The organism is Arthrobacter sp. NPDC089319 (genome assembly GCF_040684925.1).
GTDB lineage: Bacteria > Actinomycetota > Actinomycetes > Actinomycetales > Micrococcaceae > Crystallibacter.
This window is the reverse complement of sequence record NZ_JBFBGZ010000003.1, coordinates 107331-161393: the sequence shown is the minus strand read 5'-3', so window position 1 is coordinate 161393 and position 54063 is coordinate 107331. Positions and strand designations below refer to the sequence as shown.

At 67.0% G+C, this 54063-nt stretch carries 58 protein-coding genes and 1 pseudogene (2 of these 59 running past the window's edge); 25 read left to right on the top strand and 34 right to left on the bottom strand.

Annotated elements, in window-relative coordinates:
• A protein-coding gene (locus AB0N75_RS05885; protein WP_364646499.1) for an EAL domain-containing protein crosses the window boundary here: on the top strand, positions 1-1387 show its 3' portion. The gene continues 932 nt to the left of window position 1, outside the view; only the last 1387 of its 2319 coding nucleotides appear in the window; its start codon lies off the left edge, out of view; it ends in the stop codon at positions 1385-1387.
• Between the two features lie 121 nt (positions 1388-1508).
• On the opposite strand, the gene AB0N75_RS05880 is transcribed toward AB0N75_RS05885, so the two are convergent.
• From AB0N75_RS05880 to AB0N75_RS05870, 3 genes are all read right to left on the bottom strand, one after another.
• Positions 1509-1889, bottom strand: coding sequence for a DUF1801 domain-containing protein (locus AB0N75_RS05880; protein WP_364646496.1), 381 nt, complete (start codon positions 1887-1889; stop codon positions 1509-1511).
• A 43-nt stretch (positions 1890-1932) separates the two neighbouring features.
• The gene (gene idi / locus AB0N75_RS05875; RefSeq protein ID WP_364646493.1) at positions 1933-2463 is read right to left on the bottom strand and encodes an isopentenyl-diphosphate Delta-isomerase; all 531 of its coding nucleotides are present in this window, start codon (positions 2461-2463) and stop codon (positions 1933-1935) included.
• 184 nt (positions 2464-2647) lie between these two features.
• Positions 2648-3142 (bottom strand): helix-turn-helix domain-containing protein, encoded by a 495-nt coding sequence (locus AB0N75_RS05870; RefSeq protein ID WP_364646490.1) that lies wholly within the window; start codon positions 3140-3142, stop codon positions 2648-2650.
• Positions 3143-3214: 72 nt separating this feature from the next.
• Here AB0N75_RS05870 and AB0N75_RS05865 point away from each other — a divergent pair, with 72 nt between their 5' ends.
• The 3 genes from AB0N75_RS05865 to AB0N75_RS05855 are packed head-to-tail and all read left to right on the top strand — an operon-like array spanning position 3215 to position 5864.
• On the top strand, positions 3215-4552 hold the full coding sequence (locus AB0N75_RS05865) for an MFS transporter (RefSeq protein WP_364646488.1): 1338 nt from the start codon (positions 3215-3217) through the stop codon (positions 4550-4552).
• Positions 4553-4578: 26 nt separating this feature from the next.
• On the top strand, positions 4579-4956 hold the full coding sequence (locus tag AB0N75_RS05860; RefSeq protein ID WP_364646485.1) for a metalloregulator ArsR/SmtB family transcription factor: 378 nt from the start codon (positions 4579-4581) through the stop codon (positions 4954-4956).
• Positions 4953-5864, top strand: coding sequence for a cation diffusion facilitator family transporter (locus AB0N75_RS05855; protein WP_364646482.1), 912 nt, complete (start codon positions 4953-4955; stop codon positions 5862-5864). The genes AB0N75_RS05860 and AB0N75_RS05855 overlap by 4 nt, the downstream gene beginning before the upstream one ends.
• 26 nt (positions 5865-5890) lie before the next feature.
• Here the strand turns inward: AB0N75_RS05855 and AB0N75_RS05850 are convergent, their stop codons facing one another.
• A complete protein-coding gene (locus tag AB0N75_RS05850; protein WP_364646479.1) occupies positions 5891-6346 on the bottom strand; it encodes an Lrp/AsnC family transcriptional regulator in 456 nt (151 codons plus the stop codon).
• A gap of 116 nt (positions 6347-6462) precedes the next feature.
• On the opposite strand from AB0N75_RS05850, the gene AB0N75_RS05845 reads away from it, so the two are divergent.
• From AB0N75_RS05845 to AB0N75_RS05835, 3 genes are all read left to right on the top strand, one after another.
• Entirely contained in the window at positions 6463-7086 is a 624-nt protein-coding gene (locus AB0N75_RS05845; protein WP_364646477.1) for a LysE family translocator, read from the top strand.
• A gap of 256 nt (positions 7087-7342) precedes the next feature.
• Positions 7343-8104: an FCD domain-containing protein gene (locus tag AB0N75_RS05840; protein ID WP_364646474.1), complete on the top strand. Its 762-nt coding sequence runs from the start codon at positions 7343-7345 to the stop codon at positions 8102-8104.
• Positions 8101-8817, top strand: coding sequence for a cache domain-containing protein (locus AB0N75_RS05835; RefSeq protein WP_364646471.1), 717 nt, complete (start codon positions 8101-8103; stop codon positions 8815-8817). Before AB0N75_RS05840 ends, AB0N75_RS05835 begins: the two co-directional genes overlap by 4 nt.
• Before the next feature lie 13 nt (positions 8818-8830).
• On the opposite strand, the gene AB0N75_RS05830 is transcribed toward AB0N75_RS05835, so the two are convergent.
• From AB0N75_RS05830 to AB0N75_RS05795, 8 genes are all read right to left on the bottom strand, one after another.
• Positions 8831-9673: a gamma-glutamyl-gamma-aminobutyrate hydrolase family protein gene (locus AB0N75_RS05830; RefSeq protein WP_364646468.1), complete on the bottom strand. Its 843-nt coding sequence runs from the start codon at positions 9671-9673 to the stop codon at positions 8831-8833.
• Complete coding sequence (locus AB0N75_RS05825; RefSeq protein WP_364646465.1) at positions 9670-10410, bottom strand: gamma-glutamyl-gamma-aminobutyrate hydrolase family protein; 741 nt, start codon at positions 10408-10410, stop codon at positions 9670-9672. The genes AB0N75_RS05830 and AB0N75_RS05825 overlap by 4 nt, the downstream gene beginning before the upstream one ends.
• A complete protein-coding gene (locus AB0N75_RS05820) occupies positions 10407-11138 on the bottom strand; it encodes an ABC transporter substrate-binding protein (RefSeq protein WP_364646462.1) in 732 nt (243 codons plus the stop codon). Before AB0N75_RS05820 ends, AB0N75_RS05825 begins: the two co-directional genes overlap by 4 nt.
• Positions 11135-12562: a glutamine synthetase family protein gene (locus AB0N75_RS05815; protein WP_364646459.1), complete on the bottom strand. Its 1428-nt coding sequence runs from the start codon at positions 12560-12562 to the stop codon at positions 11135-11137. Before AB0N75_RS05815 ends, AB0N75_RS05820 begins: the two co-directional genes overlap by 4 nt.
• Before the next feature lie 36 nt (positions 12563-12598).
• Positions 12599-13849, bottom strand: a complete 1251-nt coding sequence (locus tag AB0N75_RS05810; protein WP_364646456.1) for an FAD-dependent oxidoreductase — start codon at positions 13847-13849, stop codon at positions 12599-12601.
• A 2-nt stretch (positions 13850-13851) separates the two neighbouring features.
• Positions 13852-14043, bottom strand: a complete 192-nt coding sequence (locus AB0N75_RS05805) for a ferredoxin (RefSeq protein ID WP_364646453.1) — start codon at positions 14041-14043, stop codon at positions 13852-13854.
• Between the two features lie 52 nt (positions 14044-14095).
• Entirely contained in the window at positions 14096-15295 is a 1200-nt protein-coding gene (locus AB0N75_RS05800) for a cytochrome P450 (RefSeq protein ID WP_364646450.1), read from the bottom strand.
• A gap of 65 nt (positions 15296-15360) precedes the next feature.
• Positions 15361-16866, bottom strand: coding sequence for an amino acid permease (locus tag AB0N75_RS05795; protein ID WP_364646447.1), 1506 nt, complete (start codon positions 16864-16866; stop codon positions 15361-15363).
• 451 nt (positions 16867-17317) lie between these two features.
• Here AB0N75_RS05795 and AB0N75_RS05790 point away from each other — a divergent pair, with 451 nt between their 5' ends.
• A complete protein-coding gene (locus AB0N75_RS05790; protein WP_364646445.1) occupies positions 17318-18505 on the top strand; it encodes a CoA transferase in 1188 nt (395 codons plus the stop codon).
• Here the strand turns inward: AB0N75_RS05790 and AB0N75_RS05785 are convergent.
• The gene (locus AB0N75_RS05785) at positions 18502-20088 is read right to left on the bottom strand and encodes a PucR family transcriptional regulator (RefSeq protein WP_364646442.1); all 1587 of its coding nucleotides are present in this window, start codon (positions 20086-20088) and stop codon (positions 18502-18504) included. The two genes, AB0N75_RS05790 and AB0N75_RS05785, sit on opposite strands and share 4 nt — an antisense overlap.
• An 81-nt stretch (positions 20089-20169) precedes the next feature.
• Between AB0N75_RS05785 and AB0N75_RS05780 the strand changes: the two genes are divergently transcribed.
• From AB0N75_RS05780 to AB0N75_RS05765, 4 genes are all read left to right on the top strand, one after another.
• A complete protein-coding gene (locus AB0N75_RS05780) occupies positions 20170-21597 on the top strand; it encodes an aminotransferase class III-fold pyridoxal phosphate-dependent enzyme (RefSeq protein WP_364646439.1) in 1428 nt (475 codons plus the stop codon).
• A gap of 93 nt (positions 21598-21690) precedes the next feature.
• Positions 21691-22863 (top strand): acyl-CoA dehydrogenase family protein, encoded by a 1173-nt coding sequence (locus AB0N75_RS05775; protein ID WP_364646436.1) that lies wholly within the window; start codon positions 21691-21693, stop codon positions 22861-22863.
• Between the two features lie 27 nt (positions 22864-22890).
• Complete coding sequence (locus AB0N75_RS05770; protein ID WP_364646433.1) at positions 22891-24360, top strand: aldehyde dehydrogenase family protein; 1470 nt, start codon at positions 22891-22893, stop codon at positions 24358-24360.
• Between the two features lie 137 nt (positions 24361-24497).
• A complete protein-coding gene (locus tag AB0N75_RS05765; protein WP_364646431.1) occupies positions 24498-25493 on the top strand; it encodes a hypothetical protein in 996 nt (331 codons plus the stop codon).
• A gap of 46 nt (positions 25494-25539) precedes the next feature.
• Here AB0N75_RS05765 and AB0N75_RS05760 read toward each other — a convergent pair whose 3' ends face one another.
• Positions 25540-26289 carry an FCD domain-containing protein gene (locus AB0N75_RS05760; RefSeq protein ID WP_364646428.1) on the bottom strand — a complete coding sequence of 250 codons (750 nt, stop codon included), beginning with the start codon at positions 26287-26289 and terminating at the stop codon, positions 25540-25542.
• Positions 26290-26325: 36 nt separating this feature from the next.
• On the opposite strand from AB0N75_RS05760, the gene AB0N75_RS05755 reads away from it, so the two are divergent.
• Complete coding sequence (locus AB0N75_RS05755; protein ID WP_364646425.1) at positions 26326-27138, top strand: gamma-glutamyl-gamma-aminobutyrate hydrolase family protein; 813 nt, start codon at positions 26326-26328, stop codon at positions 27136-27138.
• On the opposite strand, the gene AB0N75_RS05750 is transcribed toward AB0N75_RS05755, so the two are convergent.
• Genes AB0N75_RS05750 through AB0N75_RS05735 form a run of 4 tightly spaced genes read right to left on the bottom strand, consistent with a single transcriptional unit; the run spans position 27135 to position 33315 of the window.
• Positions 27135-28466, bottom strand: a complete 1332-nt coding sequence (locus AB0N75_RS05750) for a M20 family metallo-hydrolase (RefSeq protein ID WP_364646422.1) — start codon at positions 28464-28466, stop codon at positions 27135-27137. The two genes, AB0N75_RS05755 and AB0N75_RS05750, sit on opposite strands and share 4 nt — an antisense overlap.
• Positions 28463-30244, bottom strand: coding sequence for an amidohydrolase (locus AB0N75_RS05745; protein WP_364646419.1), 1782 nt, complete (start codon positions 30242-30244; stop codon positions 28463-28465). The genes AB0N75_RS05750 and AB0N75_RS05745 overlap by 4 nt, the downstream gene beginning before the upstream one ends.
• Positions 30241-31947: a thiamine pyrophosphate-dependent enzyme gene (locus tag AB0N75_RS05740; protein ID WP_364646416.1), complete on the bottom strand. Its 1707-nt coding sequence runs from the start codon at positions 31945-31947 to the stop codon at positions 30241-30243. The genes AB0N75_RS05745 and AB0N75_RS05740 overlap by 4 nt, the downstream gene beginning before the upstream one ends.
• 45 nt (positions 31948-31992) lie before the next feature.
• Positions 31993-33315, bottom strand: coding sequence for an MFS transporter (locus AB0N75_RS05735; protein ID WP_364646413.1), 1323 nt, complete (start codon positions 33313-33315; stop codon positions 31993-31995).
• Positions 33316-33480: 165 nt separating this feature from the next.
• Between AB0N75_RS05735 and AB0N75_RS05730 the strand changes: the two genes are divergently transcribed.
• Positions 33481-34659: a helix-turn-helix domain-containing protein gene (locus AB0N75_RS05730; protein ID WP_364646410.1), complete on the top strand. Its 1179-nt coding sequence runs from the start codon at positions 33481-33483 to the stop codon at positions 34657-34659.
• A gap of 423 nt (positions 34660-35082) precedes the next feature.
• Positions 35083-36489, top strand: coding sequence for an NAD(P)/FAD-dependent oxidoreductase (locus AB0N75_RS05725; RefSeq protein WP_364646408.1), 1407 nt, complete (start codon positions 35083-35085; stop codon positions 36487-36489).
• Positions 36490-36576: 87 nt separating this feature from the next.
• Here the strand turns inward: AB0N75_RS05725 and AB0N75_RS05720 are convergent, their stop codons facing one another.
• Positions 36577-37827, bottom strand: coding sequence for a plasmid pRiA4b ORF-3 family protein (locus AB0N75_RS05720; RefSeq protein ID WP_364646405.1), 1251 nt, complete (start codon positions 37825-37827; stop codon positions 36577-36579).
• Positions 37828-37866: 39 nt separating this feature from the next.
• Between AB0N75_RS05720 and AB0N75_RS05715 the strand changes: the two genes are divergently transcribed.
• The 4 genes and pseudogenes from AB0N75_RS05715 (at position 37867) to AB0N75_RS05700 (ending at position 40305) form a co-directional block, all read left to right on the top strand.
• Positions 37867-38385, top strand: coding sequence for a UPF0158 family protein (locus tag AB0N75_RS05715; protein WP_364646403.1), 519 nt, complete (start codon positions 37867-37869; stop codon positions 38383-38385).
• A 78-nt stretch (positions 38386-38463) separates the two neighbouring features.
• A pseudogene (locus AB0N75_RS05710) lies at positions 38464-38982 on the top strand (CapA family protein); the annotation flags it as partial.
• 71 nt (positions 38983-39053) lie between these two features.
• A complete protein-coding gene (locus AB0N75_RS05705; RefSeq protein WP_364646400.1) occupies positions 39054-39572 on the top strand; it encodes a CapA family protein in 519 nt (172 codons plus the stop codon).
• 115 nt (positions 39573-39687) lie between these two features.
• The gene (locus AB0N75_RS05700) at positions 39688-40305 is read left to right on the top strand and encodes a class I SAM-dependent methyltransferase (protein WP_364646397.1); all 618 of its coding nucleotides are present in this window, start codon (positions 39688-39690) and stop codon (positions 40303-40305) included.
• 37 nt (positions 40306-40342) lie between these two features.
• Here the strand turns inward: AB0N75_RS05700 and AB0N75_RS05695 are convergent, their stop codons facing one another.
• Complete coding sequence (locus tag AB0N75_RS05695; protein WP_364646394.1) at positions 40343-40504, bottom strand: hypothetical protein; 162 nt, start codon at positions 40502-40504, stop codon at positions 40343-40345.
• Positions 40505-40506: 2 nt separating this feature from the next.
• A complete protein-coding gene (locus tag AB0N75_RS05690; protein ID WP_364646392.1) occupies positions 40507-40731 on the bottom strand; it encodes a hypothetical protein in 225 nt (74 codons plus the stop codon).
• Positions 40732-40888: 157 nt separating this feature from the next.
• On the opposite strand from AB0N75_RS05690, the gene AB0N75_RS05685 reads away from it, so the two are divergent.
• The gene (locus AB0N75_RS05685; protein ID WP_364646389.1) at positions 40889-41092 is read left to right on the top strand and encodes a DUF1508 domain-containing protein; all 204 of its coding nucleotides are present in this window, start codon (positions 40889-40891) and stop codon (positions 41090-41092) included.
• Positions 41093-41147: 55 nt separating this feature from the next.
• On the opposite strand, the gene AB0N75_RS05680 is transcribed toward AB0N75_RS05685, so the two are convergent.
• From AB0N75_RS05680 to AB0N75_RS05665, 4 genes are all read right to left on the bottom strand, one after another.
• Positions 41148-41696, bottom strand: a complete 549-nt coding sequence (locus AB0N75_RS05680; RefSeq protein ID WP_364646386.1) for a dihydrofolate reductase family protein — start codon at positions 41694-41696, stop codon at positions 41148-41150.
• Positions 41697-41762: 66 nt separating this feature from the next.
• A complete protein-coding gene (locus tag AB0N75_RS05675) occupies positions 41763-42152 on the bottom strand; it encodes a hypothetical protein (RefSeq protein WP_364646383.1) in 390 nt (129 codons plus the stop codon).
• 10 nt (positions 42153-42162) lie between these two features.
• On the bottom strand, positions 42163-42690 hold the full coding sequence (locus tag AB0N75_RS05670; RefSeq protein WP_364646380.1) for a DnaJ domain-containing protein: 528 nt from the start codon (positions 42688-42690) through the stop codon (positions 42163-42165).
• A 166-nt stretch (positions 42691-42856) separates the two neighbouring features.
• On the bottom strand, positions 42857-43279 hold the full coding sequence (locus tag AB0N75_RS05665; RefSeq protein ID WP_364646377.1) for an Hsp20/alpha crystallin family protein: 423 nt from the start codon (positions 43277-43279) through the stop codon (positions 42857-42859).
• A gap of 117 nt (positions 43280-43396) precedes the next feature.
• Between AB0N75_RS05665 and AB0N75_RS05660 the strand changes: the two genes are divergently transcribed.
• Positions 43397-43732: a MerR family transcriptional regulator gene (locus AB0N75_RS05660; protein WP_364646374.1), complete on the top strand. Its 336-nt coding sequence runs from the start codon at positions 43397-43399 to the stop codon at positions 43730-43732.
• 77 nt (positions 43733-43809) lie between these two features.
• Positions 43810-44004: an ATP-dependent helicase C-terminal domain-containing protein gene (locus tag AB0N75_RS05655; protein WP_364646371.1), complete on the top strand. Its 195-nt coding sequence runs from the start codon at positions 43810-43812 to the stop codon at positions 44002-44004.
• Positions 44005-44013: 9 nt separating this feature from the next.
• On the opposite strand, the gene AB0N75_RS05650 is transcribed toward AB0N75_RS05655, so the two are convergent.
• The gene (locus AB0N75_RS05650; RefSeq protein WP_364646368.1) at positions 44014-44640 is read right to left on the bottom strand and encodes a hypothetical protein; all 627 of its coding nucleotides are present in this window, start codon (positions 44638-44640) and stop codon (positions 44014-44016) included.
• A 172-nt stretch (positions 44641-44812) separates the two neighbouring features.
• Between AB0N75_RS05650 and AB0N75_RS05645 the strand changes: the two genes are divergently transcribed.
• The 3 genes from AB0N75_RS05645 (at position 44813) to AB0N75_RS05635 (ending at position 47216) form a co-directional block, all read left to right on the top strand.
• A complete protein-coding gene (locus AB0N75_RS05645) occupies positions 44813-45976 on the top strand; it encodes a sensor histidine kinase (RefSeq protein WP_364646366.1) in 1164 nt (387 codons plus the stop codon).
• Positions 45969-46658 (top strand): response regulator transcription factor, encoded by a 690-nt coding sequence (locus AB0N75_RS05640; RefSeq protein WP_364646363.1) that lies wholly within the window; start codon positions 45969-45971, stop codon positions 46656-46658. The genes AB0N75_RS05645 and AB0N75_RS05640 overlap by 8 nt, the downstream gene beginning before the upstream one ends.
• A 234-nt stretch (positions 46659-46892) precedes the next feature.
• Positions 46893-47216 (top strand): GYD domain-containing protein, encoded by a 324-nt coding sequence (locus AB0N75_RS05635; RefSeq protein WP_364646360.1) that lies wholly within the window; start codon positions 46893-46895, stop codon positions 47214-47216.
• 12 nt (positions 47217-47228) lie between these two features.
• On the opposite strand, the gene AB0N75_RS05630 is transcribed toward AB0N75_RS05635, so the two are convergent.
• The 8 genes in view from AB0N75_RS05630 to AB0N75_RS05595 are tightly spaced (at most 53 nt apart) and all read right to left on the bottom strand, a layout consistent with a single transcriptional unit that may run on beyond the window.
• The gene (locus AB0N75_RS05630; protein WP_364646357.1) at positions 47229-47960 is read right to left on the bottom strand and encodes a glycosyltransferase family 2 protein; all 732 of its coding nucleotides are present in this window, start codon (positions 47958-47960) and stop codon (positions 47229-47231) included.
• 53 nt (positions 47961-48013) lie between these two features.
• On the bottom strand, positions 48014-48754 hold the full coding sequence (locus tag AB0N75_RS05625) for a hypothetical protein (protein ID WP_364646354.1): 741 nt from the start codon (positions 48752-48754) through the stop codon (positions 48014-48016).
• The gene (locus tag AB0N75_RS05620) at positions 48751-49608 is read right to left on the bottom strand and encodes a prenyltransferase (protein ID WP_364646351.1); all 858 of its coding nucleotides are present in this window, start codon (positions 49606-49608) and stop codon (positions 48751-48753) included. Before AB0N75_RS05620 ends, AB0N75_RS05625 begins: the two co-directional genes overlap by 4 nt.
• Positions 49605-49952: a lycopene cyclase domain-containing protein gene (locus tag AB0N75_RS05615; RefSeq protein WP_364646348.1), complete on the bottom strand. Its 348-nt coding sequence runs from the start codon at positions 49950-49952 to the stop codon at positions 49605-49607. The genes AB0N75_RS05620 and AB0N75_RS05615 overlap by 4 nt, the downstream gene beginning before the upstream one ends.
• Complete coding sequence (locus tag AB0N75_RS05610; protein ID WP_364646345.1) at positions 49949-50326, bottom strand: lycopene cyclase domain-containing protein; 378 nt, start codon at positions 50324-50326, stop codon at positions 49949-49951. The genes AB0N75_RS05615 and AB0N75_RS05610 overlap by 4 nt, the downstream gene beginning before the upstream one ends.
• A complete protein-coding gene (crtI, locus tag AB0N75_RS05605; protein ID WP_364647024.1) occupies positions 50323-52044 on the bottom strand; it encodes a phytoene desaturase family protein in 1722 nt (573 codons plus the stop codon). The genes AB0N75_RS05610 and crtI overlap by 4 nt, the downstream gene beginning before the upstream one ends.
• 47 nt (positions 52045-52091) lie before the next feature.
• Complete coding sequence (locus AB0N75_RS05600; RefSeq protein ID WP_364646342.1) at positions 52092-52976, bottom strand: squalene/phytoene synthase family protein; 885 nt, start codon at positions 52974-52976, stop codon at positions 52092-52094.
• 4 nt (positions 52977-52980) lie between these two features.
• Positions 52981-54063, bottom strand: partial view of a polyprenyl synthetase family protein gene (locus AB0N75_RS05595; protein ID WP_364646339.1) — the 3' portion only. 9 nt of this gene lie beyond the right edge of the window; the window shows 1083 of its 1092 coding nt (coding positions 10-1092); its start codon lies off the right edge, out of view — the gene reads right to left on this strand; it ends in the stop codon at positions 52981-52983.

Sequence of the window (54063 nt, the reverse complement as noted above, 5' to 3'; positions counted from 1 at the left end):
GGTGCTCGACGCGCTGGCGCACGTGGGCAGCATTATGGTCCGCCACGACGAACTGGTGCACGAACTGCGGCTGCAGGCGGACACGGATGCCTTGACCGGCCTAGGCAACCGGCGCACGCTCTGGCACCGGTTGGCCGAGATCAACACCGGCAGGGAACTCGGCGAGGCCATCGCCGTCGTCTATCTTGATCTGGACGAGTTCAAGTCCGTCAACGACCAGCACGGCCACGACGTGGGTGACCTGCTGCTGACCGCCACCGCGCAGCGCATCCGGTCGGAGATCCGTCAGGAAGACGTCGCTGCGCGCATCGGCGGCGACGAATTCGTCGTCGTGCTCCGCGACGTTGGCACCGAGGCGGACGCCCGCGTGGCGGCCGAGCGCATTGCTGCCACGATCTCCCGGCCGCTCACCGCCCACGGCAGTACGGTGCAGGTCAAAGCAAGCATCGGCGTGGCCTACTCCGGCCGCCCGGCAAAGGACATCGAGGAGCTGCTAAGGAACGCCGACGCCTGCATGTACGGGGCCAAGCGCCTGCAGCAGCGACTGCGTGAGGGCGGGCGCACCGGTTCCGGTTCCGAAACCAGCCTGACCGTGGCCGTGGAACGCGGCATCCGGCGGCACCGGCTGCGGGTGGCGCTGCAGCCCATCATCGCGCTGGACCTGGACGCGATTGTGGGCTTCGAGACGCTGGCCCGCTACGAAGACGAGGAACTGGGCAACATTCCGCCGGACCAATTGGTGGAGGAAGCAAACCGGTTGGGCCTGCTCAACGAGCTGACCATTCAGATCATCGACGGTGCGGCCGCCGCGATGGAGCGGGTGTGCGAGATCAGCGACCTGCGCTCGATCTCCGTCAACGTGGAGCTGGGCCAGCTCACCCCGGGCTCCACCGTGGTGGATCGGCTGCGCCGGATGCGCGCCGAGGCGCCGGAATTGAACGTCATTATTGAGTTGACCGAGAACTCGCTGGACACCATGACCGAGGAGTGCCGGATCATGCTGGCCCAGCTGCGCAGCGAGGGCTTCAAGATCGCCGTGGACGACTTCGGCTCCGGCTATTCGTCCATGAACTCGCTGACCGAGTTCGCCTTCGACATCGTCAAGGTGGACCGCGCGCTGGTCAGCGGGCACGACGGGAGCGCCCGGAACATCGTGGTCAGCCACCTGATCGCCATGTTCACCGCGCTGAAGGCGGATGTGGTGATCGAGGGCATCGAGACTGAAGAGGCCGTGGAATGGCTGGCCGGCTGCCCGAACCTGAACGTGCAGGGCTTCTACTTCGGCCGGCCCATGTGGCCGGATGAGCTCATCGCCCGGCTGGAAACTTCCGGCAAGGCTGCGCGGCCGGCATCGGCGAGGCTTGCACACCCCGCCATGGTTGACTAGCGACGGCGGAGCCCGGCTCAGCTCGCCGTCCCACCCGGCCGTCGTTGACTAGCGACGGCGGAGCCCGGCTCAGCTCGCCGTCCCACCCGGCCGTCGTTGACTAGCGACGGCGGAGCCCGGCTCAGCTCGCGGCTTGCCTGACTAGCTCGGCGATCTTGGCTTCCCCGGCTTCGCTCAGCTTCGACAGCGCGTACGACGTGGGCCACATGCCGTCATTCTCATCGAGGTTCGCGTCCTCGTTGAATCCGAACGTGGAGTACCGCACTTTGTCCCCCTGTCCGCTGCGGAAGAAACATACAACCTTCCCGGCTTTGGCGTAGGCGGGCTGGCCGTACCACAGCTTGGGCAGCAGCTCCGGCGCTGCCGTAGTCACGATGTTGTGCAGGCGCTCCGCCATGTCGCGGTCCGGCATCGGCATCTCCGCGATCTTTGACAGCACTGCTGCCTCATCGGCTGCTGCCTTTTTCTTCTGCTTCTCGCTGGCTTTGGATTCAGCTGCCATCACACGGCTCCTCTAGTGGCTGGTGGTTTCTCCTACGACGAAGCTACTGCAATTGCTCCAAGGCCTTCAGTTGCAGCACGATCCATGGGCTGAACGCCCAGGGCGCAGCAGTTGCGGCTGTCTGCAAATCCGACGGGAGCACCCAGCGGTACTCTGCCACTTCGTCATCCCTCGGATCGGGTTCACCCACTGCCAGCGCGGTGTAGACCGGGCAGAACTCGTTCTCCACCACTCCGGAGGCGTCCACCGCCCGGTAGCGGAAGTCCGGCAGCACCAGCTTTAGGTCTTCGAGTTCCAGCCCCAGCTCGTAGCGCACGCGGCGCCGCACGGCGTCGGCCATCTGCTCCCCCGGCGCAGGGTGTCCGCAGGCGGAGTTGGTCCATACGCCCGGCCAGGTCAACTTGTTCAACGCGCGCCGGGTGACCAGCACCCGTCCTTCGGCATCGGAAATGTGGCAGGAGAACGCTAAGTGCAGTGGCGTCTCCCCTGTGTGGATTGCGGCCTTGTCAGCCACGCCGGACGGCTTCAGATTCTCGTCCAGCAGTACTACCTGCTCAGCGCCGTTGACCGTCATGTTCGCCTGCCAACTGCAGGCCGCTGCCTGCGAAAGAACCCCGCACAGCGGTCAATCGTCGTCATGTCCGCCATCTTACGGGCGCAGCGGACGGACCCGAATTCGAGTTGTGCCGCCTCCACCCGTTCCAAGAGCCCTCCCGTCGGGAAACCTGACGTCACCTACGTAGGTCCATCCCGCTGATTCACACGAGCACGCCGGCCGGTTGCAGTTTGTCCCGGGCGTTCTTCCAGGGTTTCACCCAAGCCATCTCCTCCGGGACCAAGACTTCCCCGCACACACTGCAGCTCTCCGCGTGCGTGGTTTCGTTGCCGCAGGCCTCGTGGATCATGGTCATGTGCGCTCCGCCGGCGGGCATGCCGGTATGCCGTTCACCCCAGAGGGCGAGTTGCTGCAGCACCGGCAGTAGTTCTGCCGCGGCCTCGGTGGCGGCGTACCCCTGGCGGGTACGGCCCCCGTCGCGGTAGTCGACGCGGACCAGCAGGCCGGCATCCACCATGGAGTGGAGCCGACGGCTGAGCACGGCTTCAGAGATGCGCAGGTTTTCTCGTAGCCAGTCGAACCGTCCGCGCCCATGAAGGACGTCGCGAACGATCAGCAGGATCCACGGATCACCCAGGAGGTCGAGCGAGCGCCGGATCGGACACAGTTCAGCTGACCAGTCGGATCGAAGCGGCATGTCGTTCCCTTCCCATCGATTCGTCGATTACACTGCTGCTGACAGTATAGCTTCCTTCAAGAAAGTCAGCCCATGGCGCGCCCCTTGTCCGGCCCACTCCACCCGCCCAAGCGCTTCCGCATCCACCCGGCATGGTGGGTCGCCGCGGTGGCGTTCCTCGCCCTGCTCAGTGCTGCCGGCTTCCGGGCAGCGCCGGGTGCACTGATGATGCCGCTGCACCACGAGTTCGGCTGGTCAACGAGTGCCATGTCGCTGGCGGTGAGCGTCAACCTGTTGCTCTACGGGTTGACCGCTCCATTCGCCGCCGCACTGATGGACCGGTTCGGCATCCGGCGCGTGGTCGCAACGGCGCTGGCAATGGTGGCAGTGGGCGCTGGTGGCAGTGTGTTCATGACCGCCTCATGGCAGCTGTTGGTCTTCTGGGGATTGCTGATCGGCCTGGGCACCGGTTCGATGGCGTTGGTGTTCGCCGCGACCATTGCCAACAGATGGTTCGTCCGGCGCCGCGGACTGGTCATGGGCATTCTCACCGCGGGCTCCGCGACCGGCCAGCTCGTCTTCCTTCCGCCCGTTGCCGCTCTGGCCGAAGGAGTGGGGTGGCGCGCCGCGTCCCTTCTGGTTGCGGCAGCGGCGCTCATAGCCGTCCCTGCCGTCTGCCTGGTGATGCGCGATTACCCCGAAGACCGCGGCGCCCTTCCCTACGGCGCCGACGCAGCGTCATACGTCCGCCCGGCACGTGCCGTCGGCGGCGCATCCCGGCGGGCGTTCGAGGGCCTAGCCTCCGCGGCCCGGCAGCGCTCGTTCTGGGCTCTGGCGATTGCGTTCGCAATCTGCGGCGCAACGACGAACGGACTCATCGGCATCCACTTCATCCCCTCCGCGCACGACCACGGCATGCCCACCACCACGGCCGCCGGCCTGCTGGCCGTCGTCGGCATCTTCGACATAGCCGGCACCATCGCCTCCGGTTGGCTCACGGACAAGTTCGACCCTCGCAAACTCCTTGTCGCCTACTACGTGTTCCGCGGAGCCGGCCTGCTGATGCTCCCCTGGCTCTTGGCGGAATCCGTGCACCCCAGCATGATTCTGTTCATCGTGGTCTACGGTCTCGACTGGGTCGCGACGGTCCCGCCCACCGCCGCGCTGTGCCGCGAGATCTTCGGCGACCGCGGCACCATCGTCTTCGGCTGGGTGTTCGCCGCGCACCAGATCGGCGCTGCGGCCGCCGCGCTGGGGGCAGGCGTAATCCGCGACGTCTTCGGCACCTACACCTACGCGTGGTGGGGTGGCGCCGCCATGTGCGTGCTTGCCGCCATCCTCTCCATCGTCGTCAAGCGCACCCGCGCCAACACACAACTCACAGCGCTAGCCGCTGACGAGAAGGAAACAACCCCAGAGGTTCGACGGTAGACCCAAATGACCGATATCATCGCCATATGACGATGCAACGGGAACGCGCTGCCGACCGAACCGGAGACTTGGCGCCTGCGGCTGCGTTGTTCCACAGCCTCTCGGACCCCACCAGGCTGACCATCCTGCAGCACTTGACCACCGGCGAGCACAGGGTCCGCGACCTGACCGAGCATCTGGGGCTGGCCCAGTCCACGGTCAGCGCACACCTTGCGTGCCTGAACGACTGCGGCCTGGTCACCTCGCGCCCGGTGGGACGGGCTTCGCTGTACTCGCTCACCACCGAGCCCGAACTGCTGGCAGCACTATCCGCCGCGGAGCGCCTGCTTGAAGCGACGGGCTACGCCGTCGAACTGTGCCCCACTGTCACCGGGAGCCGGGCGGCCACGGAGGCGTCTGCATGAGCGGCCACCACCATCATGCCGGGCCGACCCACCGCGGCCGGCTGGCCATAGCCTTCGCCATCACGGCAACCATCCTGATTGCCGAAGTGGTCGGCGCCTTCATCACCGGCAGCCTTGCGCTGCTGGTGGACGCCGGGCACATGCTGACCGACGCCGGCGGCCTCCTGATCGCCCTGATGGCCGCATCGCTCATGGTCCGTCCGCACACGCCGCGCCGGACCTGGGGCTACCTCCGGATGGAAGTGCTTGCGGCGGGTGCGCAGGCCGCGATCCTGCTGGCGGTGGGAATCTACGCGCTGGTCGAAGGTGTCCAGCGGCTGTTCGCCCCGCCGGAAGTCAACGCGGACGGCCTGCTGGTTTTCGGCATCATCGGCCTGCTGGGAAACATTGCGTCCATGCTGGTGCTCAGCGCCGGCCGCAATGCCAACCTCAACCTGCGGGCGGCGTTCCTCGAGGTGGTCAACGATGCCCTCGGCTCGGTGGCCGTTATTATCAGCGCCGTCGTCATCGCCACCACCGGGTGGACCCAGGCAGATGCCCTGGCCGCCATGCTGATTGCGCTGCTGATTGTGCCGCGGACCATCAAGATCCTGCGGGAAGCCGGCAGCATCCTGCTGGAAACCGTGCCGAAGGGCCTCGACCTAGAGGACGTCCGCCAGCACATCCTGGAAGTGCCGCACGTGCTGGCCGTGCACGATCTGCACGCGTCGCGGATCTCCTCTAACATCCCGGTGCTCAGCGCCCATGTAGTGATTGAGGATTCCTGCTTCGTGGACGGCCATGCCCCGCAGGTGCTGGACCAACTGCAGCAGTGCGTGGCCGAACACTTCGTGGTCAGCGTGGAACACTCCACCTTCCAGCTGGAACCTGCCGGGCATCTGGAGCACGAGCACCCGGCGCACGACTAATCGGAACGGCCGGCACCGGCTGCCCGCTACGGGATCGGCACGGTGCCGATCGGGCCGAAGCGCTTCATCACCATGGTCGACGTAAGCCGCTGGACGCCAGGCAGGCCGCCGAGCGCGGTGTCATAGAGCACTTGATAGGCGGCCAGATCGCGGGTCAGGACCCTCAGCATGTAGTCGATCTCTCCGAACAGCCGCTGGGCATCGACGATGTTCGGCACGGCGGTGACGGCCGCCTCGAAGGCGGCGATGGTCTCCAGATCGGTGCGTCCCAAAGTCACGAAGAGAATCGCCTCAAAGTGGAGCCCAACGGCCTCCGGAGACACGACGGCGCGGTAGCGTTCGATCGCTCCCGACTGTTCGAGATCTTTCAGCCTTCGATGGCACGAGGAGAGGCTCAGCCCCACCCGACTGGCAAGGTCGGTGGCACTCATCCGCCCGTCGTCTTGGAGCAGTGAAAGAATCTCCCGACTTAATGCATCCACGCCGGTAATTGTTTCACAACAACCGGCAATCAGGCAGGAGAAGCGCAGAACATTTCACCGATTTCGGCGTAGCATTTACGGCTGTTGGGAAAGGTCACAGGGAAAGAAGAAGCTCCATGGATATGTCGCTGGTCCTCCAGTTTTGGGTGGTGGCGCTGCTGCTAGCGCTCACGCCGGGGGCGGACTGGGCATATGCCATCGGCGCTGGCCTGCGGGCGCCCTCGGTGGCCCCGTCGGTGCTGGGAATGGCGTTCGGCTATGCGGTGGTGGTCTGCATCATCGCCGTTGGAGCGGGCGCCTTGGTCACGCAGTACCCGATGTCGCTCACCGTGCTGACCATCGCCGGCTCGGCGTATTTGATCTACTTGGGCGTGAACACTCTGGTCAGCAAGGCTGGTCAGGTGACCGCCAGCGACGCTCCCCTCGGGCATGCCCCAGCCGCCCAGTTTTTCCGCGGCGCCGGCGTCAGCGGGATCAACCCCAAGGGACTGCTCCTGCTGCTGGCGCTGCTGCCGCAGTTCACCTCGCCCGCCGGTTGGCCGTCGGCAGCGCAGATGCTGTTCCTCGGCGGACTGCACGTGGTCAACTGCCTCTACATCTACTTCGCCGTCGCACTGCTAGCCCGGCGCATCCTTCGCTCGAAGCCCCGCGCCAGCGCCATCCTTGCCAAGGCTTCCGGCCTGATTATGGTGCTGATCGGGTTGGGCATATTGGTGGAAAAGGGCGCCGAACTGCTCTAGGAGCACGCTCGCATCCCCATTTCCAGCTGGGAACTTCACCGGGAATTGACTGCCCGGCCTTTCCCTTTCGGCCTGATTATCCGTGCGAGCCGAGAAATGGCCAACAATCAGTTCGGTTTTCAGCACCTGCAGCCGAAGCCCCATTAAAAGCTGCGCTCGAATTGATGGTGTTCTTCGGTCGTGCGGGTAGAATATGCGTGGTCGAGAATGGGACCGAAGTCCCCGGCATTTGAGCGGATCCTTAGGAGAGCAACTCGTGGCTTCACCGCTGGCGCTGCAGTCCCAGATCTATCGGTCGCTGCCTGAGATGGAACGCTCTGAAGCCATCGTCCGCCGGATCTCTACAGCAATCTCCTTAGGCATGCTCCGGGTTGGAGAGCGACTCCCTGTTGAGGCGGAACTGTCGGAGATGTTTGGGGTTGCCGGCGCGACCCTTCGGGATGCTCTGGCCGTCCTGCGCAAGCAAGGCGTCGTCGAGACCCGGCGGGGGCGAAACGGCGGGACTTTCGTGATCAAGTCCCCCGCCACCCCGGAAGAGAACTTGCGCCAGTACCTGCGCGAAACCTCCATCGCCGACCTTCGCGATCTGGGCGACGAACAGACGGCGGTGGGCGCGGCCGCCGCACGTCTGGCCTGCGACCGGGCTGACCCCAAGGACTTGGACCGCTTGGAACGGTTGGCCCACGGGCTTGAGCAAGCGACCACGCCGGAAACCCAGGCGCGGGCCGATAGCCGCTTCCATATAGAACTGGCCGTGGTAGCCCAATCCCCCCGGCTGACCAGTCAGGAAATCAAGCTGCAAGCCGAAGTCGGACAACTCCTGTGGACTCCCTTGGCAGGCGTATTCGACGAGCAGCTCGCTGCCCGCGAACACGCGGGAATCGTTACCGCTGTGCGGGAAGACGACCCCGACCGGGCACAGCGCCTGGTCTTGGAACACATCCGTCGCAACACGTATCACTTGATCGATACCAAGCTGACCCTCACGCATGCCGGCGAAGAACAGGAGAATTCATGACCGCGCCAGCAACTTCACAGGCTGCCGACAGCGCAGCCGCCATCGAGGCATGGCTCAACGGGCTGTATCAGGACCTGCACGCGTCGTCGAAGGACGTGGCAAACCAGCTAGAGGAAAGAATTTCCTCAGGCAGCAACATATCACCCGCCGACATTGTGGGTATTGCCGAAATGGCCGCATCATTTTTGGATTCACACGACATAGCCGTTGGCGCCGGCGAAATATTTTCCCTTTCGGCTATCAAGGATGCCGAAGGCGTGCTGGAATGGTGGATCCGGAACGATTCAGGCGGTATTGAAAAGTTCGGCTTTGATTTAGCCCCTGAGGGTGATCGGTTCTACGATTACGAGAAGCTGCCTTGGTTCTCGATTGCAGCGAAAACAGGACGCCAATCGATCTCCGGCCCGTACGTGGACTACTTGGGCTTCGACGAATACATCGTCACCTGCGCTGTTCCGACTTATGTTCATGGCCGGTTCATCGGCGTCACGGGCTGCGACATCCGAATCCGGGACCTGGAGAACAAGTTGATTCCGATCGTCCGTCGGATCCCGGGCGATGCCGCCCTCCTGAACGACCAGAACCGCGTCATCCTGGGCAATTCGGGCCGCTTTATCGTGGGTGAACGGATCAAGTCCGAGCCCGACGGTTTCGCTTTCCTGCCGCTGGACGTGCCCAACCTGAACCTGCGGCTGATCTGCCCAACCAACTAGGCAGACCAGCCCTTCAGGCGTCGACCCGGTCTGCCAGCCGTAAGGCGTTATCTCCCCTCCGGTCTTGCTCTAGTCGGCTGAAGCGGACGAACTCGGCAAACAACGCTGTCCGGTCAACCGCGTTCCCGTCCGAATCCTCCGGGTGCCACTGCACGCCGACCACCCAGGTCTTGCCCGGATGCTCGGTCCCTTCGACAACGCCGTCATCAGCAACCGCTATGGCCGTCAGTTCGGTGGCCACCGTCCCCACCGCCTGGTGGTGACCCGAGCGCACGGTGATCCGTTCGCTGCCCATGATCGCGGCCAGCTTGGAGCCGGGCAGCAGCCGGATGGACTCGTCCAGAAACATCGGGCTTCCCGGGCCTCCGCGATGCAGCTGCCACGGGTCCAAGTCCGGAATCAGGGTGCCGCCGCAGGCCACGTTCAGTAACTGCGAACCCCGGCAGATGGCCAGCATCGGCTGGTCCCGCGTGAGAACACCCCGAATCAGCTCCAGGCAGTACTCGTCCGCGCGGCGGTCCACGCCGTAAGTATTCGGCACCGGATCGTGGTGACCGTACAGCGCGCCGTCCACGTCGCCGCCGCCCAGGAAGAGCACGCCGTCGTAGGCGGTCAGCTCCGCGGCCGGCAGCAGGTCCGTAGCCGCACTGTCCACCAGTTCGGCGCGGGCACCCGCAGCCACAAGGGTCTCCAAGGCTGTCCGAGTGAACCGCTCCATGAGTTCCAGCGTTTGGTCCGTCATGCCGGGAAAAGTCAGGGAGACCACGACGGCGATCCGCGGCGCGTCTGCGGCCAGGTCCGCAAGCCCGGACGGCAGCACACGTGCGGGCTGCACCCGTAGCTGCCGGGCGCTCACCGCGAACCTGCCCCGGCCAGTCCGCCCTCCGTGACGGCGACACGACGCCGTGCCGCCGCCTGCACCACCCACTGGAACAGCGCGTGGTCGCTGGCATTGGTCTCCGCGGTATCCTCCGGGTGCCACTGGACCGCCAGCATCGGGGCTCCCGGCACTTCCACCGCTTCCACCACGCCGTCGCTGGCGCTAGCGGCAACCGTCAGGCCTTCACCTAATTTGCCGATCGCCTGGTGATGATAGGAGGAGACGTCCGCCGCACCGCCGCCGATGACCTCAGCCAGCAAGGAGCCCGCGGCGACCTGCACCGGATGGACTGTGCCCTTGTGCTGCACCTCCCCGGGGCCCAGATGCTGGATCAAAGTTCCGCCGCGACCAACGTTCAGAAGCTGCAGTCCGCGGCAGATCGCCAGCAGCGGAACGTCCGCGGCAAGACAGCCCTCGATGATCCCGGTCTCGTAGGCGTCCTGGCCGTCATAGTCGGTGGGCCAGTAGTGCTCGTCGGGCTCGGCTCCGTAGAGCGACGGCGCCACGTCGGCTCCACCCGGCAGCACGACGCCGTCCAGCCGGGCAAGCTGCTCCGCCGGAGAATCACCGGTTCCCGGAAACATGATCACCGGCTCACCCCCGGCCCGGACGATGCAGCGGAGCACCGCGGCGGCAACGGCGACGCCGTCGTAGCGCAGGCCGTGGACCGAGCTTGACCACATGCCCGGCACCCCGATCAGCGGACGAGTCATGCCCGGACCTCGGTGGCCAAGGGGAACGGCAGGTGCGGCATCCACTCGGCCCAGGCCGCCCCCAGCCGGCCGTCCGAGATCACGGTGACCAGCGCAGCGTTGAGTCCGGCCAGCAGCTGCTGGTTATCCTTCGCCACGCCGATGCCCCAGTGGTTGCCGGTCCGGGCCGTGAAGGCCACATCGTAGGCAGGATCCTCCCCCAGCGGGACGGTCACGACGTCGTCGTCAATCATCGCGTCCACGTCACCGTTGCGCAGCGCCGCGAGCATGTCGGCGAAAACGTCGTCGCTGGCACCGAAGGCCACCGGAATGATCCCCGGGAAGGTGGAGGCCAGGCGCATATTGGCGCTGCCTTCGATGGCGCCGACGCGGTAACCGGACAGGTCCTCCGGGGCACGTGCCGGATCGCCCTTCCGCACCAGGACGGTCTCGTCGAATACCGCGTACGGCTTGGTGAAGTCCACCAGCGCCTGGCGCTCGGGGATGATGCCTTGGCCGCACCAGACCGCGTCGACTTTGTGGTCTTGCACGGACGGGAGCATGTCGTCCCACGGCATGCACGCCCACTCGACGTGCAGGCCCATCACCGAAGCGACCAGTTCGGCAGCCGCGGGTTCATACCCGCGCCGCTGGCCGCTGGTGTCGGCGCGGCTGAACAGTGGCGGAGCCTCTGAGTCGATGCAGGCCAGCCGCAGGATCCCCGGGGTCAAGGTCTGAACGCCGCTCACGGGATGGTCTCCCAGTACATCTCGCGGTCCCATTCGGTGATGGCGCCGCAATAGCGGGCCCATTCCTCCTGCTTGAGCTGGGTGTAGATCGCCACCAGGTCCTCCGGCAGCGCAGCGGTGAGGTAGGTGTCCGAGACGAACGCGTCGATGGCGTCGCCCAGGGTGAGCGGCAGTTGGCCGCCGCCGGGGCCGTCGGCTCCACTGTCGGGTAGGCCCGGATCCAGTTGACGGTTCAGACCGTCCTGCATCGCGGCGATCAGCAGCGTGTGGGACAGATAGGGGTTCACCGCGGCGTCCGGGACGCGGTACTCCATCCGGCCGTTCGAGGAGATGCGGATCAGGCAGCCGCGGCTGTCCAGCCCCCAGTTGGCCAGGCTTGGCGCGAATTGGCCGGCGTCCCAGAACCGTTTGTAGGAGTTTACGGTGGAAGCCATCACCGCCATTGAGCCCGGCGCGTGGGCGAGCAAGCCGCCGATGGCGTGCTTCGCCGTCTCCGAGACGTGAAGCTCTACCCGCCCGGCGTCCTCGATGACGTTGGTGTCGCCGTCCCACAGGCTCAGGTTGTGGTGGCAGCCGTTGCCCATCTGTCCGTTGTAGGGCTTCGGCATAAAGCTGGCGGTGACGCCGAATTCGCGGGCCACCTGCTTGCAGATCTGCCGGTAGGTCACCAGCCGGTCGGCAGTGTTTTCCACCCGGTCATACATCCAGTTCAGTTCGAGCTGGCCGTCGTCCTCATAGTCGCCCTCGATCATGTCCAGGCCCATGGCCTTGGCATAGGTGATCAGCTGCTTGTAGATGGGACGCATCCTCTCCAGGTTCTCCACCTGATAGGCGGGGCTGGTGCCTGGCTTCTTGACCACCTCCAGTCCGGGTCCCTCCCATGTCATTTCCGGTTCGGTTCCGGAGCGGACCTCGAACCCGGTCCGGGCGGTGAATGCCTCGTGTGATCGGATCAGCAGGGACCGGGTGTCGACCGGCATCAGGCGGCCCCCGACCTCCGGCAGGTGCGGGGGCTCGTAGGCGGTGCAGAAGATGCGTGCCACCGAGGTGTCCCACGGCAGCACCACGAAGGTGTCCGGCTCCGGCAGCGCCCAGAACTCGCGGGCCTCGATGCCGCCGCCGATCAGGTTGCCGTAGCGGTCGTTCTGCAGATCGGACAGCGCGGTGCGGTGAAAGCAGATGCCCTTTTCCAAGTTGCGGCGGAAGTGGTTGGCGGGAACCATCTTCGCCACCATCCGCGAGCCGATCGTCGGCAGCGCGTAGTAGACGTATTCCACGCCTGCTTCTTCGATCTTGCGGCCGAGTTCGCGCACCGTTTCGGGGCGCAGGTTGCGCTCTTGATGGCGCATGAAGGCATCGCGGTCGGCCAGTACCGCTTGCATCTCGACGGCGGCCGTGTCCGGCCGTACGGGTGTCAGTGTCATCTCAGTCTTCTTTCGGGTCGGTAACCAGGCTGCCGTCTAGACGGCGGCCAACTGGGAGCCGGCGGGCAGGCCGGCGTCGGTCACGAGCTTGCGGTAATGCAACTGGCGGTCGGCGGGCAGTGCAGAGGTGACGGCGGCGATGAGGCGGTCGCCGCGGTAATAGGCCAGGGCGGCGCCGTCGGCGGGCCGCAATGGGTCCCCTTCCAGGACCTCTATCCGGTCGGCAACCGCCGGGCTGCCAACGCCTTGGACGCGGATGCCGAAGATGTCCGTCCAGAACGAGGGCAGCGGCGCCGCGGGTTCCGGTGTTGGGCTGCAGTTCAGTCCCGCGACCAGGGCGGGAGCAGCGATCTTGGCGGTATCGGTCGGGTTGGCCCAGTGCTCCACCCGGCGTGGCCCGGTGCCGGCGCGTCGGTCCGGGTAGCGCGCCACGTCACCGACGGCAACCACGTGTTCCGTCCCGAGCACCCGCAGATGCCCGTCGCAGAGCACGCCGTCGGTCAGGTCCAGACCGTTGCCGGCCAGCCACTCGACGTTAGGCTGCGAACCGACAGCCTCCATCACGGCATCGGCAGGTACTTCGCTACCACCGGTCAGGCGGACACCGGTGCAGCGCTGCGGTCCGTCGGTCCCGTCATCCTGCCAGGTGAACGCGGCGACGCGTTCACCCGAGAGGCACTCGACCCCGCGTTCGGCCAGAAAGTTTCGCATGCCGGCGCTGAGTTCACGGCCGAGCGTGCGCTGCATCGGCCCGCTGCTGCCTTCGATCAAGGTCACCCGACAACCCAGCAGCGTCGCGGTGGCAGCTATCTCGCAGCCGATGAACCCTGCACCGATCACAACGATCCGGGCATCCGGCCGCAGATCCCGGTGCAGTCCCAGCGCGTCCTCCAGGGTGCGGATGACGTGTCTGCCATGCAGCGGACCCGGCACCCGGACCCGCGCCGGCCGCAGCCCGGTGGCCACTACCAATCCGTCGTAGCCCAACTCCTCGCCGGTCGCCAAAGTCAGCCTCCGGCCGGTGAGGTCCGCCCCGATCACCGGCGCACCGAGCTTCCAGTCGATGTCGGTGGCGGTGCGGCGCTGCCGCAGCGTCACCGTCGCCAGGGCTTCCTGGATCGAGCCCGGCGACTTCAGCAACTCCTTTGATAGCGGCGGCCTGTTGTACGGAGGGTGGATTTCCCCGCCGATGACGAGGATTTCTTCCTCCCAGCCCGCGGAACGTAGCTGTTCGGCGGCGCGCAAACCTCCCATCGAGGCTCCGGCGATGGCGATTCTGCGGGCCATGATCAGTCCTTGAGGAAAATCGCTTGGACAGGGCAGACGTCGATGGCTTCTTCGACAACGTCCAGGAGCGAGTCTTCGAGCGTCGGCTCGTATTCGAGGACGCCGTCCGGATTCATCCGGAAGACTTCCGGGGCTGCGATAGCGCACTGGCCATGGTTGTCGCACAAGCTGCGGTCGACATCAACGGTCTTCATGGGGATCCTGCTTTCTGTTGGTGCTGGGGTGCTGTCTAGTGCTGCCTGCCGGCTAGCCGCGCTTTGTGAAGCCGATCGGCAGGCGGGTGGGACCCGTGTTGCCGGAATCCGGAAGCCACTCGTCTCCGCCAATCAGATGGGGGTCGGCAATCCGGCTGGCCAGCAGCGGCAGGGCCTCGCTCATGTCCGCCCGCGCAACGAAGTGGCCCAGGCAGTGGTGCACGCCGCCGCCGAAGCCGTAATGCGGCGCGTGTTCGCCCAGCAGGTCCATTTCGGGGTTGGGGAACGCCATCGGGTCGGTGCCCGAGGACTGGGTGAAGAGGTGGACGGTGGTTCCCTTTTCGATGAACAGGTCCTGGTAGGTGAAATCCTCCACTGCTTCCCGGGTGACCCAGGTGACCGTCGGATTGGTCCGCATGACCTCGTCGACAGCCTTGGCACCCAGCTCCGGCCGCTCAGCCAGCAGCTCCCACTGCTCCGGGTTGCGGATGAAGGACTGCATCGCCAGGCCCAACTGGTTGCGGGTAGTGTCCATGCCACCGAAGATCAGCAGCACCAGTGCGTTGCGCAGTTCCTCGTCGCTGAGCCGGTCACCGTCCCGACTGGCGAGCACCAGACGGCTGACGAAGTCCTCCCCCGGGTTGGTCTGGCGGTCCCTGATCAGCTCGTCGGCGTATTCATACAGCTCGGCCACAGCCGCCTCGACCTTGTCCAGGTCCCGCTTGAAGGTCACGCCGAGTGCCAGTCCCACGGTGGAGGCCAACCTGGCGATCTTTGGCCATTCGCTCTCCGGAATACCCAACAGGATGGTGAGCACCCGGGTGGCGTAAGGCTCAGCGAAGTCGCGGATGAACTCGCACTCGCCCTGGTCGATGAACGCGTCTACCAACTCGTTTGCCAGGGCCTGGAAGCGCGGAACCAGGTCCTTGATCAGCCGCGGCGAGAACGCCGGGTTGAGCAGCCGGCGGATGCGGTGGTGGTCCTCGCCTTCCAGCACCAGCAGATTCTTGGTCCACCAGTCGTAGAACAAGCCGCCGTGAACCCCGTTGTGGGCGGGCCACTGGGCACTGCCCTGCTTGAGCTTGGGGCTCTTGAGCAGCTTGCTCACCTCGTCGTACCGCAGCACGGCGATGCCAAAATTGGTCCTCGCGTACCAGCTGGCCGCGCGTGCGTTGCGCAGTTCTTCGGACTGCATGGCGAACGACGGATCCGAAATGTTCAGGTACGGAATGTCAACAGTGGGCGTACTCATGGTTGGAACCTTTTCCTCATCTTGCTTTAGGTGAATTGCTGGGCTGGAAGGCCCGGACTGTGGCGCTAGGCGGAAAGCGATCCGGCAGGAACCGCGTCTCCTGCAGGTGCGTCGCCCTTGAGGTAGGGCTTCTTCCAGACCATGTAGATCAGGCCAACAACCACCACGCCGACGGCGGAGATCAGCACCAGGTAGTTGACGAACCAGCCTGCCTCGGGCGTCCGCGGCCACGCCATGTTGATCATGCCGATCACGCCCCAGGTCAGTGCCGCAATGTTGACCGGGATCCCCCAGGCGCCGAGTCGGAAAGCGCCCCTGGCCTTCCAGCCCTTGAGCTTGGCCCGGAGCGAGGCCAGGACAACCATCTGGAAGCCCATGTACATGCCCATTGCCGCGAACGAAATGATGGTGACCAGGGCGTCTTCGGAAACCTTGGAGCCAATGACGATGATGGCCGGGACCAGGCCGGCCAGCAGCAGGGCGTACGGCGGAACGTGGCGGGTTTCGCTGAACTTGCTCAGCAACTTGCTGCCCGGCAGGATCCCGTCACGGGCCATCGAGTAAGCCAGCCGCGAGGACGCCGCCTGAAGGCTCAAGGCGCAAGACACGAAGGAGATCAGCACGATCCCGAGGACCACCTTGAAGCCCACCGGTCCGAAGGCCGAGAGCAGCACGTTGCCAATCGGGTCGGTGTCCTCGCCGGAGATCACGGCGCCAAAGTCCGGCACGGCCAGAATGAGGGAGAGGCAGACGAACATCGCGGCGAAGCCACCGATGTAGATGGTCATCCGCATGGCCTTGGGGATCCGCACTCCGGGATTCGGCACCTCTTCGGCTACGTCGCCGCAGGCTTCGAACCCGTAATACTGGTAGATGCCGATCAGGCCGGCAGCGGCAAAGGCGATGAAGTAGTTGCTTCCTTCGCCTGCTCCAAAGCTCTGGAACAGGACGCTCAGATCGTGCTCGCGTGCGGTGGTCAGCAGCCACACGCCGACGGCGATGGCGCCACCCAGTTCCGCCAGCAGGCCGAGCATGGCGACCTTGCTCAGCACCTTGGTGCCGCCGAGGTTCAAGATGGTGGCCAACGCGATGACCACGAGGGCGGAAATGATCACCGTGTCGACTGTGCTTTCAAAGCCGAACAGCAGGCTGAGGAACGGACCGGCACCGTAGGAAACGCTCGCGATGGTAGCCAGCAGGGCGCAGAGGTAGATCCACCCGTTCATCCAGCCCCACTTCCGGCCCCAGAGGCGGCGTGACCATGGGTAGACACCCCCAGCCACCGGGTAATTGGAAACGATTTCGCCGAACACGGTGGCGACCAGCAGTTGGCCCAGCCCGACGATAACCAGGGACCAGAACATGGGCGGCCCCGCGATGCCCAGCGAGGCAGCGAAGAGCGAGTAGATCCCCACGACCGGGGACAAGTAAGTGAAGCCCAGGGAGACGTTCCCCCAGAAGGTCATTTCGCGCTTGAATTGCTTCTCGTACGAGTAGCCAAGGCTGGCAAGGTGCTCGGCGTCTTCGTCGACGCCTGGACCTTCAGCGGGTCTCGTCATTTCGGCTGACATTGCGCTCCTTCAAAACGAATAGTCAGTGCGGTGGACGGTGCACAGGAGTCTGCTGCCCCCGCATGTGATTGAGATCACAATAATGTCGATCACGAAAAACCCTACAAATGAATGTTTTGTTTGGCAAGGGTTTCTTTTCCCGGCCAAACCTCCTCCCAACCAGGGCTCCGGATGCGGTGAAACTATTGACAAGCCTTGCGAGGCCTTGGTGTCGGCCTCCCGCCTTCCAGGGCGAAACCAGACACGGTTCCGAAAAAGCTTCAGCTACGCAGGTTTTAGACACACCGGAGAGGAAGCTGCGCCCGTCAACCGCGCCGGGAGGCCCGTGGCCGGACGGTTCCCGGGGAAGCTCTTGGATGAAACGACCAGACATTGGGCCACCCGTCCACGCTCTTCCCGAGCTCCCTCCCGTAAACTCGGCGGCACATCATGCTTGCAGGAAGGATCGATCGTGCCCGACCCACTCAGCGCCTCGGCACCGGTTCCAGCGGAAAGGCCGCTGGCGGGGCTGCTGGTCGCGGACTTCTCACGCGTGCTGGCCGGCCCGCTGGCGACCATGACCCTTGCCGATCTCGGCGCGCGGGTCATCAAAGTGGAGCGCCCGGGCAAGGGCGACGACACCCGAAGTTGGGGGCCGCCCTACTCCCCCACCGGTGCCACGTACTTCGAAAGCGTGAACCGCAATAAGGAATCCGTCTGTCTGGATCTGTCCCAGCCCGGAGACCGGCAGCTGGCCCGAAAACTGGCGGTGGCCGCCGACGTTGTCGTCGAAAATTTCATGCCCGGCGGGATGGACAAGCTCGGGCTGGGCTATGAGCAGCTCTCCGCCGAGAACCCCAAGCTGGTTTACGCCTCGATCTCCGGCTTTGGTTCGGCCGAGGGAGCATCGCTGCCCGGTTATGACTTCATTGTCCAGGCAGTCGGCGGCTTGATGAGCATCACCGGGGACGCGGAAGGCTCACCCTACAAGGCCGGGGTGGCACTGGTGGATGTGCTCACCGCCAAGGATGCCAGTATCGGCATCCTCGCGGCACTCCAGGCCCGCTCCGCCACCGGACTCGGCCGGCGGCTGGAGGTCAACCTGCTCTCCAGCCTGCAAGGCGCCCTGGCCAACCAGGCGCAGGCCTGGTTGGGCGCCGGGACCATTCCGCAACGGATGGGCAACGCGCACCCGTCCATCGTTCCCTATCAACTGCTCGAATGCGCCGACGGCCCGCTGGCGGTCGCCTGCGGCAACGACGGGCAGTTCCGGCGCTTGGCCGAGGCGCTCGGACAGCCGCATCTGGCCGAGGACAAGCGCTTCGACACCAACACCGCCCGGGTGCAGCACCGCGCCGAACTGATCCCGCTGCTGGAACAGGCACTGTCGTCCACGTCCGCCGGGGTGTGGCAGGACAAGCTGACCGCCGTTGGTGTTCCGGCCGGCCCGGTCGCCACTATCGACGAGGGCATCAGCTACGCGGAATCGCTGGGACTGAAACCGACCATCGAGGTGCGTGACGCCTCCGGCCAGCCGGCCGGCCGCCAAGTCCGGCACCCCATCTCCTGGACGCCGGCATTTGAACCGCGTGCTTCGGCCCCGCCTGCCCTTGGCGAGCACACCGAGTCCGTGGTGGAGTGGCTGCGGTCCTTGGACTAGTGGCCGTGCCGGCGCAGCGCCAGCCAGAGGCGCGCCGCCACATCCGGGTCGTCGACGCTGACGCCGAGCACCCGCTCGGCAACAGCCATCCGGTGGCGCAGCGAGTTCCGATGCACGCCCAACTGCCGGGCCGTCTCCTCCCAGTGCCCGCGGTTGCGCAGATACGCCGCAACCGTCGCCACGAGGTCGGCGCGGCGGTAGCCGGCGAGCGAATCGAACCAGCCATCGGCACGGCTTTCGTCGTCGGCCGCCAGATCCAGCAGGCGGCCGGCAGGGGCTAGTTCGGCAGACCGCTGCAAAGCCGACACTGCCCGGGCAATCTCAGGCAGGCTGAGTGCTTCGGTCCAGGCCGCCCCGGTCTCCGGCGCGGCCTGCCCGCCCGGTTGCGGCGCCGCGGCCGGCGGCGCGGCCGGCGGCGCGGCACCGCCACTGCTGCTCTCTGCCGCCAACCCCACGAGCCCGACGTCGGTGGCCCCGCCGGCTGGGGCCTGTTCGGCCGCCGCTTCCGTTGCGCCCGGATCCAGCAGGAAGTAGCCCAGCCGCCCCTCGCGGTAGCTCAGCGTACACGCGGCCAGCGCCGCCAACGGTACGCCGCCGCCGTCGCCAAGCCGCAGTCTGGCCACGGCACCGGCCAGACTGCGGAGGGAGTGGTAGGTTTCCATCCGCGCGGCCAGCACGCGCACGCGCCGGGGCAGCGGATCCAGCCCGGCATCCGCGGCCACCATCCGTGCGGCCTCCAGTTCCCCGCGGACCAGCAGCTTGGCAACCGCAGAGCCAAGCACGGCCGAGGTGCCCGAAAGCTCTTCCTGCTGCTGGGCTTTCATCGCCAGCAGCACGCAGACCGTCATGATGATCTGCCGGTCGGCCTTGGTCAGGGTCCGGCCCGGCCCGATGGCCAGGAAGCCTTCGATCCGGCGCCCCACCAGGATTGGATACTCCACCACCGGGCTCCCATGCAGCCAAAAGGTGGCCGCGGAATGAGTCCCCGCGACGTTGAGCCGGGTGGTTTCCAGCCTCAAGTGGGGCAGCAGGCTCTCCGCGCTGGACGGACACACGGTGGCCTCGGCACCGTCCGCCGGCAAGTAGGCCGCCCAGCCGCCCAGCGCCTGGGCCAGTCCCTCCACCACGGCCTGCACCGCGTCGGGGCGCGTCGCTGCCCGCGCCAGGGCCGTCTGGGTTCCGAGGCTGGCGATCAGGTCCGCTTGGGAACCGCGCGAAGTGAGGTCCCAGAAGGCACGGGATACGTCCAGGAACGGCACACCGTCGGGAACTACCAGCAGCTCCACGCCCTCCGCGGCGCAGGCCAGGACCAGATCGGCCGGCACGCTCTCCAGGCCTTCGCCCAGCCCCAGCCCCAAGGCAGCCACGCCCTTGGCCGCCAGCCGCCGTACATACGCACCGGCGGCGGTACCCTCGAGCGGAATCCCGGTGGTCAGCAGCAGCTCGCCGCCCTCCAAATATGGTGTGGGGTCCGCCAACTCGGAGACGTGGACGCCGGAAAGCTGAATGCCTGGAACGGGACCAGGAACGGCCCGGCGGAGCGAACTGTCGAGCACCTGGCTGAGCTGGGCGAGGGAAATCATGGTCTGATTATCCAAGGTCGCGGACCAAATTGGGCTAACCGTCCAATGACCCGTGCCATCGCCGTGTCTAACGTTGCCCTTATGACCGATGCATACTCCACAGCCGGCGCCCCGCCAGCTGCCCTCCCGCAGACCCGCCACCTCGCCACCGCCATCCCCGGCCCTCGATCCCGGGCGCTGCATCAGGAACGCCAGGCCAACGTCAGCGACGGCTTCGGCATCGTCCTGCCGGTCTTCATCGAGCGGGCCGACGGCGGCATCCTGCAGGATGTGGACGGCAACAGGCTGATCGACTTCGCCTCCGGGATTGCGGTGACCAGCATTGGAGCCAGCCACCCCCGCGTGCGCGAGCGGGTGTCCGCCCAACTGGAGCGCTTCACGCACACCTGCTTCATGGTCACCGAGTACCAGTCCTTCACCGAAGTGGCGAAGTGGCTCAACCAGCACACGCCCGGTGACTTTGAAAAGCGCACCGCGCTCTTCTCCACCGGGGCCGAGGCCGTGGAGAACGCCGTCAAGATCGCACGCTCGGCCACCGGCCGCAGCAGGGTGCTGGTCTTCGACGAGGCCTATCACGGCCGCTCGCTGCTGACCATGGCCATGACGGCCAAGGAGAACCCGTACCGGCTGAACTTCGGCCCCTTTCCCGCGGAGATCGTGCGCGCCGCATCGGCCAATCCGCTGCGACCGGCGGCACAGCACGACGGCGGCGTTCCCGCCTCCGCGGCGGAAGTTACGGCGGCGGCCCTCGCATCGGTGGAAGCCACCCTTGCCGAGCATGGCCCGGAGAACTTTGCCGCCATGGTCATCGAACCCATTCAGGGCGAAGGCGGCTTCGTGGTGCCGGCACCGGGGTTCCTTACCGGATTGCGTGCCATCGCGGACCGGCACGGCATTGTCCTGGTGATCGACGAGATCCAGGCTGGCATGGGCCGCACCGGAACGCTCTTCGCCAGCGACCATGAAGGAGTAGCCGGCGACATCACCCTGAGCGCCAAGGCACTGGCCGGCGGCCTGCCGTTGAGCGCCGTGACCGGCCGCGCGGAACTGATGAACGCGGTCCACGCCGGCGGGCTCGGCGGCACTTACGCCGGCAACCCGCTGGCCTGCGAGGCCGCATTGGCCGTCTTCAAAGCGTTCGAGGACGGCAGCCTGCTGGCCAACGCCCGGGCCATTGAGGCAGCGGCGCGGGAAGTGCTGGCGCCGCTGGTCGCCGAGACCCACGCCGTGGCCGATTTCCGCGGGCGCGGCGCCATGCTTGCGCTGGAGTTTGCCGACCGGGAGACCCTGGCCCCGCGCGCCGATTTGGCCAAGGAAGTAGCCGCCCGGTGCCACGCACAGGGAGTGCTGACCCTGACCTGCGGCACGTACGGCAACGTCATCCGGTTATTGCCGCCGCTGGTCATCGGCCAGGACCTGCTCGCCGACGGCCTCCAGGTGCTGCGGCAAGCCGTCGTCGGCGTCACGGCCGAGGACAGCAACCTGGCCGCTGCCCCCGCCCATGCCTGAGCGCCCGGACGCCGTACGGGGCACCCCCTCACCCCTACCGCAGCACGGCACCTCGCATCAACCGCATCCCCGGCTCCACAGAAGGAAAGCACCATGTCCCTAGACCATGACCTCATTTCCCTCGACTCGCTCCTGACCGAGGAGGAGCGGCTGTTGCAGAAGCGCGTGCGTTCCTTTGTGGACAGCGCGATCAGGCCGAACATCGCCGGCTGGTACGAGAACGCCGTGTTCCCGCTGGAGATCGTGCCCGAGATGGCCAAACTCGGCCTGCTCGGCATGCACCTGGACGGCTACGGCTGCGCCGGCCGCTCCGCCGTCGACTACGGCCTGGCCGCCGCCGAACTCGAAGCCGGCGACTCCGGCCTGCGCACCTTCGTCTCCGTCCAAGGCTCGCTGGCCATGAGCGCCATCCACAAACACGGCTCCGAAACACAAAAACAACAATGGCTGCCGCAGATGGCCGCCGGCGAAGCTATCGGCTGCTTCGGCCTCACCGAGCCCACCGCCGGCTCCGACCCCGCCACCATGAAGACCTTCGCCCGCCGCGACGGCTCCGGCCCCGACGCCGACTGGATCCTCAACGGCTCCAAACGCTGGATCGGCCTGGCCTCTGTGGCCAAGGTCGCGATCATCTGGGCCCAAACCGACGACGGCGTGCGCGGCTTCATCGTCCCCACCAACACCGCCGGCTTCACCGCCACCCCGATCGAACCCAAGCTCTCCATGCGCGCCTCCATCCAGTGCGACATCGAACTCACCGACGTCCGGCTGCCCGCCGACGCGCTGCTGCCCCACGCCAAAGGCCTGCGCGGGCCGTTCGAGTGCCTGAACGAGGCCCGCTACGGCATCATCTGGGGCGCGATGGGCGCCGCCCGCGACGCCTGGCAAACCGCCCTGGACTACTCGAAGGAACGCCTGCAGTTCGACAAACCGCTGGCCGGCTATCAGCTCACCCAGGAAAAGCTGGTCAACATGGCGCTGGAAATCAACAAGGGCTTCCTGCTCGCCCTGCACCTGGGCCGGCTCAAAGACGCCGGCCAGCTCCAGCCGCACCAGATCTCGGTGGGCAAACTCAACAACTGCCGCGAAGCCATCGAAATCGCCCGCGAAGCCCGCACCATCCTCGGCGGCAACGGCATCACCCTGGACTACTCACCGCTGCGCCACGCCAACAACCTCGAATCAGTCCGCACCTACGAAGGCACCGACGAGGTCCACACCCTGATTCTCGGCCAGAAAATCACCGGCCTCCCCGCCTTCCGCTGAGGAGACGGCGCCATCCGAGAGGAAACCATGAGCACTGTTGTCCAACTGCAGCACTATGTTGATGGCGCCTGGGTGCCGGGATCCGGCTCCCCCGTCATCAGCTACAACCCGGCGCGTCCAGACGAAATCGTCGCCCAGGGTCTGCAAGCCGGGCAGACCGAGGTGGAGCAGGCATTTACTGCCGCCGTCGCCGCCAAGAGCGAATGGGCGCGGACGCCGGCACACGAGCGCGGCGCCGTGCTGCTGCGCGCCGCCGTCGTGATTGAACAGAACGCCGAAGCGTGGGGGCTGGAGCTGGCCCGGGAAGAAGGCAAAACGCGGGCGGAGGGCCACGGCGAGGTCCTGCGGGCGGCGCAGATTTTTCGTTACTACGGGAACGACGGCGACCGCGCGGCCGGGGAGATCTTCTCTTCGCCGCGGCGGGGCGAGAAGATCCTGGTGACCCGCAAACCGCTGGGCGTGGTGGGTGTGGTCACGCCGTTCAACTTCCCCATCGCCATCCCCGCGTGGAAAATCGCTCCGGCGCTGGCGTATGGCAACACGGTGGTCTGGAAACCCGCCAGCACGGTGCCGCTTCTGGCGCTGCGGCTGGCGCAGGCACTGGAGGCCGCGGGCCTGCCGCCCGGCGTGCTGAACCTGCTGATCGGCCCCGGCTCCATGGGCAACGCCATCGTGGAGCATGCGGCGCTGGACGGCCTGACCTTCACCGGCTCCACGTCGGTGGGCCGCCGGCTGGCAGCAGCCGCGGCGGGCAGAGGGGTTCCGGTGCAGGCGGAGATGGGCGGCAAGAACCCGGCCATCGTCCTTGCGGATGCGGACCTAAACCTGGCTGCCGAGCAGGTGATGCTGGGCGCGTTCCGCTCCGCCGGACAGAAGTGCACCGCCACCTCCCGGCTGATCGTTGCCGAACCGATCGCCGACGATTTTCTGGCCATGCTCAAGCAGCGAACCGAGGCGATGGTGGTCGGGGACCCCACGAACCCGGCAGTTCAGCTCGGGCCGGTCGTCAATGACAGCGCCCGGAAGTCCATTCTTGACGGCGTTGCTGCTGCCCGGGCACAGGGCGCCTCGGTGGTGGCCGGCGAGGATCCATACGACGACGGCGACCTCGCCACCGGGTACTTTGTGCCGCCCACCATTCTGGAGCTGCCCGCCGGACGCGAGCTGGACATCTGGCGCGAGGAGCTCTTCGGACCGGTGTTGTCCGTGCGGCGCGCGGCCACCGTCGAGCAGGCGTTCGAGCTCGCCAATGACGGCGAGTACGGGCTCTCCGCCGCGCTGTTCACCCGGGACCTCACCCACGCGCTCGAAGGCATGGAGGACCTGGATGTGGGGATCCTGCACGTGAACTCCGAAACCGCGGGAGCGGACCCGCACGTGCCCTTTGGCGGAGCCAAGAAATCGGGCTACGGACCGAAGGAGCAAGGAGCCGCGGCGAAGGACTTCTTCACGCACACCACCACCGTGTACCTACGCGGCGGAGCGCCGACCCCGTAAGCCTGCCATCGCCGTCGTCATCCCTTGAATCCATGAATGGACCCGGCAAGGAGGCTAAGTCCCCCACTGAGTACGTTGTTCGACAGGCAGCAAGTTTCCGGCTTGAAACTCCCACGACTTAGGAGAATGACCTTCCCATGCGCGTCTTAATGTACGGAATCGGCTCTGTAGGCTCAACGATCACGCGAATGCTCGTCGAACGAGGAGCCTCCATCGTGGGCGCCGTCGCCCAAACCGAAGCCAAGAACGGTAAGGATGTTGGCGAACTGATCGGCATTGGCCGCCTGGGGTCGCGCGTCTACACCGATCCGGACGAGGCCTTGGCGCTGAAGCCAGACGTCGTCGTGATGAGCATCGCCAGCTACATGGAGGACATGCTCGAGCCGATACGGCGTTGCGTCACCGCCGGCTGCAACGTGATCTCGCTGTCCGAGGAATTGCTGTACAGCTGGAACACCTCGCCCGGAGAGACGGCCCAGATCGATGCCCTCGCGAAGGAGCACGGCGTCCGGGTCCTCTGTACGGGCCATCAGGACGGCTACTGGGTTTCCCTGGTGTCAGTGCTGATGGGAACCTGTTTCTCCATCGAGGAAGTTCTCGGCAAGTGCAGCTGGAACGTCGACGACTTCGGGGCGGAACTGGCACACGATCAGCGGGTCGGCAGCACGGCTGAGGACTTTGCCGCGTGGAACGCCACCGCGGAGCGGCCGCCCACCTTCGGCCGGACATCGTTGCACGCCCTTGCCGCGATGACCGGCCTCGACGTCGTCGAATCAACCACCTCTACCAGACCGGAGATCGCACAAGCGCCCATCTACTGCAAAGCACTTGACGAAAAGATCCCGGCGGGGAAAGTCATTGGCTTTACCGACATCGACGAAGTGACAACACGGCAGGGAATCATGCTTCGGCTGGAGATGACAGGCAAGGTGTACGGGGATAGCGAAAGTGACAGCAACACCTGGGAGGTCCGGGGCGAGCCCACAGTGCGTATCCATAGCGCCGCCCTCGCCACTCATTTCACGACGTGCGGCACGCTGGTCAACCGGATCCCCCAACTGCTCGACGCCGAGCCGGGTTATCTCTCCATCGACCGACTCCCCGCCCTGCGCTTCCAGGCAGCGGCAGGTTAGGCCCAGCGCGGCGCGATTTCCGTCGCAGCTGGAGCCTCGGCCCGACCTACTCCTTGGGGAAAAGGTTCAGGCTGAGGAGCCAGTTGAAGGTGGACTCGGCATGATCCCGCATGGCGCTGCGGGCGGATTCCGGCGTCCCATTGATGATTGCGTCGACGAGTTCGCCATGGGTGTGGCGCACGATTCTCCGGAGTTTTGGAGTATCCGTGGTGTTGAGTACGAGGTCGGTGATCTCTTGCTGCAGGGCCATTTCCGCTGCCACCATCCGCGGTGAGCCTGACAGCTCAGCAATCAAGATGTGGAGCTCCGCGTCCGCGCGGCGGTAGCGCTCGGGATTGTCGAGGAGCGTTTCACATGTCCGTGCCGCCTCGGTCAGCCTCGCCGCGGCATCTTCTCCGCCACGCGCCGCAGCCAGCGCGGCGGCGTCACCGGAGACAGCCTTGCGCCAGTCGGTGAGATCCCGCAGAGCGGCCGCGGTCAGCGGGCTCACCCGTTGGCGGCGGCCCTGTTGCTCGGCCCGGGGATGGATGAAAGTCCCCCCGTTCCGTCCGCGGCGGGACTCGACCAGTTCGAGTTCCTTGAGCACCGCCAACGCGTGGCGCAAGGTCATGGTGGCGACCCCGAGCATCCGGGCCAGCTGGGCCTCCGGTGGCAGCTTCTGGCCGGGCCGAAGCTCACCGGCGGCGATCGCGTCTTTGACGCGGCGCACAATCGCTTCTGGAGCGCGTGTCGCCGCTACGGGCGTGAGGATTGCGGAGATGTCCGTGTCCGACGTACTGTCTGAAACATCTAACATCTAGATTTTAATTCCTTCGGAGTCGATGAGGTCATGGTGCCTGAACCTGTTGCCGATGTCCAGATAACCCAGACATCCGCCCGTCCCCGCATTCTGGTCAGCTGTTCCCTCAGCGGACCGGAAAGCGACGCGTGGTTGATCGAAGACTTGAACAACTACGCCGACAATGTCGGGAATGAGCTACTGGCTCAGGAGGCGGACTTCGAGCTCCTGGACGTGGGCGCTGCTGCTTCCTGGGAGCTGGAAGCAGCCACCAGCCTCAGCGGGTTCGACGGCCTGCTGGTTCTGGGCGGAGGAGATATCCACCCGTCCCTCTACGGACAGCGCCCAATAGTGGCTCCCGGTTACGGAGTGGATGCGCGCGTCGATCGGGCGGAGATTGCGCTGGTGAGAAGCGCCGCCGGTTCGGGGCTGCCGGTGATGGGAATCTGCCGCGGCCTGCAGGTCATCAACGTCGCGTTCGGCGGGACCCTGATTCAGGATCTTGGCCCGGAATCCATCCATCAGGTGCACGCGGATGAGCCCGGCATGAGCGACCACGATGTGGAGATCAAGCCGGGCACCCTGGTTGCCGCAGCCTTGGGCGCGGGCGGTGTGACAGTCAGGTCCGGGCACCATCAGGCTGTCCAGGATCTCGGCGTCGGGATGCTGGCCACCGCGGAGGCTCCGGACGGCGTTATCGAAGCCATCGAACACCAGGATCAGTGGGTCCTTGGCGTGCAGTGGCACCCCGAAGACCCGGACACGGTCCCCGGACAACTCGCCGCGCTGCTAGGTATGTTCACGGACCAGTGCCGGAAGGGTGAGCCGCCGGCCCCGCACTCGGGCGGGCGGACGATCGCCGCCTAAGACGCCTCGCTCGACCGGTCCGCGGGAACAAACTCTCCTGCCACCACGCGGCCCAGCAGTTCCGTGAGCAGATCCACGCCGGCGAGCATATCGTCGTCGTTGGTGAGCTCCTTCTCATTGTGCGAGATGCCGTCCACGCTGGGCACAAACAGCATGATGGTGGGGACGATGTCCTTCATGTTGGTCGAATCGTGCCCGGCGAGCGTGCGGACCGTTCCGTACGTCAGGTCCAGTGCCTCCGCGCTCTTGGCGGCCAGACGCAGGCCGGCTTCGTCATAGGCCTTGGCGGCCCAGACATGTTCGGCACCGCGCTCGATCCGCACGCTGGCGCGCGCTTCGATCTGGGCGACGCGTCGGTGCAATTCGGCGTCGGCTGCACCGAGGACCTCCGGGTCGGTGCTGCGAATGTCCACCAGCAGCTCCACCCGGTTGGCCACCACCACCGGCGAGTTCGGGTGAACCGTGAACTCACCGCAGGATGTGATCACTGCGTGTTCGTCCGTGCTGAATTCGTCGGCGATCTCCCGCGCCGCGACCACCAGCGACGAGGCCCCGAGCAACGCGTCGTGTCGGTCTGCAATGACTGTGGCGCCGGTGTGCGCCTGCTCGCCGTGCACAATGAATTCGTATTTGTTGGCGCCCCAGGTGGATTCGACCAGACCAATGGTCAGCCCGTTGTCCTCGAGCGACCGGCCCTGCTCAATATGGATCTCCACGTACGCTGCGACATCGAGGGAAAAGTCGCCGACGGTACCGATCGCTTCCAGTGCCTCGCGCACTGTGGTGCCGGACGGATCTGTGGTGGCCAGGACCTTTTCGGCCGGCAGCTTGCCGGTGAACACCGAGCTGCCCATCATGGACGGCTTAAAGCGGCAGCCTTCCTCGTTGAACCAGTTGATCACCGCTATGTTGAACAACGGCCCGGCATCCGCGGCCCCAGAGCTCTCGGCGACTGTGTCTGGCCCCGCCGCTATCCGCTCCTTCAGCCGGATCGCCGCATGGGCTCCGGCCAGCACGCCGTAGGCACCGTCGAAGCGGCCGCCCAGCGGCTGCGAATCCAAATGCGAGCCGACGGCGATATATGGTGCGCCGGGCACCAGCTCAAGCAGGGCGAATTGGTTGCCCACCGCGTCGTAGCGGACCTCGAAACCGTGCCCCTCGACCAACCCGCGGAACCAGTTCCGCGTCTGCCCGTCCGCCAGCGTCCCTGCCTGGCGGTCCACTCCCCCGCCCGCCGTGGCACCGTACGTGCTCATCGAGCGGAAGTCGTGCAGGAAGGTGCGGGCGTCGCTGGAAATTCCGGCTTGCTGCGCGGCCGTGATGGTCATGATTGCACTCCTAAAGGTTCTGGTTTCTGCGAAAGCACTCCGCTGCCGGCCCCGTCGTCTGGCTGGAGCGCGGACAGCTCCTCCGTGTGGGGGCCGGAAGCGGAGCCGGCTGCCGGGCTGAGGGCCGGGCCCGCGCTCATATTGTCGAACGTGAACTCGCCGCCAACGATCGTGGCAAGGACCTTGAGCGCGGAGATGTCGGCAGCATCCAGCGGTGAGCCGGACAGCACTGCGAAGTCCGCGAACTTGCCCCTGCCTAACGTGCCCTTCTCGCTGGACGCGCCCGTGGCCTGGGCGGCCCAGTCGGTGTAAGTCCGCAGCGCTTCTTCTGCCGTCAGGCCCTCGGCTGTCCCGCCGAGTATCAGTCCTTGTTCGGTGCGCCGGTCCACCCAGGACTGCATGGCGCGCAGCACGTTGTTATCGGCCACAGGCAGGTCGGAGCTGCCGGCCACCAGGATGCCGGCGTCCACCAGCGAGCGTCCCCGGTACAGCCAGCCTTCGCGCCCGGCGCCCACCAGGGCAGCAAACTGATCGCCCAGCGGGCCAATGAACGCGGCCTGCGGGGTGACCGCGATCCCGGCCGCGGCGACCGGCGCCAGCTGGTCCGGCCGCGAAATGCCGAAGTGCTCAATCCGGTTGGGCAGGTGGTTCCGACCGTAGCGCTCCTGGCAGCCGGTAATAATCTCGGTGGCCAGGTCAATGGCCGCGTCGCCGATGGCATGAAGCGCGATCGGCCAGCCGGCCCGGTAGGCCGCGTCCACGCGTTCGCGGTAGGCCTCGGGTGAATCCAGCAGGTAGCCGGTGTTGTGCTGGTGGCCGCAGTAGTCCTCGGTCACGGCCGCCGTGGCGCCCAGCAACGAGCCGTCCATAAAGACCTTCACCGGTCCCAAGGACACCCACTCGTCGCCGAAGCCCGCGACCGCACCGAGGTCCAGACCGCGTCCGGTGCCGGTGCCGTGCATGTCGGCGGCGTTGGCCTCAATCGGCCGCAGCGAGTCCAGCGCGGGCATCAGCTGGGCGCGGGCGTGGAGCTTGCCGGCCTGCTTGGCTTTCACATAAGCCTGGACTTCCACCGGGCTGTGCCCGATCCAGCCGCCCCCGATGCCTGCCTCGGTGAAACTGGTGATTCCCACGGCCGCGTAACGCGTGGTCGCCGCGTCCAGTGCCTCGACAATCCGCTCCACCGGATAAGGCAGCAGCAGGTTCTGAATCAGCTGCTGCGCGGATTCCTCGACCACGCCGGTCGGGTAGCCGTCCGGGCCGCGCAGCACGGCGCCGCCGGTTGGCTGGGTGAAACCGGGTTCAAAGACGCCGGCCAGCCGCAAGGTGGCGGAGTTTGTGATGGACAGATGCCCGGAGACGTGCCGCAGGTACAGCGGCCGGTCGCCGGTGATCTCATCCAGCCGGCGGATGTCCGGGAAGGCCCCGTCATGATGCTTGTGGTTGAATCCGGTGCCATTGACCCAAGCATCGGGTTGGTCCTCGAGCCGTCGGACCTCGGCTTCGAGCAGTGTGTACAGTTCTTCGAGTCCGCGGGCGTGTTCCAATTCGACGACGCCCAAGCCCAGCCCCCACCAAGCGGTGTGGCAATGCGCATCAATGAAGCCGGGCACCACCACGGCACCGCCCAGCAGAATCTCACGTTCCGCGGTGCAGCCGTCCAGTTCGTCGTCGAAACCGACAATACGTCCATTGAGCACGCCGACGGCGTGGGCGTGGGGACGCTCTGCCTCGAGGGTGAGGATCTCGGCGTCGCGCAGGATCAGGTCCAGTTTCATCGTGTCCCCTCCCCCGCGCTGGCCAGGGAACTGCCGGAATCATCCGCAGCCAACCGGGCGTAAGCCAGGCCCGCGAGCTCCTCCGGTGCATTCGCGGTGCCCGGCGGCATGGTCTCCGGATCCGTCACCAGATGCAGCAGCGCCAGCCGCCCGCTGGACAGCGCGCGCTCCAGCGCGGGAGCGAATTCCGCGGCCGTTTCGACCCGTTCGCCGTGCCCGCCGAAGCTGCGGATCCAGTCAGTGAAGTCGGGATTGACCATCGAGGTCCCGGACGGCCGCGCCGGGTAGTGCTTGCGCTGATGCTGCACGATCGTGCCGTAAATGCCGTTGTCCACCACGATCACCAGCGGGGCGGCACCGTGCGCCGCTGCCACGGCCAGTTCCTGCGCGTTCATCAGGAAGTCGCCGTCGCCGCAGACCGCCACCACCTGCCGGCCCGGTTCGATCAGCGCGGCCGCGACGGCGGCGGGAACAGCCAGCCCCATGGCTCCGTTGCGCGGCCCAATCAGCGAGCCGGCACCATGGTGGGTCAGGTAGCGGTGGCCCCAGATCGTCGCGTTGCCCGCGCCGTACGTGACCACCTTGTCCGCGGGCAGCCGGTCTTCCAGCACGCCGAAGGCTACGCCCAGGTCAACGCCGGGGCTGTTGTCCGGACGGGGTGTGGCGTACCGGCGCTGGTCTTCGGCGAGCGCGTCCATCCAGCCGCTGCCGCGGGAACCTCTCACATCGGCGGCATCAGGAAGTGCGTCAACGAACGACGACGGCGGGACCGCCAGTTGCTGGTCGATCCGGCCGGAGTGGGTGGCGGCATCCGGATCCGGCAGCACCAGCACGGTCGGTGCGTTGAACCCCTTGGTGTAGCCGTCGCTGAGCACGTCGCTTCGGCCGCAGCCGATGAACACTAGCAGGTCGGCTTCGTCCAACCTTGCGGCGAGGGTGTCTGCCCGCCCGTAGCCCAGCCAGCCGGCCCACGCCGAAGAAGAATGCGGAACCACGTCATAGGCGCGCCAATCGGCGGCCACCGGGATCTGCGCCTCGGCCGCCCATTGAGCGAGCCTCGCACCGTCGTCGCCCCAGCCGTCGCCGCCGGCAATGATCAGCGGACGGGCAGCCGCGGCCAGCCGGCCCGCCAGTTCCTCCGTCGCAGCAGGCGGCGGTACCGCAGTTGCGGGCGCGCGCGGCGAGACTGCACCGGCAGAGGTCGGCCGCACCAGGACATCCTCCGGCAGACCGATCACCACCGGGCCGGGCCGGCCGGAGACGGCCAAGTGCATCGCTTCGGCCACGGTCTCTGCGGCGCGGTGTTCGTCGTCGAGCACCACCACGCGTTTGGCCGTCGTCGAAAACCACCCTTCCAGGCTGAATTCCTGGAACGAGTCCCGTCCCCGGTCGGCCACCGGGATCAGGCCCACGAAGAGCACCATCGGCGTCGCGTCCTGCCACGCGGTATGCACGGCAATCATCGCGTTCGCCGCACCCGGCCCGCGGGTGACCATCGCGATGCCCGGGGTTCCGGTCTTGCGCCCCTCGGCCAGCGCCATGAAGCCTGCACCGCCTTCCTGGCGGCAGACCACCGTTGACACGGGCGAGTCGTGCAGCCCGTCCAGGACGTCAAGGAAGCTCTCACCCGGAACCGAATACACGCGGCGGACGCCGTGCGCCTCAAGCTGGCGGACAATCAGGTGGCCTGCGGACTGGGTCATGGTGCGGTGCTCTTTCGTCAGGAAGTTCGTCGTCGGAAGGTGGAATCAGTGCTTGAAGCCGGGCAGGTTCACACTCATGCGCGGGGCCACGATGCCGGCGACGGCAGTGAACAGGCTCAGGAACACCAGCATCACGGCGGCCGGCCACCAGTGGTTTCCGGCGGACGCCACCAAGCCGGTGGCCAGCAGCGGAACGAATCCGGAGAGCATGCCGGCAGTGTTCTGCGCGAAACCCACGCCGGTGTAGCGGGTGCGGGCCGGGAACAGACCGGTCAGCACGGTCCCGGAAGCCGCGTACGGGAAGGAGAGCGTTGCCACCGCGAGGACCATACCCATAACCACCAACACAGGGTTGCCGCTGTCCACCAGCAGGAAGGCCGGGACCGCGGCCACGGCTGAAGCGATGCCGCCCCACAAGATGACGCGGCTGGCGCCGAACCGCTCGCCCAGGCGTCCGCCCAGGATAAGGACGGGAATTTCGACGATGGCCGCGATCATGCCGCCCAGCAGCATCAGCTGGGCGGAGTAGCCCAGGATATTCACGCCGTAGTAGACCACAAACGCGGTGACCAGGTAGAAGCCGCCGACGCCGAGCAGGGCCGCGGCCATGCCGATGATGATGTGCTTCCAGGACTCCCGGAGCGTGGTGCGGATCGGGGCCTTCTCCACCTGGCCGTGCTCCATCAGCTCCGCGAAGACCGGGGATTCGTCCAGTCGGCTCCGAATGTAGAGCGCGATCAGGAGCATCGGGATGGCGGCCAGGAACGGGATGCGCCAGCCGAAAGAGTTGAAGGTGTCCTGCGAGAAGAACAGCGTCATCAAGAAGAAGCCACCGGAGGAGAGGATGGTGCCGATCGGTGAACCGATCTGCGGCAGCGCGGCGTAGCGGGCGCGGCGCTCCAGCGGGGCGTTCTCCACCACAATCGTCATCGCGCCGGACCACTCGCCGCCCACAAACAGGCCCTGGGCCACGCGAAGCAGCACCAGCAGCACCGGAGCGGCAATGCCGATGGCGGCGTACGTAGGCAGCAGCCCGATCAGGCCGGTCACCGCACCGATGCCCACGATGGTGACCATCAGGGTCTTACGGCGGCCGATCTTGTCGCCCATGGCACCGAAGAACATGCCGCCCAGCGGACGCGCCACCAGACCGACACCAAACGTCGCGAAGGACGCCAGCGCCGCTGCCGTGGCGTTCTCATTGGCGAAGTACTGGACGTTGAACACCAGCGCCGCCGCCGCGCTGAACAGGAAGAAGTCGTACCACTCCATCGCAGTGCCAATGAGGGCACCGATGGAAACCTTCATCGCCTCCTTGTCAGTGATCCGCCGGGTAGCCCCGGCCTCGAGGTTCAAGGTGTCTGACATGGTTCCTCCATGTTTGGTGTTCGGGTGTCCGGCCGTACTGAACGGCCGCAACGAACGAATAATGCACACCAGCATTCCAGAGTGAACCGCGTCACACCCGCACGAATCGTCGCGGCTTTTCGAGGCTAGAATGTGCAAAAGCACACGATCGGGGCGGAGAACACCATGGAAACTTCGCAGATTCATGAGAACGACGACGCTGCCTCCGCCGCCCGCTGGAACGGCCTGCTGGACCAGCTATCCGTGGACAAGCTGACCGACCTCTTCATCGACCGCGTCCTGCAACTCGACGATTACCGGGATGGTGTCCTGCCGGCCAGCGAGATCCGCCGGACAGGAGCCGCCTCGTTCGAGGCGCTGATCGAAAGCTTGCGCCCGGGCGCAGACAGCAAACGCCTCATCGCCGAGCGGCAAGGCATCTCGCTGGACGTTGGTGTCTCCCGCGCCAGAACAGGCATCCCCGTGGAGTCGCTGATGACCGCCATCCGGATCGACTTCACCGTGATTTGGAGCGAACTCATGGCGCTGGCGGGGCCGGGCGATGCAGAGCTGCTGGTGCGGCGGGCGGAAACAGTGTGGCAGGTGGTGGACTCCTACGCAGCACAAACCCAGGCCATCTACATCGCCGAGCGCCAGCGCATGGCCCAGGAAGAATCTTCGGTGCGGCAAGGCCATGTGGCCGCCATGTTCGGGCAGGTCAGCCCGGCATCGGAAATGCTCACCCGCATCGCCGACGAGCTCGGCATCGACCAGCTTGCTCCCCTCGTTGTCGCGGCAGCAACAACGGACGACGCCGCCGCCCTCCGTGTGGAGGTTGCCTCGGCTTCGCGCCGTGGCACGGAAGTCTTCACCCACCCACTGCCCGACGGACTGGTCGCCTTCTGGGCAGCCGACGACCGCCCGGGCAGCGCCGCCCACGAAGCCACCGAGCAGATCAAGAACATCCGTTGCGGCCTAGTTGAACAGGTCCGCGGCCTCGCGGACCTGCGCGTCGCCGCCCAGGCCGCCCGCGCTTTGGCATCCTTGGCCGAAGACAACGACCAGCAGGCCCTCACCATGCAAAACGCCTGGGCACGGCTGGCCCGGCACCGCCTTTCGGAAACCGGGGTTCCCATTGTGCCCGACGTCGACGCCGCGCTGGCCCGATGCGGAACAACCGAACGAGCCAGGCTGGAAGAATCGGTACGGTCCTACCTTTCCACCGGCAGCATCGCCCAGTCCGCAGACCAGCTCTTCTGCCACCGAAACACCCTCATGAACCGACTGCGCCGCTTCACGGATCTGGTCGGCATCGACGTGACCATCCCCCAACAAGCCGCCCGGCTCGTCGTCGCCTGGTCCTGACCGAGCGTCGCGCGGCGCCTGCCAACCCCCGTTGGTAGCCGAATCCGCGGGCGCATCGTGGCTTCGACGGAGAGCCTGATGCGATCCCCGCCCAGCATTGTTGAGAAGCGCTACATCCCGACCCCGTTTTGACTTAATCTCGCTTAGCTGTTGACATGGGATGCAGGTCAACCGGTGTTATTGGATCTTCGGTTGGCCGCTCCGAATCGCTCGCGCAGGCCCCCTCGCCTGCCCGCGGACACGGTGCCCGTCTCCCCCTCGGGATTGATTGTTCAGGGCCCGGCGCGCTCTCGCGCCGCCAGTGTTAGACCGCTGCGCACCATGCGCCTTTTCCACCGCCACCGGTGCGCCAATACGGCCGTTCTGTGGATTCGGAGCGTCGAACCTGACGGACAGATCCAATGGATGAGGAGATGCATTTAGATGCGAGTCGGAATCATTGGTGCAGGACCCAGCGGCATGGCACAGCTGCGAGCGTTCGAATCGGCCAGGAAACTGGGAGCCGAAATCCCGGACATTGTGTGCTTTGAGAAGCAGTCCGACTGGGGCGGACAGTGGAACAGCAGCTGGCGCACCGGCCTGGACGCCGCCGGCGAGCCCGTACACAGCAGCATGTACCGGCACCTGTGGTCCAATGGGCCCAAGGAAGTTCTCGAGTTCTCCGACTACACCTTCGACGAGCACTTCGGCCGTCCCATTTCCTCCTTCCCGCCGCGCGAAGTCCTGTTCGACTACATTGCCGGTCGCGTCCAAAAGTCCGACGTCCGCAAGTACGTCCGGTTCAACACCGTGGCGCGCTGGGTCGACTACGACGAAGCCAGCCAGGAATTCACGGTCACGGTCGAGGACCTCGCGGCGCATCGGACCGAAACCCACGTCTTCGACAAGCTCGTGGTCTCCACCGGCCACTTCTCCTACCCGAACGTGCCGGCGTTCGACGGCATCAACAGCTTCCCCGGCGAGGTGCTCCACGCCCACGACTTCCGCGGCGCCGAGCGGTTCGCCGGCAAGAACCTGCTGCTGATCGGCAGCAGCTACTCCGCCGAGGACATCGGCATGCAGGCGCACAAGATGGGCGCCAAGTCCGTCACCTTTAGCTACCGCAGTTCGCCGATGGGCTTCGACTGGCCCGAAACTGCCACCGAGCGCCCGCTGGTGACCCACTTCGAGGGCAGGACCGCGCACTTCAGCGACGGCACCACCGGCGAGTTCGACGCCGTGCTGCTCTGCACCGGCTACCTGCACAAGTACCCGTTCCTGCCCACCGAGCTGTCGCTGCAGTCGCCGAACCTGCTCTACCCGGGCAACCTCTACAAGGGCGTGGTCTGGCAGCAGAACACCAACCTGTTCTACCTTGGCGCGCAGGACCAGTACTACACGTTCAACATGTTCGACGCGCAGGCATGGTTCGCCCGCGACGTGATGCTGGGCCGGATCGACCTGCCTTCGCTGGCGGAACGCGACGCGGACATCCAGTCCTGGCTGGACCGCCAGGCCACGCTCGCCGACCACGACGCCGAGGCGGATTTCCAGACCGACTACCTGCGCGAACTGATCGCGTTGACGGACTACCCGGAGTTTGACCTGGACACCGTCTGCGCCCTGCTCAAGCAGTGGATGAAGGACAAGGAAGAGAACATCCTCGGCTACCGGGACAGCATCCACCGTTCCGCCGTGACCGGCACCATGGCCACCCGGCACCACACTCGCTGGATCAACGCCATGGATGACAGCCTGCATCGCTACCTCAACGGCCCGTCCGAGGACATGGACACCGGAGCCTTGGCTGCTTTGACCGGAGACGCCGAGCAGGCCACCTCCCGGCGGTAGAGCCAACCTCGCACCGCGTACGACGGCGGGTGGCAGGGAGCGCTTCTTCCCCGCCGCCCGCCGTCGTCGCCACCGGCGCTCGGCAGATTAGCCCCTGGCGGCCTCGAAGCGGCGGCGGAGGGTTAGCAGGAACTTCAGTCCGGCCGGGGTAAGCTTCCGTCCGCCCAGGAGAAGTTCGCCCTCGAACAGGCCCAGAGAGTTCAGCTGGCGCCGCAGCTCGTGGTAGATCTCCTCGCCGTCCTGCTCCGTGAGCTCGCCGCCCCCGGCCGGGCGCAGTCCGGCATGGAAGAGCTCGGACGCCATGGCGTATCCGCGCTGGCTGCGCGGTATGTGCTGGTCCCCCAGCAGCCAACGCACCAGGGCTTCCAGACCCACGCGCAAAGCGAGGTTTTCTTGGTCCGCCATGCGGTCGGCGAGGCAGTCCCAGAGGGCGGCATCGTCGTCGTACGTTCTCCGCGCAGCGGGACTGGGCTGCAGGCGGCCCTTGTATTTGCGCAGCAGCTTCCAATACTGAATGTGCTCGCGCAGCAGCGCGATCGGGGGCACATTGACTTCACGCGGCGATGCGTAAGTGTCCCAGGGGTAGCCCAGCTCCAGGGCCAGCACCGCCTCGCGCACCACGGCCGGTTTCAGATAACCGTCCTTGGTGAGCTCCAGGCCGTCCTCGCGGGCGCGCTCCAGCAGCCAGCGGACCGGGCGGAGAACCGCGGCGCGCTCCTCCGGCGTCGGCGGCTCGTCCGCCAGCACAATGCGCATCCGGTCCAGGCTCTTGTTCACCGCGTCCAGATCGAACTCGGTGGGGTCGAACGTGGTGGGATCAAACGCACCGGTCACGTACCGCACCCAGTCGGCGATTTCCGCGTGCTCGGGATCCGACGGATCGGCCAGGATGCGCAGCTTCTCGTGGTAGCCCCATAGGCCGCCGGCGTCCTCCAGCGGCGCGCGGTTGGCACCGCCCAGGCAGCTGATCTGACCGGCCGGAACAATCGCGGGCCCGGTCACGGTCACCGTGTGCAGCCAGCTGTCGCCCAGGTCGTATTCGTAAACCAGGGTGCTGCCCTCGCCGGACAGCAACTGCCCTACGGTCATCCCCTCGGCGCTGTCCATGTCCATTTCGTCCGCGGAGTCATCGCTGCCGGCGATCGGCCGGGCCTCGCCGAAGACGCCCTGCGGATGGAACAGATGTAGATGCCGGTTCTCCCAGCCGAATGCGCGCTGGATTGCCTCATGCAGCGTGTTGAGCGGCGCATCCAGCGGAAGCCGCAGCGCCCGCCAAATCTCCGGCTCCGAACCCTCGATGGCAACGCGGATATCCAGGGCTTTCTCCGATGTGGGCATGCCGCCATTCTTGCAGACTGGTTCCGGCGCGGAAGGAAGATGTCATTCGGCGTGCTCAAGCTCTGGCGGCAGGCCCGCGGGGTCCGGTACTCTGCGGCCATGCTCAGCTTGAAGGACATTGACCTGGACATGCTGACCTCCGCGATGGAAAGTGCTGATTCCTGGGATCTCCAGTGGTGGCTGGATCCTGCCACCGGCCAGATCGAGCTGCGCGGTGCAGCAGTCGACGGCGGCCTATCCCCCGAGGAGCTCGAGGAACGCGGTGCGGTGCAGGTTGCGGCTGCGGATTCGCACCGCGGTTACCGGGACATGGAGGATTTCATCGCCACACTGGAGGACGAACACGCCCGTGCCACGCTGCTCCGCGTCATCGAGCGGGACCGCCCCTTCCGCCGCTTCAAAGACGCCGTGCGCGGCGACGCTGAGATTGGGCGAGCCTGGTCCGATTTCCACGACCAGCGGATGCGCCACCATGCCATCACCTGGCTGCTGGCCGAAGGCCTGATCGACGAGCAGGAGGCCAGGGGCGCACTGCCTCAGGACCAGCGGATCAGGTGAACAGCAGTTGGCTCGCTACCTCGGATTCGTGCGTCAGGGGGCTACAGTTGAGCCAGCCGTCAGAATCGAGTGGCAGCGATGGCTTCCAGCACGATCACCCTGTTCCTGGCCGGCGACGTGATGACCGGCCGCGGCGTGGACCAGATCCTGCCGCACCCCGGCGCCGCCAAGCTGCGCGAAGGCTACATCCGCGACGCCCGCGACTACGTGGCCCTGGCCGAAACAGTGAACGGCCCCATCCCGCGGCCGGCGGACCCGGCCTGGCCGTGGGGCGATGCCCTGGCGGTCATCGGCGGGGCCGGCCCGGACGTGCGCGTGGTCAACCTCGAGACCAGTGTTACCGCCGACGGCTCGTTCGCCCCGGACAAGGGCATCCACTACCGCATGCATCCTGACAACATCGGCTGCCTCACCGCCGCCGGACTGGACGTCTGCGCGCTGGCGAACAACCACGTGCTGGACTTCGGCGTTGCCGGCCTGACCGAGACCGTCGACGTGTTGCACGCCGCCGGCCTCCGCACGGCCGGCGCCGGCCGCGATGCCGCGCAGGCCTGGGAGCCCGCGCAGGTGGAAACAACCCACGGGCGCGTGCTGGTGTTCTCCGCCGGGCTGGCCTCCAGCGGCATTTCGCCGCGAACGCCGCGGGCCCCGACCTTCCCGGGCTGGCCTTGCTGCCGGACCTGTCCCGGGACACCGCCGCACGGTTCGTCGGCCACGTCCAGGCGATCAAACAGGACGGCGATCTGGCGTTGGCCTCGCTGCACTGGGGCACCAACTGGGGCTATGAGGTTCCCCGCGGCCACGTCCGCTTCGCCCGCTGGCTGGTCGACGGCGGGATCGATGTGGTGCACGGGCACTCATCCCATCATCCGCGCCCGCTCGAAATCTACCGCGGCCGCCCCATTTTCTACGGCTGCGGCGACCTGATCAACGACTACGAGGGCATCGGCGGCCACAAGGAGTTCCGAGACGACTTTCGGCTGCTCTACTTCGCTACCCTTGACGCCGGATCCCGGGAACTGCGCGAGCTGCACCTGGTGCCGGTTCAGGCCCGGCGGATGCGCCTGGAACGGGCCAGCAAGCACGACGGCGAGTGGCTTCGTCGCGTCCTGAGCGACGCCAGCGCCGGTTTTGGCACCCGGTTCAGCGTGGCTGGCGACGGCAGCCTGTCCGTCGGTGTGCCATAAGGCCCCGCCCCCTCCGGCGCAGGCCACGGCACCCGATCATCATCCCGCCCCCTCTGCCCGCTGCGGTACCGTGGTGCGCAGGTCGCCCTTCCCGAACGAGGACAGGAACACGCCCATGCGATTGAGAAGCACACTGTTCGCGGCGCAGTATGACGCAGCCATGCGCCAGGCCGAGCATGAGGAACTTGCCTCGCGTCGTGCGGCGCTGCTGTCCGGCCTCAACGGGATTGTGTACGACGTCGGTGCCGGCACCGGAGCGAACCTGCGGCACTTCCCGCCGTCCTGCCAGGTGACGGCGGTGGAACCCGATCCGAACATGCGCAAGCGGCTGCAGGCCAAGGTCGGTTCTGTCGGCAACGTCCGAGTGGTCGATGCGGGCGCCGAAGTGCTGCCGGCCGACGACACCAGTGTGGACGCTGTGGTCTTCACCCTGGTGCTCTGCAGCGTCCCCGGCCAGGCCGCAGCCCTCGCCGAAACCAAGCGCGTTCTCAAGCCGGACGGAAGGCTGCTGTTCCTGGAGCATGTCCGCGGCACCGGAACTCACGCCACGTTCCAGGACATGCTGCGGCCCGTGTGGTCCTTCGCGGCGCAGGGCTGCCAACTCAACCGGAACACCGTAGCCGCCATCTCCGCGGCAGGCTTCACCGTGAGGGTGCAGGAAGAGTTCGCGGTGGGGCCGGCTTGGCTACCGGTGAACCCGATGGTGATGGGCACGGCAACGCCCGGAGGCTGAGATGCCTCCGGGCGTGTGGAACCGGGTATTTCGCCGGTCAGTAGCCGTAACCGCCGGATTCCTTGGCGTTCTTAGCCTCGGCTTCGCCGTCTACGTCCTTGGAGTCAGGACCGGCACCTGACTGTAGAGGATCCTGCTGCTCTTGCCCGTCCTCGTTAGCCTGTGGATCGCGGGCCTCTTCGTCGTTTCCGGTGGTCATGTTTATCCGAATCCTCCCAGCTTGTCCTTCAGCCCGCCCAGCTTCTCCCCCAGTCCGCCGGGGAGTTTGCCGAGCAGGGCGTCGACGTCGATGCCCAGGCTGGACAACAGCCCAGAGTCCTTCTCCGTGTCCACCTTCTCGGGCAGTTCGGAATCAGCCTTGGCGGCCTGGTCCTGGTTGCCCTGCTGTTTGAGGATGTCGATGATCTGCTGCTTGTCGATCTGCATGGTGTTCTCCGATCCACGTTGATGGTCAGCGCACGTTCCACTTTCCTCACTCGGCCAAAGTGTGGCAAGCCCCAAGACGTCCGCAGGCTGCCGATGGCATACTGTTTGGACGCCACAGCGCCGTGGCGTCTCCCAGCTGACAGGAGCCGCAAAAAATATGGCTGGCCATTTTGAAGTAATTGATGCGCCCGACGGCGGTTTCCGCGTGCGGATGCTGGACCCGGACGGAGAACTCATGGCCGAGTCCGTGACCTTTCCATCCATTCGGGCCGCCAGGAATGGCATCGAACTCGCCCGCGAAATCGCCGGCACCGGCCGCGTGATTGACCGCTCGAGCGCGGCCGAGCAGTCTGACTCTTAGCCGTAACATCGGGACTCGCCGGGGCGGCAGACTGTGCCAGCAGCGGGCCGGGTGACTACCTTCTCGGCTCGTACCGCATCGCCACCGCCCCGGAGCCGAACTCCAGCCGGCTGACGAGTTTTAAGTCGACATGCTTCGAGAGCCCGGCGAACAAGGTCGGGCCGTGGCCCGCGAGCCTGGGATGCACCACGAACTCGTACTCATCGATCAATCCCAGCTCCGTCAGCGCCCGTGGGAGCTTCACGCCTCCGACGAACAGTCCCTTGCCCGGCTCCTGCTTGAGCTGCCGAACGGCCGTGGCCAGATCCCCGCGGACAAGTTCTGCGTTCCAATCGACCTGCTCCAGGGTGCTGGAGACCACGTACTTCTTCGCCGCGTTGATCGTCTGGGCGAAGGGCTCCATCCAGACCGGCCTCGCTCCGGCCGCCGCCGGCGGCCGCCACGCTGCCTCCATCATTTCGTAGATCACCCGGCCAAAGAGTAGGGCGTCGGCCTGCTCGAGGTTCCCGGCGTGGTGACGATGCAAGTCTTCGTCCGCGGGGATTGCCCGATGATCGCAGCACCCGTCCAAGGTGACGTTGATGGAGTAGCGAAGCGGTCGCATCCCGCCAGAGTACCGCCGAGTCGCTGGCAGCGAGCGCTTCGGTCAGCGACCGGTCCGCGACGCCGGCTAGCGTCGGCCGCTTTCCGGGCCGAAGATGAACTCCTCCGCGTGGGCCACGGCTTTCTTGAACGAGTCGTTGCGCAGCGCCAACTGGTCGGCCCCTCCGCTCTCCGTGTACTCGGTGAACCCCGGGCGCAGCACCCAGATCCCGCCGGCCGGCGGCAGGTAGAAGACGGCGAAGGACCGGTGTTCGGTGTCGTCTTCCCAGACCGGGACCACTGCCGCGGCCGCTCCGGTGTCCACGTTGATCCACTGGGCCCGAGGCCGCGGCTGGCCTTCCTCGAAAACACTGGGGTCAAGGAACGGAGCGGTTCCGGGTCCCCAACGCTCCTCGAACCGCTCATGGAACACCGGAAACAGGTGATGGTCGTAGCGGCGCCAACTGGTAGCAGGCATTAATCCTCCTTCAACGATCAAAAACAATCCATCGGCGGTAGTCCCCTGAGTACGACGGCGGCCGCTCGCCCAGTCGGACTGCGTCCGGCGGGATGGGGTCGTCGAACCCCAGGTAGACCGTGGGTCCGGAGGGAACTGAAGGGCTGGGGTGCGGACGCCGCTGCGCCGAAGGTCGGGTGCGCTCGGCCGCCCCGTGCTTCCCGGGCTCAGAGGCCTCCGGCTCCGCGGCCTCCGGCTCGCCGAACTCTCCGGGCTCGTTGTTCTGCCGGGCCGTGATGCGCCGGGAGCTGTGCCGGTCGTAGTCCGCGCGTCGCCCGGCGTCGCCCAACACCATGTACGCGTGCAGGATCGCCGCCGTCGTCCGTTCCTCCGCGCCCGTTTCCGCGTCATGCTCCGCGTCGCGTTCTGCCGGTCCACCGCTGTGGGGGTTCAGGTCCGGATGGTGGCTGCGCAGCAGCGCTCGGTAGGCGCGGCGGATATCTTCGCTGCTGGCGTCCGGGGCAACCTGCAGCACGGCATAGAGATCGGTTTGGTTCACGTTCGCCTTCCCTCCCGCCCACGCAGAGGGGTGAAAGTGGTGCGCCTCAGCGCGGAGGCCCGGTGAAGAGTCGCGGTGAAAAGCCGCAGTGGGAGCAAAACAGTAGATGCGGCCCAGCCGGCGGCTCCGTCACGGTCGGACGGAGCCGCCGGCCCGGCCTGATCGATCAGGCGTCGATCATCTGCTTGCCGTCACCGCTGCTGATCTCGATCTTGCGTGGCTTGGCCTGCTCACGGATGGGGATCCGCAGGGCCAGAACGCCGGCCTCGTAGCTGGCCGTGACGTTCTCCGTATCCAGTGTGTCGCCCAGGACCAGCTGACGGCTAAACGTCCCCGTGGCCCGCTCGGCGGCCACCACGTCCTTGCCGTCGTCGATCTTGGACCTGCGCTCCGCGCCAATCGTGAGGACATTCCGTTCCACGTCAAGGTCAATGGTGGACGGATCGACGCCGGGCAGATCCAGCTCGACGACGAATTCATCGCCCTCACGCCACGCGTCCATCGGCATGGCAGCGGGCCGCGCCTGGTTTCCGAAGACCTGCTGGGTCAAGCGGTCCAGCTCACGGAACGGATCAGTTCGCATCAACATTGCAGCAGCCTCCTTCAGTCTGATTCTCTTGTCGCCCGATCAGCTAATCTATGCCTTCGGGCACAGATATTATGACTCCGGACTAGAATGTTTTTCAAGTCTGAAGTGGGAGGAATTTTGGTCGCAGAAAAGAAGCAGCCGCGGGCCGACCAAGGGGTGTACGGCATCTCCGTGGTCAGCGACCTGGTGGGCGTGGGCGAGCAGACCTTGCGCCTCTATGAGCGGCGCGGACTGGTGGAACCGGAGCGGACCGAAGGCGGCACGCGCCGGTACAGCCGGGACGACGTGGACCGGCTCCGCCGCATCGGCGAGCTGGTGGACGACGGCGTGAACCTGGCCGGCGTGGGCAGGGTGTTGGCCCTCGAGGAGGACAACGCCGCGCTACAGCAGAAACTCAAGTCCGCCAGGAAGCGGGCCGCCGCCAGCACGCGCGATGAGGCGGCAGCGGAGTAAGTTCCCGTGCCAGCCAATCGTCAGATCCTCTGAGTCGCCGTTGCGCCGTCTGGTGCCCTGGCAGCAGGCTGGCCTCCTTGACGAACTGGTATCCGGCCCGATCGTCGTGCCCATCAAGTCCACTGGCCGTCGCCGATGAGCTCGCGAGCTTCTCGCTGAATACTTACCCGAGTGTGCGGGCGGAGAACCGCGGCGGCTACGCGAAACGCCTGTGGCGCGAGGACCTGCTGACGGCACCGCCGATGCGCGGCACCAACCAGTCGGGCCGCTGACGCAGGCAATCAGCGGCCGACCCTGGCCGGCGCGGCCTCGTCGGCAGCGGTCCACTCCGAGACGGTGGTCCAGTCCCGCACGTCGCTGCGGCCGACGACGACCGCGAGGCCGACGCATGCCACCATCAGCAACGCGGCAGAGGCGATCGTTGCCCAGACCCCGAGCCCACCGAGGAAGAATTCCACCGCGACCCAGCCGAGCAGCACGACGGCGATCCAGCCGGCACCGAACCCTGCACGGAACAGAGCCACTGCCAGCAGGATCGTGCCCAGCACGAGCCCCACCATCGTCGCGGGCGCGATGATGGTCAGGCCCACGGGCAGCGGATCGGTGACCAGTGCGTCGGGCCGGGCCATCATGTCGCCCGCCGATACCGCGTGGCCGAAGGCGCTGATGAACAGCAGCCCAGAGGCGAATCCTCCCAGCACCGGGGTGCGTGAGCGCAACAGTTTCCAGGCGCCGATGGCCCACACCGCGAGGGAGATCTGGGCACACAGGAACGCCAACGCTCCGGCAGTGACCAGGGTAGAGCCCGCGGGCAGGTGGAGGGTGATCATCCACAAACCGGCGAGGACGGGATAGAGCACCAGCGCCGCGATGGTAGCGCGGCGGTCGAAGCGTGCACTGTTGGACATGGTCAGATCCTTCCGTTGTTTGCGCGGAGGGTCCGCGCCGAGGTGTGTTCGAAGCTACGACTTTTGGTGCCCGCCGCCATCGGCCCCTGGACCCGCTCCCGTCATCCTCTGGTCGATACCCGATCAACCGGAGGATGACGCCCGTGTCCGCCCGCAGCAGTAGCATGAGCCCATGACGCGGCGAATGTGGTGGGGCGCCCAGGACGCGGGGGCCGCGATCCTGATCGTGAGTCTGGGGCTCGCGGAACTTTGGGTGCCGTTCGAATCCGTCTTCGGCGATGGGTCCGCGATCGGCAGCTCGATCGGTGTTGTGCTCGCGGGCGCGGCCCTGGCTCTCCGCAGACTGCGACCCGCCGCGAGCATCTTGGTGTTCGTTGTATGGCTCGTTCTCGGCATCGCGACGCTCGGTGACATGCACGCACTGTTCTTCGGGCAGGTCGTGCCGTTCGCGACCGCCCTCTACTCGTTGGCAAGGCACGGGCAGGGCCGGGTGCCTTGGATCGGCGCCGCAGTAGCGGCAGCGGTGCTGCTCTTCGGCGACATCTTCATTGAAACACTGCAGGGCATCGACGAGCTCATCTTCCATTGGAGCGTCTGCACCCTAGCGTTCGCCTTGGGCTGGGGCTTGCGGGTCTCCGAAGAGCGGGCCGTGGGCGCGGCGCTGCGGCTCAGCGCCGTCGAGCACGAGTCCCAGATGGAGACCGCCGCCGCGGTGGCTGCGGAACGCACCCGGATCGCGCGCGAACTGCATGATGTCCTGGCGCACTCCGTCAGCGTCATCGTGGTGCAGGCGGGCGCTGCGGAGCAAGCCGTCGACGACGACCCCGCCTTCGTCCGCCGCGCGCTGCGCACCATACGAGAGACGGGGGCGGCTTCGACCCAGGAGATGCAGCGGGTCGTCACCTTGCTGCGGGACCCCGACGAGCAGACGATGCTCGACCCACAGCCCGGCATCGAGGGCTTGGCAGGCCTCGTCGAAACCGCCGAGCAGCCCGGACTGCGCATCGATCTCGACACGCAGGGCGAACTCGACGATCTTCCGGCGGGGCTGGGCCTCGCCGTCTACCGGATCGTCCAAGAGTCACTCACCAACGTCCGGAAGCATTCGGATGCGACGCAGGTGTCCGTGGCCGTGCGGGCGAATCGCGACGGTGTGGAGATCGACGTCACCGACAATGGGAGCCGCAGCAGACCGCCGCGTGGTGGCCAGGGGCACGGCCTGATCGGGATGCAGGAGCGCGTCACGCTGTACGGCGGGAAGCTCACCGCTCGGCGAACCGGCGAAGGATTCCGGGTCAGTGCGCTGCTCCCGTTGACGGCGGTGCACCATGCCTGACCTCGCCCAGCCGTCGCTGCGGGTCCTGATCGCCGACGACCAGGACCTCGTCCGCTCCGGGTTCCGGCTCATTCTCGAACGGGCCGGGCTGGAGGTCGTGGGTGAGGCCGCCGACGGCGTCGAGGCGGTCAGCATGACGCGGGAACTCCGCCCCGACGTCGTGGTCATGGACATCCGGATGCCGAGGATGGACGGCGTCGAGGCCACGCGACGCATCGTCGCGCTCCCGCAAGCGCCCAAGGTGCTGGCGCTGACCACCTTCGACCTCGACGAATACGTCTATGGTTCGATCCTGGCCGGCGCTTCGGGGTTCCTCCTGAAACACGTCTCTCCCGACGGGCTCGTGCAGGGCGTCCGCGTCGTCGCCGCCGGCGAGGCGATGCTCGCCCCCGCGGTCATCCAGCGGCTCGTCGACCGTCACGCGCTCCAATCGACGGAGGCGGAGCTGCCTTCCGCGGTGCGCTCGCTGACCGAACGCGAAACCGAGATCGCCAGGTTGGTCGCCCGCGGGCTGCCGAACGCCGAGATCGCCGCGCGCCTGTTCCTGAGCGAGGCGACGATCAAGTCCTACGTGTCGCGACTGCTGACGAAGCTCAACCTCCGCGATCGCGTCCAGATCGCGGTGCTCGCCTACGAGGTGGGGCTGGTGAGGGCAGGCGTGGGCGACGGCGAGGTGTACTAGGCGCTACTGGCGCAGCCATAGGAATCTTGCCTTCCACATCAGCAAGCCTGCCCCGGGGCCGGGGCTACGCGCTCAAAGAACCTGAGGCACATCGGGACGTTGCCAGGGTCTCTGCTGCAGGCCTATACTCGCGCCCACAGCCCAGTCGGGAAAATCTCCGGAACCTTTGCCCACAGGGCGTTCGGCCTGTCCGGACCGGGGCCGCGTTCTGGAATATCAGAACAGGAAGCTGTCATGACCAAGTACTTGTTTCAGGGAAAGTATGTGGGCGAGGGAATCAAGGGCCTGATGCAGGAAGGCGGTTCCAAGCGAAAGGACGCTGTGATCCGGGCCTTGGAATCGGTAGGCGGCTCACTGGAATGCATCTACTACGCCTTCGGGGAGACCGACGTCCTTGGTGTCTTCGATATACCGGACGAGGCTAGCGCCGCCGCGCTGTCCCTGATGATCAATGCCAGCGGTGCGGTGGATTTGCGCCTGACGCCACTGATGACGCCCGAAGTTCTCGACGCCGCGGCAGGCAAGACACCGTCCTACCGCGCGCCCGGACAGCAATAGGGCTTCAGAAACCTAAGTCCGCCGAAGAGCGGGCCGCCGACCGGTGACCCGTTCCAGCCAGCGCTGTCCGGCGGACTGCACGGCCCAGTTCAGCTTCAGCGTGGCCAAGGCCCAGCGGAAGCGCCGGGCAAAGGCCCCGGCGTCGGAGAACATGCGGCCGGCCGCACCGACGCTCAGCCGCCGGTCAAACCGGACTGTCGCCCAGGGCGCCAGCTGGAAGCTGAGGTCCAGGTCGTCGTGGATTCCGGCGTGGTGCCGGTGGATTCCTGCGGCACAGCGCTGCCAGGCCGTGCGGCGGATGGCGAAATTGGATCCCCACACCGGAGTGCCCGCCAACGCAGCACCGGCGCCGAAACGGTAGCCGGAGGAATACGCGGCGGAAGCCAGCCAGGCCACCGGCCGGGGCAGGTCGTAGAACCGGCCCGGACCGGTCAGCGCGTCAAGGCCAGGGTCGGCGAAAGCGGCACTGACCCGGGCCAGCCAGTCCTCCGGCGGGCGGGTATCGGCGTCGCACCGGACAAGCACCTCGCCGGCGGCGGCATCGTAGCCCGCGGCCGCGGCGGCCGGGATCCCTCGCCGCGGTTCGGTGACCACGCGGGCACCGGCGTCGAGGGCCACCTGGGCCGAGGCGTCCGAGCAGCCATTGTCCACCACAATCACCTCATCGGCGGGCCGTGCCTGCCGTGCCAGCAGTGCCAGGCACTCGGCGAGCGCGGCGGCGTCGTCCAGCACCGGAATCACCACGGACAGAGACGGCCGGCTGCCCGGCCGGGTCGCGTCAGCTCGCGGCGCCGCGTTCACCGTTGACCGCCATGGCCGCTGGCCAGACCGGCGGGCACCCCAGTGCCGCGGCGGTGCCCGCTGTGATGGTGCCTCAAGCCGCTTGGCCGGTTCGCGGGACCGTGCGGCGTGCGCCGGGTACTCAGGGCGACGGCGGCCCCGAGCACTGCCCCGATTAAGTTGGCGGCCAGATCGCCGATGGTGTCGTCGTAGCCCACGCCGATCTCCGGGGTGATGTAAGTGTGGCCCAGCCACTCCCCCAGTTCCCACACCACGCCCAGCGTCACCGTTACACAGACCAGCACCACCGCCGGCACCACGACGCCGGTCCAGCCGCTGTGACTACCGGACCCGGCTGAGGGTGCCGGCGCGCCAGCGGGGGCTGACGCGCCAACTGCCGGAGTCCGCCCGGCCGTAAGCAGTTCCGCCCGCAGCAACTCCGCCGCCAGCAGCGCCACCACCAAGCTGGCCAGCGTGTGCATCACCGCATCCAGCCAGGACACCTGATGGTAGAGCCCCACCGCACTGAACCAGCCCGCCGCCAGCAGCACCAACTGGCCCACGGCGTCGACCGGCCGGCCCAGCAGATACCAGCGCAACAGCCACTGCCCGCCACAGACCAGCAACATGGCGGCGGCCGCCGGCCAGCCCGCCACCAGCCAGGAAGCAGCGACCAGCACCGCACCGAGCAGCCGGCCGGCGTCGGCCGCGTACCACCGGTCCTGCGCCGGACCGAGCCGGCTGCCCGGCGTGCTCACCGGATCCCCGCGTACCAGATCAGCAGCATCGTGACCAGGAATCCCACCACATAGTTCAGCCAGAGGAAGCGCTTCCAGCCCGCGTTCGCTGCGGCCGATCCGGCGTCGTCAATCCGGGCGAAGCGCAGCACGTTGACCAGATACGGCAGCACCAGCAGCGCCGCCAGCGGGCCGGGCCACTCGGTGGCCAGCATCAGCAGCCCCGCCGCGGCATAGGCAGCGGCGGAGGCCAGCACCGTGCGGCGTGCGCCCAGGACGGTGGCGATCGAGCCCAGCCCGGCCTCGCGGTCCGGGACCACGTCCTGCACCGCACCGAACGCATGGCTGGCCATGCCCCAGAGGAAGTAGGCGGCCAGCAGCGCCCACAGTTCCGGCGTGAACTGCGCGCCGGCCAGCACCAGCGCATAGACCGCCGGCGACACAAAGTGCGTGCTCGAGGTCAGCGAGTCCAGGAACGGCCGCTCCTTGAAGCGCAGCCCCGGCGCACTGTACGCGTACACCGCGGCCAGCGAGAGAAGCAGCACCAGGTTGGACGCCACGCTGCCCACCACGGCCAGCACCACCACGAACGGCACGGTGGCGATGGCGCAGGCCTGCAGGATGGCGCGGTGCCGGGCGCGGTCCACCACGGCGCCCTCGGCACCGCCCTTGCGCGGGTTGAGCAGGTCGGATTCGTAGTCGAACACGTCGTTGATGCCATACATGGCCAGGTTGTACGGGACCAGGAAGAAGATGGTGCCCACCACCAGCAGCCAGTCGATCCGGCCGGCGGCCAGCAGGTACGCGACGGCGAACGGGTAGGCGGTGTTGACCCAGGACACCGGCCGGGACGTGATCACCAGTTCGCGGATCACCGGCGCTCCCCTCCCCTGCCAGCTTTGTCAGAACGACGACGGCGGGGGCCGCCGGTGAGCAGCAGCCAGACCGCGGGCAACAACAGCGCGGCGCCCAGCGGGTACGCGAAGTCCTCGATCGGGGCCAGTCCGATCCGCAGCCCGGCCAGCGCATGGCCGCCGTAGTCGAACAGTCCGGAGGCAATCATCACGTTGTCGAACACCGCGGTCAGCACCCACAACGCGGCGATGGTCAGGCCGGCCGCCGCCGCGGCTCCGCGGGGCACCCGCCGGGCCAGCACCGCCGCCACCACGGCGGCGAGCGCCAGGCCCAGGAAGATCCAGTTCAGCTCCAGGAAACTCATGCCGCACCTCCTGCCCGCGGGCCGCCGTCGTGCTCCAACAGTTGTTGCGTGTCCGTGCGGGAGGTGCGGCGGTGCCGGCCCCATGCCAGCAGCCCGGTGAACAGGATCATGGTCTGGTAGCAGAGGAAGGCCAGAAAGAAGGCTTCCTCCAGCGGCAGCTGCGGGCCCAGCATGATGCCGGTCATCAGCGGCGACTCCCGGTGCAGGAAGATGCCCAGCGAGATCGCCCAGACGTCCCAGGCCAGGAAGTACGCCAGCCCGGCGGCCATCGTGATGGTTGCCGCCAGCGGCCGGGCGAAGAAGAACAGTTTGTAGCGGGCGTCCAGCAGGGCCATGCAGCCCAGCAGCGCCACCAGCATCGCAAGGTAGATCATGCGCTGCTCCCCGCGGTGTCGGCGGTCGGCTGCTTGTGCTGCGTCGCGTCGCCGGCCAGCGCGGCCTCGGCGGCCGGCGCGGCGTCGTAGGTCAGCGCTTGCGCCACCGCACTGCCATCCTCAGCGCAGCTGCCCGGCTCCGGCAGCGCACCGGGCGCCTTAATCCCCTGCACCGCCTTGAGCACCAGTTCGGCGCTGATCAGGCACATCGGCACGCCGATGCCCGGCCGCACCGAGCTGCCCGCGTAGTGCAGCCCCTCCACCTTGCCGCTGCGGTTGCCCGGCCGCAGGAACGCGCTTTGCCGAAGCGTGTGCGCGGCGCCCAGTGCGCTGCCGCGCCAGGCGTTGAACCCGTCCACAAAGTCCGCGGGCCCGAAGGTGCGGCGGACCTCAATCCGGCCGCGCAGGTTCTCGATGCCGGCCCAGGCAGCCAGCTGGTCGATGGCTGCGTCGGCCACGGACTCGACGATGGCCGAGCCTTCGCCGTCGTCGCCGCCGGATCCCCAGGCCGGTGCCGCCGGCGTGGGCACCAGGATGAACAGGTTCTCGTCCCCCGCCGGTGCCACGCCGTCGTCGGTAGCGCTGGGCTTGCACACATAAATGGAGGTTTCCTGCGCCAGCACGCGGCCGGCCTGGATCCGGCCGAAGTTGTCCTTCCAGTCCCGGGTGAACAGCAGGTTGTGGTGCGCCAGCTCCGGCAGCTTGCCGCGCACGCCCAGGCAGACCAGCACCGCGCTGGGCCCCGGGTCGCGGCGCCGCCACACCGGCTCCGGGTGGCTGCGCAGCTGCGCCGGCAGCAATTCGGTCTCCACGTGGTGCAGGTCCGCGGCGGCGACGACCGTGCGCGCCGGCGTCCGCTGCTGGGCTCCCTCGGCATCGGTCCACACCACCGCCTCGCAACGGGCCTTGTCGCCGGCCGGCCCGGTGATGATCCGGCGGACAGTGGCCCGGGTTTCGATCCGCACCCCGGCCTCTCGGGCCAGCCGTTCCATCGCGTCGACCAGTGCGGCGAATCCGCCCATCGGGTAGTACACGCCGTCGTCCAGGTCCAGGTGGCTCATCAGGTGGTACATCGCCGGGGCGCGGAACGGGCTGGTGCCCAGGAACACCGCCGGATAGCCCAGCACCTGCTGCTGCCGCGGCTCGGCGAACCGCTCGCGGACGTAGCGGTCCAAGCTCCAGCCCAGCAGCTTGGCCAGCCGCGGCGCCCGCCGCAACACCCGCGGGTGCGCCAGCCCGCGGAAGCTGGCGAAGTCGTCGTACAGGAAGTGGTCCTTGGCCAGCCGGTAGGTCTCCGCGGCCTCGTCCAGATAGCGGCGCAGCGGCGACCCCGAGCCCGGCTGCAGCTGTTCGAACAGCCTTACGGCGTGCTCCCGGCCAGAGCGGACTTCGGCCACCTCCGGATGCCCCTCGAACCAGGTCCGGTAGGCCGGGTCCAGCCTCACCAGGTCCAGCTGCTCGGCAGCGCTGGTGCCCATCAGCCTGAACCAGTGGTCGACCACCTCCGGCATCAGATACCAGGACGGGCCGGTGTCGAAGCGGAAGCCGTCGCGCTCGTGCCGCCCGGAGCGGCCGCCCAGCCCGGAGCGCTGCTCCAGCAGGGTGACCCGGTGTCCGGCCTTGGCCAGCAATCCGGCCGTCGCCAATCCGGAAATGCCGCCGCCGATCACCACCACCGGCTTGTCAACGGAGCCGCGGGACTGCGCGGCCGGCCCCATCTTCACCCGGCGCGCGGCCAGCCGGTGCTTGAAAGAGGTCAGGCTCATCAGGCGGCGCTCCTTCCGCGCAGCCGCTGCCGGGCCAGGACCCGCAACGCGATCGCTGCCTTCTGCGGCGTGCCCACCCGGACCCGGCGGGACAGCAACTCGTCCGCGGGAATCCGCTCCAGGCGGTTCAGCAGCGCGTTGAACAAGCCATGGGCCAGTTCCACGGCGCTGCAGGCACCTGGTGGGAGCAGTGGAATGCCCTGCCGGGCCGCGTCCAGATCCTCGCGGATCTCGGCCACCAGCTTCAGCTTCAGCGCCTCGTCGAAGCTGCCGGCGTCCGCCCGCGGGAAATAGCTGCGGCCCAGTTCCACGTTGTCCGCCGCCAGGTCGCGCAGGAAGTTCACCTTCTGGAACGCCGCCCCCAGCCGGCGGGCGGCGGCGGCGAGCTCCTCGTCGTGGCCGGGAACCGCCCCAGGCATCGACTGGAACACCCGCAAGCACATCAGTCCCACCACCTCGGCAGAGCCGTAGATGTACTCCTCCAGCGAATCGTCGGTATGTTCGGCCACCGTGATGTCGGCGCGCATGGAGGCGAAGAACGGACGGGTCAGGTCCGTGCCGATGCCGCTCCGGCGGGCGGTTCCAGCGAACGCGTGCACCACCATGTTGGTGCTGTAACCGGAGAGCATGGCGGTTTCGGTTTCCCGCTCCAGCCGGTCCAACTGGTCCCGGACGGCCACGGCGTCCAGGCCGGCCGCGGCAGCGGCGCCGTCCACCGCCTCGTCGGCCACCCGCACTAAGGCATAGATGTTGGCGATATCCCGGCGCCCTTCCGGGCCCAGCAGCCTGCAGGCCAGGCCGAAGGAGGTGGAATAGGCGGAAATCACCACACCGGCGCTGCGGCCTGCAGCGTCGGTATAGCGGAGCAACGGGTTCAGTTCCATGGCTCTAGTTCCCCCTGGTCAGCACGTGCAGACAGACCGCTTCGAGGTCGGCCCGGGCAGCGGAGTGCAGCGGTAGCTTGCGGGATTCCTGCATTGCGTCATCCACCAGGCTGCGGGCAAGGTCCTGGGCGCGGGCATCGGCGCCGCAGTCCATCAGCGCGGACCGCACCTGGTCTGCTTCCGCTTCTCCCCTGCGGAAGGCGGCCAACAGGTCATCGAACCCGTCGGCCTCCGCGGCAAAGGCGGTCAGCACGGTGCGCTTGCCCTCGCGCAGATCGGACTCGGCCGACTTGCCCGTGGTGCCGGGCTCGCCGAAAGTTCCCAGCACGTCGTCCACGATTTGATAGGCGACGCCGATGCGGCGGCCGATCGCTGCCAGCGCCTCGGCCTGGCCCGGATCGACTCCAGCCAGCAAGGCCCCCGCCTTCAGCGGGGCCTCAAAGGAGTAGCCGGCGGTCTTCAGGCTCTCCATGTCGAGAACGTCCTGCAGGTCGGGCCGGTGGGTGGAGGCGGACAACAGCACGTCCTCCAGTTCGCCGGCCGCGGACGCGAAGACGGCGTCGTGCACGGTGTCGGTCAATGCCTCGGCCTGCGGCAGGCCGGCGGCGGCCCGGCCGGCCAGCCGCAGCGCCCCGGCGAGCAGCAGGTCGCCGGCGATGATCGACGCCGAATGTCCGAAGTGCTCGGCATCCGCCGTGGACAGACCTTGGTCGGAGGCGTGGTCCCGGTAGTGGGCGCCGATAGTGGGCTGCCCGCGTCGGACGAAGTCGCGGTCGATCGCATCGTCGTGAACCACCAAGGCGGTGTGGAGGAGCTCGAACGCAGCCGCCATCTTGGCGCAGCGTCCGAATTCCCCGGCATCAAAGGCGGTGTAGGCCAGATGCACCATCCTGGGGCGCAGCCGCTTTCCGCCGATCAGCGCAGACCCAATGTGGTCCCACATCAGCGGGAAGGACCGCGAGATCGTGCCGGCCTGGGCGCGGTTTCTGTCCACAAAGTCCAGCAGTTCCGCCTCGACCAGCGAGCTGAACCGTGTCCAGCTTCCATTGTTCGACGACGGCGGGGCAGGCTTCCACGTGGTGGCGTT

Excerpts from the sequence above, each read along its gene's own strand:
- AB0N75_RS05880 (WP_364646496.1), bottom strand. The coding sequence starts at position 1,889 with ATGGCAGCTGAATCCAAAGCCAGCGAGAAGCAGAAGAAAAAGGCAGCA.
- idi (WP_364646493.1), bottom strand. The coding sequence starts at position 2,463 with ATGACGGTCAACGGCGCTGAGCAGGTAGTACTGCTGGACGAGAATCTG.
- AB0N75_RS05870 (WP_364646490.1), bottom strand. The coding sequence starts at position 3,142 with ATGCCGCTTCGATCCGACTGGTCAGCTGAACTGTGTCCGATCCGGCGC.
- AB0N75_RS05865 (WP_364646488.1), top strand. The coding sequence starts at position 3,215 with ATGGCGCGCCCCTTGTCCGGCCCACTCCACCCGCCCAAGCGCTTCCGC.
- AB0N75_RS05860 (WP_364646485.1), top strand. The coding sequence starts at position 4,579 with ATGACGATGCAACGGGAACGCGCTGCCGACCGAACCGGAGACTTGGCG.
- AB0N75_RS05855 (WP_364646482.1), top strand. The coding sequence starts at position 4,953 with ATGAGCGGCCACCACCATCATGCCGGGCCGACCCACCGCGGCCGGCTG.
- AB0N75_RS05845 (WP_364646477.1), top strand. The coding sequence starts at position 6,463 with ATGGATATGTCGCTGGTCCTCCAGTTTTGGGTGGTGGCGCTGCTGCTA.
- AB0N75_RS05835 (WP_364646471.1), top strand. The coding sequence starts at position 8,101 with ATGACCGCGCCAGCAACTTCACAGGCTGCCGACAGCGCAGCCGCCATC.
- AB0N75_RS05825 (WP_364646465.1), bottom strand. The coding sequence starts at position 10,410 with ATGACTCGTCCGCTGATCGGGGTGCCGGGCATGTGGTCAAGCTCGGTC.
- AB0N75_RS05815 (WP_364646459.1), bottom strand. The coding sequence starts at position 12,562 with ATGACACTGACACCCGTACGGCCGGACACGGCCGCCGTCGAGATGCAA.
- AB0N75_RS05810 (WP_364646456.1), bottom strand. The coding sequence starts at position 13,849 with ATGGCCCGCAGAATCGCCATCGCCGGAGCCTCGATGGGAGGTTTGCGC.
- AB0N75_RS05805 (WP_364646453.1), bottom strand. The coding sequence starts at position 14,043 with ATGAAGACCGTTGATGTCGACCGCAGCTTGTGCGACAACCATGGCCAG.
- AB0N75_RS05800 (WP_364646450.1), bottom strand. The coding sequence starts at position 15,295 with ATGAGTACGCCCACTGTTGACATTCCGTACCTGAACATTTCGGATCCG.
- AB0N75_RS05795 (WP_364646447.1), bottom strand. The coding sequence starts at position 16,866 with ATGTCAGCCGAAATGACGAGACCCGCTGAAGGTCCAGGCGTCGACGAA.
- AB0N75_RS05785 (WP_364646442.1), bottom strand. The coding sequence starts at position 20,088 with ATGATTTCCCTCGCCCAGCTCAGCCAGGTGCTCGACAGTTCGCTCCGC.
- AB0N75_RS05780 (WP_364646439.1), top strand. The coding sequence starts at position 20,170 with ATGACCGATGCATACTCCACAGCCGGCGCCCCGCCAGCTGCCCTCCCG.
- AB0N75_RS05775 (WP_364646436.1), top strand. The coding sequence starts at position 21,691 with ATGTCCCTAGACCATGACCTCATTTCCCTCGACTCGCTCCTGACCGAG.
- AB0N75_RS05770 (WP_364646433.1), top strand. The coding sequence starts at position 22,891 with ATGAGCACTGTTGTCCAACTGCAGCACTATGTTGATGGCGCCTGGGTG.
- AB0N75_RS05765 (WP_364646431.1), top strand. The coding sequence starts at position 24,498 with ATGCGCGTCTTAATGTACGGAATCGGCTCTGTAGGCTCAACGATCACG.
- AB0N75_RS05760 (WP_364646428.1), bottom strand. The coding sequence starts at position 26,289 with ATGTTAGATGTTTCAGACAGTACGTCGGACACGGACATCTCCGCAATC.
- AB0N75_RS05750 (WP_364646422.1), bottom strand. The coding sequence starts at position 28,466 with ATGACCATCACGGCCGCGCAGCAAGCCGGAATTTCCAGCGACGCCCGC.
- AB0N75_RS05745 (WP_364646419.1), bottom strand. The coding sequence starts at position 30,244 with ATGAAACTGGACCTGATCCTGCGCGACGCCGAGATCCTCACCCTCGAG.
- AB0N75_RS05740 (WP_364646416.1), bottom strand. The coding sequence starts at position 31,947 with ATGACCCAGTCCGCAGGCCACCTGATTGTCCGCCAGCTTGAGGCGCAC.
- AB0N75_RS05735 (WP_364646413.1), bottom strand. The coding sequence starts at position 33,315 with ATGTCAGACACCTTGAACCTCGAGGCCGGGGCTACCCGGCGGATCACT.
- AB0N75_RS05730 (WP_364646410.1), top strand. The coding sequence starts at position 33,481 with ATGGAAACTTCGCAGATTCATGAGAACGACGACGCTGCCTCCGCCGCC.
- AB0N75_RS05725 (WP_364646408.1), top strand. The coding sequence starts at position 35,083 with ATGCGAGTCGGAATCATTGGTGCAGGACCCAGCGGCATGGCACAGCTG.
- AB0N75_RS05720 (WP_364646405.1), bottom strand. The coding sequence starts at position 37,827 with ATGCCCACATCGGAGAAAGCCCTGGATATCCGCGTTGCCATCGAGGGT.
- AB0N75_RS05715 (WP_364646403.1), top strand. The coding sequence starts at position 37,867 with ATGTCATTCGGCGTGCTCAAGCTCTGGCGGCAGGCCCGCGGGGTCCGG.
- AB0N75_RS05700 (WP_364646397.1), top strand. The coding sequence starts at position 39,688 with ATGCGATTGAGAAGCACACTGTTCGCGGCGCAGTATGACGCAGCCATG.
- AB0N75_RS05695 (WP_364646394.1), bottom strand. The coding sequence starts at position 40,504 with ATGACCACCGGAAACGACGAAGAGGCCCGCGATCCACAGGCTAACGAG.
- AB0N75_RS05690 (WP_364646392.1), bottom strand. The coding sequence starts at position 40,731 with ATGCAGATCGACAAGCAGCAGATCATCGACATCCTCAAACAGCAGGGC.
- AB0N75_RS05685 (WP_364646389.1), top strand. The coding sequence starts at position 40,889 with ATGGCTGGCCATTTTGAAGTAATTGATGCGCCCGACGGCGGTTTCCGC.
- AB0N75_RS05680 (WP_364646386.1), bottom strand. The coding sequence starts at position 41,696 with ATGCGACCGCTTCGCTACTCCATCAACGTCACCTTGGACGGGTGCTGC.
- AB0N75_RS05675 (WP_364646383.1), bottom strand. The coding sequence starts at position 42,152 with ATGCCTGCTACCAGTTGGCGCCGCTACGACCATCACCTGTTTCCGGTG.
- AB0N75_RS05665 (WP_364646377.1), bottom strand. The coding sequence starts at position 43,279 with ATGTTGATGCGAACTGATCCGTTCCGTGAGCTGGACCGCTTGACCCAG.
- AB0N75_RS05650 (WP_364646368.1), bottom strand. The coding sequence starts at position 44,640 with ATGTCCAACAGTGCACGCTTCGACCGCCGCGCTACCATCGCGGCGCTG.
- AB0N75_RS05645 (WP_364646366.1), top strand. The coding sequence starts at position 44,813 with ATGACGCGGCGAATGTGGTGGGGCGCCCAGGACGCGGGGGCCGCGATC.
- AB0N75_RS05640 (WP_364646363.1), top strand. The coding sequence starts at position 45,969 with ATGCCTGACCTCGCCCAGCCGTCGCTGCGGGTCCTGATCGCCGACGAC.
- AB0N75_RS05635 (WP_364646360.1), top strand. The coding sequence starts at position 46,893 with ATGACCAAGTACTTGTTTCAGGGAAAGTATGTGGGCGAGGGAATCAAG.
- AB0N75_RS05615 (WP_364646348.1), bottom strand. The coding sequence starts at position 49,952 with ATGAGTTTCCTGGAGCTGAACTGGATCTTCCTGGGCCTGGCGCTCGCC.
- AB0N75_RS05610 (WP_364646345.1), bottom strand. The coding sequence starts at position 50,326 with ATGATCTACCTTGCGATGCTGGTGGCGCTGCTGGGCTGCATGGCCCTG.
- crtI (WP_364647024.1), bottom strand. The coding sequence starts at position 52,044 with ATGGGGCCGGCCGCGCAGTCCCGCGGCTCCGTTGACAAGCCGGTGGTG.
- AB0N75_RS05600 (WP_364646342.1), bottom strand. The coding sequence starts at position 52,976 with ATGGAACTGAACCCGTTGCTCCGCTATACCGACGCTGCAGGCCGCAGC.